Annotated in this window: 32 protein-coding genes; 26 read left to right on the plus strand and 6 right to left on the minus strand. The window is 60.6% G+C overall.

Going from position 1 to position 45,734, the window contains the following annotated elements; all coding sequences use genetic code 11:
• The first annotated feature begins 252 nt into the window (after positions 1 to 252).
• The 6 genes from DW850_RS07085 to DW850_RS07110 all read left to right on the plus strand — a co-directional run bounded on the left by DW850_RS07085 (position 253) and on the right by DW850_RS07110 (position 6,350).
• Entirely contained in the window at positions 253 to 765 is a 513-nt protein-coding gene (locus DW850_RS07085) for a PTS glucose transporter subunit IIA (protein WP_158551625.1), read from the plus strand.
• Between the two features lie 18 nt (positions 766 to 783).
• A complete protein-coding gene (locus DW850_RS07090) occupies positions 784 to 1,638 on the plus strand; it encodes a PRD domain-containing protein (RefSeq protein ID WP_117786697.1) in 855 nt (284 codons plus the stop codon).
• 99 nt (positions 1,639 to 1,737) lie between these two features.
• Positions 1,738 to 3,354: a PTS transporter subunit EIIC gene (locus tag DW850_RS07095; RefSeq protein ID WP_117786679.1), complete on the plus strand. Its 1,617-nt coding sequence runs from the start codon at positions 1,738 to 1,740 to the stop codon at positions 3,352 to 3,354.
• A 3-nt stretch (positions 3,355 to 3,357) separates the two neighbouring features.
• On the plus strand, positions 3,358 to 4,740 hold the full coding sequence (locus tag DW850_RS07100; RefSeq protein ID WP_089572190.1) for a 6-phospho-alpha-glucosidase: 1,383 nt from the start codon (positions 3,358 to 3,360) through the stop codon (positions 4,738 to 4,740).
• Between the two features lie 460 nt (positions 4,741 to 5,200).
• Positions 5,201 to 5,404 carry a hypothetical protein gene (locus DW850_RS07105; protein WP_055252556.1) on the plus strand — a complete coding sequence of 68 codons (204 nt, stop codon included), beginning with the start codon at positions 5,201 to 5,203 and terminating at the stop codon, positions 5,402 to 5,404.
• A gap of 34 nt (positions 5,405 to 5,438) precedes the next feature.
• Positions 5,439 to 6,350, plus strand: coding sequence for a CPBP family intramembrane glutamic endopeptidase (locus DW850_RS07110; protein WP_117786680.1), 912 nt, complete (start codon positions 5,439 to 5,441; stop codon positions 6,348 to 6,350).
• Here the strand turns inward: DW850_RS07110 and DW850_RS07115 are convergent.
• Entirely contained in the window at positions 6,347 to 8,488 is a 2,142-nt protein-coding gene (locus tag DW850_RS07115; protein WP_233540640.1) for a YgiQ family radical SAM protein, read from the minus strand. The two genes, DW850_RS07110 and DW850_RS07115, sit on opposite strands and share 4 nt — an antisense overlap.
• A 253-nt stretch (positions 8,489 to 8,741) precedes the next feature.
• Between DW850_RS07115 and DW850_RS07120 the strand changes: the two genes are divergently transcribed.
• Positions 8,742 to 9,458 (plus strand): YoaK family protein, encoded by a 717-nt coding sequence (locus tag DW850_RS07120; RefSeq protein ID WP_089572184.1) that lies wholly within the window; start codon positions 8,742 to 8,744, stop codon positions 9,456 to 9,458.
• Between the two features lie 123 nt (positions 9,459 to 9,581).
• On the opposite strand, the gene DW850_RS07125 is transcribed toward DW850_RS07120, so the two are convergent.
• Positions 9,582 to 10,118: a hypothetical protein gene (locus DW850_RS07125; RefSeq protein ID WP_117639794.1), complete on the minus strand. Its 537-nt coding sequence runs from the start codon at positions 10,116 to 10,118 to the stop codon at positions 9,582 to 9,584.
• Between the two features lie 415 nt (positions 10,119 to 10,533).
• Between DW850_RS07125 and fucO the strand changes: the two genes are divergently transcribed.
• The 3 genes from fucO (at position 10,534) to DW850_RS07140 (ending at position 14,860) form a co-directional block, all read left to right on the plus strand.
• Positions 10,534 to 11,700 (plus strand): lactaldehyde reductase, encoded by a 1,167-nt coding sequence (gene fucO / locus DW850_RS07130; RefSeq protein WP_022094861.1) that lies wholly within the window; start codon positions 10,534 to 10,536, stop codon positions 11,698 to 11,700.
• A gap of 604 nt (positions 11,701 to 12,304) precedes the next feature.
• Positions 12,305 to 13,348, plus strand: coding sequence for a M42 family metallopeptidase (locus tag DW850_RS07135; protein WP_117786682.1), 1,044 nt, complete (start codon positions 12,305 to 12,307; stop codon positions 13,346 to 13,348).
• Between the two features lie 138 nt (positions 13,349 to 13,486).
• Entirely contained in the window at positions 13,487 to 14,860 is a 1,374-nt protein-coding gene (locus DW850_RS07140; protein WP_147349606.1) for a DNA-binding protein, read from the plus strand.
• 8 nt (positions 14,861 to 14,868) lie between these two features.
• Here the strand turns inward: DW850_RS07140 and mnmA are convergent, their stop codons facing one another.
• Both mnmA and cysK read right to left on the minus strand, forming a co-directional pair.
• Positions 14,869 to 15,969 (minus strand): tRNA 2-thiouridine(34) synthase MnmA, encoded by a 1,101-nt coding sequence (mnmA, locus tag DW850_RS07145; RefSeq protein WP_117786684.1) that lies wholly within the window; start codon positions 15,967 to 15,969, stop codon positions 14,869 to 14,871.
• Positions 15,970 to 16,150: 181 nt separating this feature from the next.
• On the minus strand, positions 16,151 to 17,089 hold the full coding sequence (gene cysK, locus DW850_RS07150; RefSeq protein ID WP_055250951.1) for a cysteine synthase A: 939 nt from the start codon (positions 17,087 to 17,089) through the stop codon (positions 16,151 to 16,153).
• A 253-nt stretch (positions 17,090 to 17,342) separates the two neighbouring features.
• Here cysK and DW850_RS07155 point away from each other — a divergent pair, with 253 nt between their 5' ends.
• Positions 17,343 to 17,771: an Rrf2 family transcriptional regulator gene (locus DW850_RS07155; RefSeq protein ID WP_117564502.1), complete on the plus strand. Its 429-nt coding sequence runs from the start codon at positions 17,343 to 17,345 to the stop codon at positions 17,769 to 17,771.
• A 142-nt stretch (positions 17,772 to 17,913) separates the two neighbouring features.
• Here the strand turns inward: DW850_RS07155 and DW850_RS07160 are convergent, their stop codons facing one another.
• On the minus strand, positions 17,914 to 18,279 hold the full coding sequence (locus DW850_RS07160) for a phage holin family protein (protein WP_055250947.1): 366 nt from the start codon (positions 18,277 to 18,279) through the stop codon (positions 17,914 to 17,916).
• A gap of 324 nt (positions 18,280 to 18,603) precedes the next feature.
• Here DW850_RS07160 and DW850_RS07165 point away from each other — a divergent pair, with 324 nt between their 5' ends.
• From DW850_RS07165 to DW850_RS07230, 14 genes are all read left to right on the plus strand, one after another.
• On the plus strand, positions 18,604 to 18,903 hold the full coding sequence (locus tag DW850_RS07165; RefSeq protein ID WP_022094855.1) for a YerC/YecD family TrpR-related protein: 300 nt from the start codon (positions 18,604 to 18,606) through the stop codon (positions 18,901 to 18,903).
• 221 nt (positions 18,904 to 19,124) lie between these two features.
• A complete protein-coding gene (locus DW850_RS07170) occupies positions 19,125 to 22,277 on the plus strand; it encodes a PD-(D/E)XK nuclease family protein (protein WP_117786685.1) in 3,153 nt (1,050 codons plus the stop codon).
• 3 nt (positions 22,278 to 22,280) lie between these two features.
• Positions 22,281 to 25,904: an exodeoxyribonuclease V subunit beta gene (locus tag DW850_RS07175; RefSeq protein WP_117786686.1), complete on the plus strand. Its 3,624-nt coding sequence runs from the start codon at positions 22,281 to 22,283 to the stop codon at positions 25,902 to 25,904.
• A 135-nt stretch (positions 25,905 to 26,039) separates the two neighbouring features.
• A complete protein-coding gene (locus DW850_RS07180; protein WP_089572169.1) occupies positions 26,040 to 26,198 on the plus strand; it encodes a DUF3284 domain-containing protein in 159 nt (52 codons plus the stop codon).
• An 86-nt stretch (positions 26,199 to 26,284) separates the two neighbouring features.
• Positions 26,285 to 27,484 (plus strand): MFS transporter, encoded by a 1,200-nt coding sequence (locus DW850_RS07185; RefSeq protein ID WP_117786687.1) that lies wholly within the window; start codon positions 26,285 to 26,287, stop codon positions 27,482 to 27,484.
• Positions 27,485 to 27,723: 239 nt separating this feature from the next.
• Complete coding sequence (dnaE, locus tag DW850_RS07190; RefSeq protein WP_117786688.1) at positions 27,724 to 31,527, plus strand: DNA polymerase III subunit alpha; 3,804 nt, start codon at positions 27,724 to 27,726, stop codon at positions 31,525 to 31,527.
• 28 nt (positions 31,528 to 31,555) lie between these two features.
• Positions 31,556 to 35,020, plus strand: coding sequence for an SNF2-related protein (locus DW850_RS07195; protein ID WP_117786689.1), 3,465 nt, complete (start codon positions 31,556 to 31,558; stop codon positions 35,018 to 35,020).
• 101 nt (positions 35,021 to 35,121) lie between these two features.
• A complete protein-coding gene (locus DW850_RS07200) occupies positions 35,122 to 35,484 on the plus strand; it encodes a desulfoferrodoxin family protein (RefSeq protein WP_117786690.1) in 363 nt (120 codons plus the stop codon).
• A 117-nt stretch (positions 35,485 to 35,601) separates the two neighbouring features.
• On the plus strand, positions 35,602 to 37,587 hold the full coding sequence (locus tag DW850_RS07205; RefSeq protein ID WP_117786691.1) for a hypothetical protein: 1,986 nt from the start codon (positions 35,602 to 35,604) through the stop codon (positions 37,585 to 37,587).
• 137 nt (positions 37,588 to 37,724) lie between these two features.
• Positions 37,725 to 38,246 (plus strand): crossover junction endodeoxyribonuclease RuvC, encoded by a 522-nt coding sequence (gene ruvC / locus DW850_RS07210; protein WP_035137351.1) that lies wholly within the window; start codon positions 37,725 to 37,727, stop codon positions 38,244 to 38,246.
• Positions 38,246 to 38,866 carry a Holliday junction branch migration protein RuvA gene (gene ruvA, locus DW850_RS07215; RefSeq protein ID WP_117786692.1) on the plus strand — a complete coding sequence of 207 codons (621 nt, stop codon included), beginning with the start codon at positions 38,246 to 38,248 and terminating at the stop codon, positions 38,864 to 38,866. Before ruvC ends, ruvA begins: the two co-directional genes overlap by 1 nt.
• Positions 38,866 to 39,933, plus strand: a complete 1,068-nt coding sequence (ruvB, locus tag DW850_RS07220; RefSeq protein WP_117786693.1) for a Holliday junction branch migration DNA helicase RuvB — start codon at positions 38,866 to 38,868, stop codon at positions 39,931 to 39,933. Before ruvA ends, ruvB begins: the two co-directional genes overlap by 1 nt.
• Positions 39,934 to 40,077: 144 nt before the next feature.
• A complete protein-coding gene (locus DW850_RS07225) occupies positions 40,078 to 41,745 on the plus strand; it encodes a formate--tetrahydrofolate ligase (RefSeq protein WP_117778469.1) in 1,668 nt (555 codons plus the stop codon).
• Between the two features lie 177 nt (positions 41,746 to 41,922).
• The gene (locus DW850_RS07230; RefSeq protein ID WP_117786694.1) at positions 41,923 to 42,912 is read left to right on the plus strand and encodes a hypothetical protein; all 990 of its coding nucleotides are present in this window, start codon (positions 41,923 to 41,925) and stop codon (positions 42,910 to 42,912) included.
• A 12-nt stretch (positions 42,913 to 42,924) separates the two neighbouring features.
• On the opposite strand, the gene DW850_RS07235 is transcribed toward DW850_RS07230, so the two are convergent.
• Positions 42,925 to 44,106, minus strand: coding sequence for a cation diffusion facilitator family transporter (locus DW850_RS07235; protein ID WP_117786695.1), 1,182 nt, complete (start codon positions 44,104 to 44,106; stop codon positions 42,925 to 42,927).
• Positions 44,107 to 44,324: 218 nt separating this feature from the next.
• On the opposite strand from DW850_RS07235, the gene DW850_RS07240 reads away from it, so the two are divergent.
• Positions 44,325 to 45,662 carry a hypothetical protein gene (locus DW850_RS07240; protein ID WP_117786696.1) on the plus strand — a complete coding sequence of 446 codons (1,338 nt, stop codon included), beginning with the start codon at positions 44,325 to 44,327 and terminating at the stop codon, positions 45,660 to 45,662.
• Positions 45,663 to 45,734: the final 72 nt, after the last annotated feature.

Below are 45,734 nucleotides of genomic sequence, written 5' to 3' on the forward strand. Positions count from 1 at the left end.
TGTCCTGCTCATATTAAAAGGAACGTCCCCAAGTGCTGCCTAAATACCGTTTATCGAAGAAAAAATACCGCTCACCGGTCATAATGATTGTTCTGGCTTTGGGCTTGTCTACAATAGCTCCCGTAAAAAGAAATGCGGAAGGTTACCGAGTCCCTCGGACGTGGGCCTAACCAAAGTCTTTGAACGGGTGTGTCTCTGTGGATGCATTCGCTTGATTTTGGTTGGGCTATATTTATGAAGGGACATGCCACCATGGGCTTCTTTTCTCGCCTGATGGGCGGTTCGGATGAGCAGAAGACTGCAACTTCCGAGTTCGAAATCCTCGCTCCTGTTTCCGGCGAGCTTGTTCATCTAGAAAATACCAATGATCCCGCTTTTAGCAGCCGTGCCGTGGGCGATGGCGTTGCCGTGGTTCCCCAAGAGGGAACGGTGTGCGCTCCTGTCTCCGGTACCGTCGCGGCACTGTTTCCGACTGAGCACGCGCTGGGCATCATGTCCGACGACAGCTCTGCTCAGGTGATGCTGCATATCGGAATCGACACTGTTAAACTTGAGGGCAAGGGCTTCCATGCGCTTGTTGCCCAGGGTGACCATGTTGACGCGGGCCAGCCCCTCGTCGAGGTCGATTTCGACGCGGTCCGCGCCGCCGGCTTCGATCCTACGGTCTTCGTTATCGTGTGCGAGCGCTCGGAGAAGTCGACTCTTCGTGAGCATGCTTCCGGCCCTGTTGCTGTTAAAGAGCCTGTCGTCTGGCTTTCCGAGTAAATTCTTGTGGTGGGTGCCGTGGTTATCAAGCGAGTTTTCAACAATAACGTCGCAATGGTCACTTCGGACGATGGCTCCGAGCTCATCGTCATCGGTCGAGGCCTCTGCTTTGGCCGTCATGCCGGCGACGCTATCGATGATGCATCGGTCGAAAAGACCTATGCGCTGCAGGAGGGCACTTCTCAGGATTCGCGTACGATTGATCGCTTGGCACATCTTTTGGAGTCCATCCCCACCGTCAACCTCGTGATTTCCGAGGACATTGTTCAGATGCTCCGTCGAGAGCTCAATGTTGATATCAACGACAAGATTCTCATTGCTCTCGCAGACCATATCAGTCTTGCTTTGGAGCGCGAGCGTAAGGGCGTCCCCTGCGAGAATCCGTTGCTGCTCGAGATCCAGCAGTTCTATCGCAAGGAGTATGCGCTTGCGGGCCGTGCGCTGCAGATTATCAAGGAGTATATGGGCATCCAGATGAGCGAAGAAGAGCAGGGTTTTATTACGCTGCATATCGTCAACGCCACCATGCCGCAGCGCTCTGACCGTCTGATTGTTTCGGTCCAGCTTGTTCGCGACGTGCTCGCGATTGTTTCCGAGCACTATGCCACGCCCCTTGACGTCACCTCGTTGCCGTACGAGCGTTTCGTTCGCCATCTGCAGTTTTTTGCGCAGCGAGCGCTCGATCCCGCGGCGGGACAGGTCAATGGCGACGCGCTGTTCCGTATCGATGAAACGGCGTATCCGAGGGCGTTCTCGTGTGCGGAGTCAATTGCCGACCACTTAGCGTCTACCTATAACGTTGTCGTTACCGATGCCGAGAAGAGTTATCTCGCATATCACATTGTTAACCTGCTTGGAGAACCTGGTCTCTAGGCATAACGTGCCCACACATCGATTGATACAAGGCAAGGCTCACGGTCTTGTCCAGGGCACACCTATCTCAATTTGCGGAAAAGGAAGGGGAGTACCGCTATGACCGCAAAAAAGAAGTTCAATTTCAAAGCGCCGTTGGAGGTGTTCGCGAAGTCGATCGTTCAGCCGATGATGTATCTCTCGGTTGCCGGCATCCTGCTCATCGTGGGCATCATTCTGACCAACAAGACCATCTGCGCTGTGATCCCTGTGCTGGGCTCCGGTCCGTTTCAGCTTGTGGGCGCCGTTGTCTATCAGTCGCTGATGTTTATCATCAACAACCTTTCGATTCTGTTCTGCGTGGGCATCGCCGGTGCCATGGCAAAGAAGAACAAGGGCCACGCTTCGCTGATCGCCCTGATGTCGTTCTTCCTGTTCCTGCAGGCCAATAACATCGTGCTCAACGCCACCGGTTCTCTTGCCGAGGCGAGCGGCATGCTCGGCCTTACCGGAACCGGCCAGAGCACCGTTATGGGCATTCAGGTGCTCGATACCGGCGTGTTTGGCGGCATCATTCTTGGTTGCATCACCGGTGCCGTGTTCAACAAGTACTCGAACAAGCAGTTCCCCATTGCTCTTTCGATGTTCTCGGGCGTTCGCTTCCCGTTCCTGATCATGATCATCATCTCCTGGATCATGGGCGCTGGCTTCTGCATCGTTTGGCCTCCGGTTCAGGGTGCCATCTCCTCCGTTGCCGGCATCATCAAGGAGTCGGGCAACATCGGCCTCTTTATTTACGGCATGCTCAACAAGCTGCTCGTTCCCACCGGTCTGCACCACCTCATCTACACCCCGTTCCAGTTCTCCGATGTGGGCGGCACCCTTACGCTGGGTGGTCAGGTTATCGCCGGCGCCTATCCCATCCGTGTCGCCGAGATGGCAATGACGGGCCAGCCCTTCTCCGATAGCACGTATTTCAACAGCTATACCTTCAACAACCTGTGGCCCTACATCGGTATCGGTCTCGCCTTTATCTTCACCGCTTACAAGCAGAACAAGGACAAGACCAAGGCTGTCATCATCCCGCTGATCATCACCGCCGTGCTTTCCTGCGTGACCGAGCCCATGGACTTCCTCTTTGTCTTTGCTGCCCCTGTGCTCTTTGTCGTTCACTCGGTTCTTTCCGGCATCTTCCTGGTCCTGCTCAAGGTCCTTTCCGTGCCCGCTTCGACTGCAGGCGGCATCATCAACATCGTGGTTTCCAACCTGGTTCTTGGTGTCGATAAGACCAACTGGCCGGTTATGCTGGTGCTTGGAGTTCTCAACGCCGCTCTGTACTTCTTCCTCTTCACCTTCCTTATTAAGAAGCTCAACCTCCACACGCCTGGTCGCGAGGAGGAGTCCGAGCTCGCCGAGTCCGTTGCCGAGGGCGAGGCCGCCGCGTCTGTCGCGGTGAAGCAGGGCGCTGTTGCCGCGGCTCCCGCAGAGGGCGTCGATGCGGGCATTGCCGACCTGGTCGCAGGTCTTGGCGGCAAGGACAACATCGAGGAGCTCGAGAACTGCTTTACGCGTCTCCGCGTGAACGTTAAGAACCCGGACCTCATCGATGAGGACCTCATCAACCACGTGCCCAACAGCGGCATCAACCGCAACGGCAACAACATTCAGATCATCTTTGGCATGAAAGTCGCCGAGATGCGTGACAAGGTCGAAAACGCAATTGAGAAGGAGCAGTAAACAATGATCATTACTCTGTGTGGTGGCGGATCCACCTTTACCCCCGGCATCGTCAAGTCCATCGCTCTGCGCAAGGACGAGCTCGACGTTGACGAGATTCGTCTGTACGACATCAACGAGGAGCGCCAGCGCAAGATCGGCGTGCTCGTGGACTGGATTTTGCACGAGGACCTCGGCCTGGACATCAAGCTCACGGTGACCACCGACAAGGAGACTGCCTTTACCGACGCGAGCTTCGTGTTTGCCCAGATGCGCGTGGGCGGCTATGCCATGCGCGAGCAGGACGAGAAGATTCCGCTGCGTCACGGCTGCGTGGGCCAGGAGACCTGCGGCTGCGGCGGCCTTGCCTACGGTATGCGTACCATCTTCCCCATGGTCGAGCTGATTGACGACGTTGAGAAGTACGCCAAGAAGGACTACTGGATTCTTAACTACTCCAACCCTGCCGCCATCGTCTCCGAGGGCTGCCGCGTCCTGCGCCCCAACGCTCGCATCATCAACATCTGCGACATGCCGATCGCGATCATCGACGTGGTTTGCGCCGCGCTCGATATCGACAAGAAGGATGTCGAGTACGATTACTTTGGCCTCAACCACTTTGGCTGGTTCACCTCGATCCGCCACAAGGGCGAGGAGGTGCTCCCGCAGCTGCGCGAGTACATCAAGGAGCACGAGATTCTGCTGCCCGATTCTTACCTCAAGGGCATGAGCTCGCTGATGTCCAAGAAGCCCGAGGAGGCCACCGACGAGCATCCCGAGCAGAACCGCCACACCAAGGGCAGCTGGTACTACGTCTGGAAGGGCGAGTACGAGATCATGGAGTGCTTCCCGGAGTACCTGCCCAACACGTATCTGAACTACTACCTGCAGCAGAAGGAGTTCGTCGAGCATTCCAACCCCGAGCGCACCCGTGCTAACGAGGTCGAGGAGACGCGCGAGAAGAACCTCTTCGACGGCATCGACCATTACGAGAAGACGGGCGAGATCGACGAGAGCACGTTCTATGCGGGCAGCCACGGCGACTGGATTGCCGATCTGGCTATCGCTCTGAAGAACGACACCAAGCAGCGCTTCCTGGTCATTTGCGAGAACAAGGGCGCTATCCCCAACATGCCCTACGACGCCATGGTCGAGCTGCCTGCCTACATTGGCAAGAACGGCCCCGAGGTCATCAGCCGCGACAACATCCCGCTGTTCCAGCAGGGCCTCATGATGCAGCAGCTGAACTCCGAGAAGCTCGTGGTCGAGGCCACGATCGAGGGTTCGTACGAGAAGGCGCTCAAGGCCTTTACGCTCAACAAGACCGTGCCTTCTATGAAGGTCGCCAAGGAGGTCCTCGACGACATGATCGAGGCCAACAAGGGCTACTGGCCCGAGCTTAGCTAAAGACAGAAGGTCGCTGGCACAAAAGAGCCGCTGACCGCATACCTGGAGCAGTGCCCCGTCCACGTGATTGCGTGGGCGGGGCATTGTCGTTTGGTGCAAAGGGCTGATGTGGGGGATGGGCTATCCGACCTCGGCACAGGGCATGAGGTCTTCTGCCGGCGCTCGACGGTCGCATGCTGTTGCTTGCCACGCACGATGCCGTCGACGCTCAGGCCCTCAATATCTCGGATATCATCACGCTCTAAATACTTACTCAGCAACAAAATGATCCGTTTTTTCTCCGTCCCCATGGGGTCGGGTATGGTATTCTATCTGCGGGGTAATACTTAGGAATACCAAGTAATACCAACGCCGTAGAAACACACTCCAGATGCGGGCCAATCGGGTTGCCTCACAGCCCGTCGCCCAGCCGCGTGGCCCGCATCTATCCGCACCACCGTCGTTTCAAAAAGGAAGCGCCATGGCAGAACACATGACCCCGGTTGTCGCGAAGGTCTTGCCCGAGGAAAAGGCGGCCTTCGCGGCGGCAACCCAGCTCGTGGGCACCACGCCGTCCAACGCCATCCGCATGTTTATCGCCGCGTTCAATCGCTGCGGCACCTTCCCGTTCGACATTTCGCCCAACGGGGCTTTTGGCGCTGCGCCCGATTCTCATCAACAATGACTGTCCCCAAGTGCCGGGTTTTGAGGAGGTTGGCATGCTCAATGCGCTGGTTTGGGCGCTTGCCTGTTTTGGTGTCGTCGCTGCCGATATTGCCCTGAGCATTGTTTTGTTCTCCGCGCTGGACATCGTGTCGGCACTGACGGGTTTCCCGATCGACAATCTCGATATTCAATGGTTTCAGGCCGCCGCTCAGACGGCGTCGTTTTTGATGGCGCTGCTGTGGTGGCGCTATCTGTGGCCCCGCTCCTTCATGGCGCGCCGGCAAGGTGAACGCCCGCTCGGCGGGGGAGCAAATGCTGCATGGAAGCGCATCGCATACGTTGTCGTGATCGGCCTATCCATGCAGGTGGTCATTAGCTACCTATGCGACGGCGTGCTGTCGCTGCTGCCCGAGGTTGCGGCGGACTATAGCGAGCTCGTCGAGGAAACAGGCTTGGGCGATACCAACCTTCTTGCCGTCCTGACCACGGTGCTCGGCGCCCCATTTTGTGAAGAGCTGCTGGTGCGCGGCATTATTTTTGAGTTTTCGCTCCGAGCGTTTAATCCGCAGTGCCGCCCACTTTGGAAGTGCCGGCGTCGTGTGAGCGCGCAGAGTGGCGCCATGGTGCCCTGGGCGGCCCCAAGCACGTGGGGTATCGCCGCGGCGATTGTGCTGCAGGCGGCGATCTTCGGTTTTATGCACATGAATTGGGTACAGGGTTGCTACGCGGGTGCCGCCGGCCTCATCTTTGGTTGGGTGCTCGTGACGACCGGAAAGCTCCGCTACACGATCCTGCTGCACTTTGCCTTTAATGCCGGGTCGTATTTCATGACGTTGCTCTGGTTTGTGAACACACCGTTCGACGTGATAATCACGGTCGCTATCGCCGGCGTCATCCTCGTTGAGGCAATGCGCTCGCTGCGCCACGCGTGTGGGATGGACGCAGCGAGCGCATTGCTGCCCTAGTTGCGACGCCCGCCTCCGTTGGCGCCCTGACGCCCCTGGGCCGCGCGATTACGCCCGGCAGTGTTCTGTGCACGCGACATGCCGCCGTGCCCCTTGCTGCCTTTGGGTCCCTTGCCGCCAGCACCGCCGTGGGCCTTGCCGCCCTTCTTGCCGGTGCCATGCCCACCGCCAGCAGACGTCTCGCCCGGGCGCGGCGGCACGGGGCGGATTAGACAGTGTTTGGTGTAGCCGATCAGGTCACGACGTCCGGCTTTTTCCAGCGCCTCGCGTACCAGCTTGTAGTTCTCGGGTTTGCGATACTGGATGAGCGCACGCTGCATGGCCTTTTCGTGCGGGTCGCGCGCCACATAGATCGGCTCCATGGTGCGTGGGTCCACGCCGGTGTAGTACATGCAGGTCGACATGGTGGACGGTGTGGGGTAGAAGTCCTGCACCTGCTCGGGCATGTAGCCCATGTCGCGTACGGCCTCGGCCAGGTCCACAGCTTCCTTCATCGTCGAGCCGGGGTGGCTCGAGATTAGGTATGGCACTACGTACTGCTTGAGTCCGTATTCGCGGTTCAAGCGTTCAAATTTACGGCAGAACGCGTCGTAGACGGCGCGGCTCGGTTTGCCCATCACGGACAGCACCGCGTCGCTCACGTGCTCGGGTGCTACGCGCAGCTGGCCCGAGACGTGATGCTCCAGCAGCTCGCGCAAAAACTCGTCCGAGGCGTCGGCCATGGTGTAGTCAAAGCGTATGCCGCTGCGGACGAAGACCTTCTTGACGCCCGGCAGCTGGCGCAGATCGCGCAGCAGCTGCGTGTAGCCGCTCTCGTCGACCACCATGTTCTTGCACACACTCGGCCACAGACAGCGCTTGTTCTTGCACACGCCGTGCTTGAGCTGCTTGTCGCAGGCCGGACGGCTAAAGTTGGCCGTCGGTCCACCCACGTCGTTGATGTAGCCCTTAAACTCGGGATCGTGCGTGAGCAGCTCGGCCTCGCGCATGATCGAGTCGTGGCTGCGCATCTGCAGTACGCGGCCCTGGTGGAAGGTGAGGGCGCAAAACGAGCACTCGCCAAAACAGCCGCGGTTGGAGCTAATGGAAAATTTGATTTCGGCAAAGGCCGGCACGCCGCCCGTTGCGTCGTAGTCGGGATGCCAATCGCGTGCGTAGGGGAGTTCGGCAACCTCGTCCATCTCGTCTGTGGTGAGTGTTGCCGATGGCGGGTTCTGCACCACATAGACGCTGTTGGGGTAGGGCTCTACCAGACGATGCCCGGTGATGGGGTCCATGTTCTGCTGCTGCACATTAAAGCTGCGCGCGTAGTTGAGCTTGTCGGCGGTAAGGTCGTCCCAGCTGGGCAGCAGGTCGTAGTCGTAGACCTCGTCGAGCGAACCCGTGCGGTAGACGGTACCGTTGATGTAGGTGATCTGATCGACAGGCAGTCCGGCATCGAGCGCGTCGGCGATCTCGACGATCGCATGCTCGCCCATGCCGTAGATGAGGATGTCGGCGCCCGAGTCGAGCAGTACCGAGCGCTTGAGCTTGTCCTGCCAGTAGTCGTAGTGGGCCAGGCGGCGCAGGCTTGCCTCGATGCCGCCGATGATGATGGGAGCGTCCTTGAACGTCTGGCGGATGAGGTTGCCGTAGACCGTGACGGCACGATTGGGGCGGTGCCCCTCCTCGCCACCGGGGGTATAGGCGTCGGTATGGCGGCGGTGCTTGGTCACCGAATAGTGGTTGACCATGGAGTCCATGTTGCCGGCGCTGACGAGAAAGCCCAGGCGCGGCTCGCCGAGCACGGTGATGCTGGCGGGGTCGGTCCAGTCGGGCTGGCAGATAATGCCCACTTTGTAGCCGTGCGCGTCGAGGACGCGGCTGATGATGGCCATGCCAAAGCTGGGGTGGTCCACGTAGGCGTCGCCGCAGATGTAGACGAAGTCGCACTGGTCCCAGCCACGCGCATCCATGTCGGCGCGGCTGACGGGGAGGAACTTGTCGCGGCCCGGACGCCAGGGGCGGGTGGGCGTCGCTTGGGAATGCTTGGTGCGGGCGACCGTGGCCTGCGCTTGGCCGCCGAGCTTTTGCTGCTGGCCCTGTTTGCCCTGCTGTCCGCGTTGGCTGTTCTGAGCGTGCTGAGGCTTTTTTGCCACGATCCCTCCCGGTGTCTGTATGCTGCACGTAATTGTAACCAGTCTTTTTGGGACGGAGCTAAAAAGACTGGTGGAGTACATGAGCTGGCGGATCGGCGCGTCGATGCGGGCGTCGTTTGTTTCCAGACTGTGTACCTGCGCGTTGGAGAACCCGTCTCGCGCGCATGCCATGTTGTCAATGGGTTACAGTATGAACGGCGGCTATGTTTCCGCCAACGCACGAGAGGGTCGTCAACAAGGAGGATGCACGACGATGCAACGTGCCAAGCAGATATCGGAGTCCATCGAACTGGGCATTATCCTGGCGCTCGCCGGTGGCTTTATGGATGTGTATTCGTACATTGGGCGCGACCATGTTTTCGCAAACGCTCAGACGGGCAACATCCTGCTCGTGGGTGTAAGCATCTCGGAGGGCAACTGGGCGCTGGCGGGACGCTATTTCTTCCCCGTGGTGTCGTTTGCCGTGGGCATTATGCTTGCCGACCTGGTACACGAGCGGTTTGGCAGCGTGATTCACTGGCGCCAGGTGACGGTGTTTTTTGAAGCCGTCATCTTGCTGGGCGTGAGCTTTATTCCCGGCGGCGATTTCAACCTGCTCGCCAACTGCCTCACCTCGTTTGCCTGCGGCATGCAGGTCGAGAGCTTCCGCAAGATTCACGGTCACGGCATCGCTACGACCATGTGCATCGGCAACTTGCGCAACGCGCTACAAAACGTGGACGACTACATCATCACCCACAAGCGTGGCTTTTTGGAAAACGGCCTGCTGTACTTTGGCGTGATCTTTACCTTTGTGTTTGGCGCCGTGCTGGGCAACTGGTGTATTGAGCGCATGGGCCTGCACGCCATCGTCGTGGCGAGCGTGCTGCTGTTTGTCGCGTTTGCCATCATGTTCATCGACCGCGAGCGCGACTTGCGTTTTCGCTGGAAGGTTGCGGCCGAGGCTTGGAAAGAGGGCTGTCGAAAGTAGAGGAATGCGGCAAAGGGACAGCCCCTTTGCCGCAATATATTTTCATCTCTATGTAGTACAGCTTCAGGAGCCAGAAAAAAACTATCTAGCTCCTGAATGTTGTTACGAACTGCTTTTTGCAATTTATTCGAGATGCTCTTCAATCCGAGCCCTCAGAAGGGCAATGGCTGTGGGTATTCCAATTGCGGCGGCTAATTCGGCTTTATCCAAAACCTGTATGTTAAAGCACGATTGTTTATCACATTGAAGGACGTTAACTGAAGATAGCTTCACTTCCCGTTGACTGAATATATCGTAATCTCCAAATAGGAAGTTACCTTTTATTGTGTAATTCGGTATGTTCGTTACGCACTTCATCTCAAGTCTGTTTAGGCCATAATCGAACACCGCAACTTCCTTGTGTTCGATGATGAGCGCAACCCTGGGCATGTTACTAAAACCACCGTCGACGACAGTAAAGAGCTTTTCATTTGCATCGTCATAAACGGTGTATTTAAGACTCAATAGCTGTCCTAGTGGACCCGTGAACCCATGTCTTTTGATGTTGAGGTTGTCTCCCGCTGGGTTGACGAGAGCCAGAGCATGCGGATAAGGGTTACCTTCAATTGAGATTCGATATTCGTTTGTAGCCGTCTTGCTCGATTTAGGACCAGTAGCCATCACGCGTCATCGCCTCGATCGAATTGGAACCGTCTTCTGCTTCGTGCGGAGAATTACGCTGTACGTTGCAGTACATGCAGCTGCAATAACCGCATGGGCAATTTCTAACAAAATGAATGACACTATTTGCTGCATGCATATTAATTACTATAAAGTATCCTTTTATAAACGTATTGTCAAACATATATTGCTAAAACAGAAACAATTTATAGACTGAGTTGGTCGTATTCTTTGGGCAATTGCTCCTATAATCTAGCCTTCGCTGCAGTCGGGAGGGAAGGGCTGGGGCTCCGTTATTATGTTGAAACGCTTTAACACTTTTGACGTTCTCATGCATTTTTTGTTTCAAAAGCGTTAGGATGGAACTTGCAGCGCGGGGCGTAATGGGTGCCCCGCACACGATGGGAGGCTATCAATGGCTAATCGTTTCGTTCTCAATACCATTTCTTATCATGGTTCCGGCGCCATCAAGGAGATCCCCGGCGAGCTCCAGCGTCGCGGCTACAAGAAGATCTTCGTCTGCTCCGATCCCGACCTGGTCAAGTTTGGCGTTACCGCTAAGGTGACCGACGAGCTCGACGCCGCCGGCATCGCTTGGAGCCTCTACTCCGAGATTAAGCCCAACCCCACCATCCAGAACGTCAAGGACGGCGTCGAGGCCTTCAAGGCCGCCGAAGCTGACGCTATCGTGACCATCGGTGGCGGCTCCTCCATGGACACCGCTAAGGCCATTGGCATCATCATCAACAACCCCGAGTTTGCCGATGTCCGCAGCCTCGAGGGCGTTGCTCCCACTAAGAACCACGCCGTGTTCACCATCGCCGTGCCGACGACCGCCGGTACTGCTGCCGAGGTGACCATCAACTACGTCATCACCGACCCCGAGAAGGTCCGCAAGTTCGTGTGCGTCGACACCAACGACGCCCCTGAGGTCGCCGTCGTCGACCCCGACATGATGGCTTCCATGCCCGCCGGCCTGACCGCTTCTACCGGCATGGATGCTCTGACCCACGCCATCGAGGGCTACACCACCAAGGGTGCTTGGGAGCTCTCCGACATGTTCCACTTTGAGGCCATTAAGCTGATCAGCGAAAACCTGCGCGACTCCGTTGCCGAGGCCAAGTCTGGTCAGCCCGGCTCCGGCCGCGAGGGTATGGCTCTTGGCCAGTATGTCGCCGGCATGGGCTTCTCCAACGTCGGCCTGGGCATCGACCATGCCATGGCTCACACCCTGTCTGCCCACTACGACACTCCGCACGGCGTCGCTTGCGCCATGCTGCTGCCGATCGCCATGGAGTTCAACAAGCCGGTTTGCGCCGAGCGCCTGGCCAAGGTTGCCGTTGCCATGGGTGTTGACACCACGGGCATGAGCACCGACGAGGCTGCCGACGCCGCCATCGCCGCCGTCAAGCAACTCTCCGCCGACGTGAACATTCCGCATGTCTGCGAGGCCATGAAGGCCGACGAGATCGAGGTCCTGGCCAAGGACGCCATGGCTGACGCCTGCTTCCCGGGCAACCCGCGCGAGGCGACGCTCGACGACGTCATCGAGCTCTTCAAGAAGATCTGCCCGGCTGCCTAGCCCAGTTTGGTGGTCCTTCGCCCGTAGGCGTATGGTCTTTTGACTTGCTGCTGGCCCCGCCGTGCTACGCGCGGCGGGGCTTTTTGTGCCGCGCCGATGCCCCAAGATGGGCAAAACCAAGGCATGCTGCCCGCTGCGGATAGGTGGTGCACTTCTCAGCGTGCATTTTTGGGAGTATTCAGCAAGCTCTGAAAAATGCATAACGTTGTGAATGGGCCGCAGTGGCCCGCAGACGCCCATCGACAGCCCTTGTGGGCGGGCTATCGATGAGCGGAGGGGGCTGCCACCGCGTTTTTGGTTTGCGACGACCTGCAACACTGCTGTAACCGCGTCGCTTTGCCGTTTGCGATGGGGCTGACGGGGTCCACGGTGCTGAATACTCCGTATTTTGCACGGTCCAAGGTGGGGTACCCTGAGACGAAGCAAATAGATGCCTCATATTTATGCAGATACCGATAGGATTTATGCAAGATTGGGACTGTAAACCGAGCGCGTGCACAAAACCGGTGCGGGGACGTCTGGAGTCGGCTCGGTTTCTAGAGTATTGCACGTGCAGAAAGGTTAAAATCGGGGCTCGGTCTTAGTTTTACTTGGAAGGATGCATATGGCTTCTAATGTTGATGCTTCTCTAGAGGAGACGCTCTCCTATATTACTGACCAGTTGAAGACGCTGACTTCTATTGCTTCACCTACGGGCTATACCCGTGCGGCTACTGACTATCTAATGGAAACGTTGCGCGATATGGGCTTTGGCCCCGAGCGCTCCAATAAGGGCAACGTGTTGGTTGAGCTTGGTGGCGAGGGTGAGTCGCTCGTACTGGCGAGCCATGTCGATACCCTGGGCGCCATGGTACGCTCCATTAAGGACAATGGTCGCCTGCGCCCCACGACGCTCGGCGGGCACCAGTGGTCTACGGCCGATGGCGAGAACTGCACCGTTTACACGCGCGATGGCAATGTCTACACGGGCGTGGTCCTCAATACCGAGCCTTCGGCGCATGTGGCCGATGAGCCGGTCAAGACCATCGAGAAGAACATGGAAATCCTGCTCGACGAGAACGTTGACAGCAAGGACGATGTGCTCGAGCTGGGTATTCAGACCGGCGACATCATCGCTATGGATCCGCGTACCACGGTGACGGAGAGCGGCTACATCAAGAGCCGCTTCCTGGATGACAAGCTGTCGGCGTCGATTCTGCTGGGCCTGGCCCGCGCCGTTGCTGGCGGCGAGGTGACGCTTTCGCGCAAGGTGTCGCTGCTCTTTACCGTGTACGAGGAGGTTGGCCACGGCGGTGCCTTTGTGCCGGCCGACACGCGCGAGATGATCAGCGTTGACATGGGCTGCGTGGGCGACGACTTGGGCTGCACCGAGCGCATGGTATCGATTTGCGCCAAGGATTCGGGCGGCCCCTACAACTACGATCTGGTGACCACACTGTCCAATATTGCGCGCGAGCTGGAGCTCGATTACGCCATCGACGTGTACCCGCATTACGGTTCCGACGTCGAGGCCACGCTTTCGGCCGGCTATGACATTCGCCATGGCCTGATCGGCCCAGGCGTGTATGCGAGCCACAACTACGAGCGCAGCCACATCGACGGTGTGCGCAACACCTACGAGCTCGTCCGCGCCTACGTTCAGCGCTAGGGAAGTAGTTTGCGACTCGGCTGACCAATCGCTAAGGCCCGATTTCTCGGGCCTTTTTTCGCCTTAGGTCGTTTAGTATTATGATGTATGTAATATGTTAACTAAACGCGTAAATTACTTAACGAGGTGATGCGGCATATGAATACATCTGAGTACTTATCTATGGGTGATGCCGCCCGCCTGTTGGGCGTTACGAAAGCCCGCATATCGCAACTTGCCGCATCGGGAACGCTCGCGTGCGATATTGTGGGCGGACGGAAGATGGTTGAGTATGATTCTGCGCTCGCTTATCAAAAGGTCCGCAAACGTGGACGCCGTCCTGCGGCCGATGTGGGGCGCAAGTTTACGCTGATGTCGGCCGACCATGAGGTCGCGCATGTCTCATTTGATCCGACACGTGAGTTTCCCTTCGAAATCGCCGAGGTGCTCGATGCGCAGAGGATGCCGTTTGGCACGTGCTCGAGTTCTTCTCCTACGGTGAATAAACGGGAGCTCAACGTGTGGTGGAGCCATCGGTCGGTGCCTGACGTCCGCCCCGGACTCGTCTCGCGCTATCGTGAACTGGGAATTGCCAGTGGCATCGAGGTTCCGGTTCAGTGCCTGGGCCTATCGCTTTCGGATTGCTATTGGCTGCGGCCGGCCGATTGCGCCGAACTCAAATGGCAAAACATCAATTACTTTGAGAACGAATTTGAGCGATCGGCACCCGAAGAGCGTTCGGGTTGGCTGGAAGGCATCGGTCTTAAAAATCCTGATAACACGTCCGAGGGCGAGCTCCCTAAATCGTGGATGATTCGCAACGGTGTTCGCGTTCTGGTCAAGGGATGCGGCATGGACGACCAACGGCCCTTTAACGAGGCGGTTGCAACGGCTCTGCATCGTCGCTTGCTGTCGGAGGGCGAGTTTGTTCCTTATACGGTTGAGCGGATGTTCGATGGCCCTGCGTGCCTGTGCGAGGATTTTCTTGACGGCCGCGAGGAATACGTTCCGGCTGTTTACGTTAAGGGCGCACTTGGTGGCCAGCGGGGAAACTCGACATACGATCGATACTGTCGCTGCCTTGGCAAGCATGGTGCCGATGAGGCCGCTGTGAGAAGGTCTATGTCGCAGATGATTGTCTGCGATGCCCTTTTGGCCAACAGCGACCGCCATTGGCGAAACTTCGGCATCATCCGCAATGTCGACACCCTGGAGATAAAACCTGCTCCGCTGTTCGATAGCGGCAACTGTCTGTGGTACAACGTGCCAACTGCCGTGCTCGCAGCTGGGGAGTTTGGGTTTTCCGCTAAGCCGTTTGGGCCCGACCCTTCCGTCCAGCTGGCGCTTGCGGATTTGCTCGATTGGTTCGATTCATCGCGGCTCAACGGATTTGTTGATGAGGCGATCGAGATTCTTTCGCAGAGCGAATGGGCCACGGCGGAGGGTCGACTCGAGGCCATCCGCCGCGGCCTCGAGCGTCGCATAATCGAGGTTGGTGCCGCTGTTGAGGTACTTCGACACGTGCAGCGATAAACCCGCGGCTACTTAAGTGCGCCGGTCACGGTGCCGCCGCCCAGGACGATGTCGCCGCGGTATATAACGACAGCCTGGCCGGGGGCGATGGCGCGCTGCGGCTCGTCAAAGGTCAGCAACATTTGCCCGTCTTCGCCGCGCGTAAGGATCGCTGCCTGGTCTTTCTGTCGGTAGCGGTACTTGGCGCCCACGCGGATGCCGCCGGCATCCAGCTCGGCTTCCATGTGGTCGGCAGGGGCGCTCCAAATCCAGTCGTTGGCCGTGAGCGCCGTGGCCGTCAGGTCCTCGGCCTCGCCCAGATGCACGGTGTTGTTGACGGCGTCGACACCCGTTACGTACACGGGATGCGCCATCGCGACGCCCAGGCCTTTGCGCTGGCCGATGGTGTAGCGCAGCGCGCCGTTGTGGCGCCCGACCACGCTGCCGTCGCGCCACACAATGTCGCCCGGTGCAGCGGGATGTCCGCAGCGGCGCTCGATATAGCCCGCGTAGTTACCGTCTGGAATAAAGCAGATATCCTCGCTTTCGGCCTTCTTGGCGTTGATGAAGCCCTGCTCGGCGGCAATCCGGCGCACGTCGCGCTCCTTGTCCAGACCCGCCAGCGGAAAAATCGTGCGCGCCAGACGCTCCTGCGTAAGCGAATACAAAAAGTAACTCTGGTCCTTTTTGGGGTCCTCGCCGCGATGCAGCTGCCAGGTGCCGTCTGCCGCCTGGCTTGTTTTGGCGTAATGGCCCGTGGCGATGTAGTCGCAGCCCATGTCCAGCGCTGCATCGAGCAGCGCGCCAAACTTAATGTGGCGGTTGCAGATAATGCACGGATTGGGCGTCAGCCCCTCCTGGTAGGCGTTCACAAAGCGCTCGATTACGTTACGGTCGAAGGTTTGCTGCAAGTCGAGCACATGGTGGGGAATGCCTATGCGCTCGGCGACGGCCTCTGCGTCGGCGATGTCGCGGTCGACCTTACTCATGCCCGTGGCGGGGTCGGGTGCGGGGCAGGTGAGGCGCATGGTGGCGCCGACACATTCGTAGCCCTGGCTTTTGAGCAGATACGCGGTCACGCTGGAATCGACGCCGCCGCTCATGGCGACGAGCACGCGCTTGTTGTGCATGAGGAGGTTCTCCTTGGTGGCATGTGGCCAAAAAAGAAAAGCGGCGCGGGAGGCTGGTTCCGCGCCGCAGACATTGTAGCAAGTTCGGACGTCTCGTGGGGCATCCTGTTGGGATGAGCTCAGGCTGCCAGAAGAGAGGGGAGACCGGCGTGCCTTGGACTCGTTCTAAGAACGAGAAGCTCTAGTCCTGGAAGAGCGCCGTAGACAGGTAGCGCTCGCCGGTGTCGGCGAGCAGCGCCACGATGGTCTTGCCTTCGTTCTCGGGGCGCTTGGCCAGCTGCAGAGCGGCCCAGACGGCGGCGCCGGACGAAATGCCCACGAGCACGCCTTCCTTGTGGCCCACGGCGCGGCCGGTGGCAAAGGCATCGTCGTTCTCGACGGGGATGATCTCGTCATAGACCTGGGTGTCGAGGACGTCGGGCACAAAGCCGGCACCGATACCCTGGATCTTGTGCGGGCCGGCCTGGCCCTTAGAGAGCACCGGGGAGGTGGCGGGCTCGACGGCGACGACCTGAATCTCGGGGTTTTGCTCCTTGAGGAACTCGCCCACGCCGGTCACGGTGCCGCCGGTGCCGACGCCGGCGACGAAGATGTCGACCTTGCCGTCGGTGTCGTCCCAGATCTCGGGGCCGGTCGTGGCCTTGTGAATGGCCGGGTTCGCGGGGTTCACAAACTGGCCGGCGATGATGCTGTTGGGAGTTTCCTTCTGCAGCTCCTCCGCCTTGGCGATAGCGCCCTTCATGCCCTTGGAGCCGTCGGTGAGCACGAGCTGTGCGCCGTATGCCTGCATGAGCTTGCGGCGCTCGACGGACATGGTCTCGGGCATAGTGATGATCACCTTGTAGCCGCGGGCCGCCGCCACCGAGGCGATGCCGACGCCGGTGTTGCCGCTCGTGGGCTCGATGATGGTGTAGTCGCCACCGCGCACGAGCTTGCCGGCCTTCTCGGCCTCGTCAATCATGTTCTTGGCGACGCGGTCTTTGACGGACCCGGCGGGGTTGAAGTATTCCAATTTGACGAGCACACGGGCCTTGAGGTCCTCGTCGGCCTCGAAGTGGGTGAGCTCCAGAAGCGGGGTGTGGCCGATAAGCTGATCGATGGACGTGTAAACATTGCTCATGGTGAACCTCCAAAGTGTTCAAATGACTGGATACCGTGTGGTTTTACGGTGTGTGTGGCAGCGAAACCCACAAACCTTATAGGTTGTTCGTTTTGCTGTTGGCAAGCATAGTAGACAGTAAAGCCTAGTAACGCAATAGGAAATAGAAGATTATTACGAGTCGATTAACCATCTTGACGGGAATAGGTATTTTCAAAACCAATTTTTCGGCTAGAATTTCTACGAATTAAAAGACCGAAAGGCAGCTATATATATGTTGGTTTCCACAAAGGGCAGATATGCCCTGCGCGTTATGGTCGACCTGGCCGAGCACCAGGCGACAGGCCGTATCCCGCTTAAAGAGATTGCGGCGCGTCAGGGTATTTCGGAGAAGTACCTCGAGAATATTCTGGCTACGCTCGTGCGCGCCAACATGCTCTCGGGCATGCGCGGCAAGGGCGGCGGCTATGTGCTCACGCGCCCGCCCGAGCAGTACACGGTGGGCGAGATCTTGCGCCTGACCGAGGGCAGCCTGGCGCCGGTCGCCTGCCTGGATGGCGACTGCAAGGGTTGTTCGCGCTCTGACGAGTGCCCCACGCTCGACGTGTGGAAGAACCTGGACAAGCTTATCAACGACTACCTCGACGGTGTGACGCTCGATCAACTTGTCGCTCCCAACGAAGGCTACGATTACGTCATCTAACCCACACCTGCCATTTGGGGACGGGGTGGAAATGGCAGATTCTCTCGCCCTTTGAGACTTGGCAAATAAGAAGGCCGCCCATTTTTGTGATGGGCGGCCTTCGTTTTGGGCTGTTGAGACGGGCGCGGCCGGAATGGCCGTTTTAGCCCTCGGCGATGCTGTCGAGGATGCTGCGCATGATGGACACCAGGATGCTGCCCATAAAGGCCGATCCAAAGCTGGCGATGGAGATACCCGCGCCCAGCAGATTGACCGACAGATAGCTGGCCAGCTCGAGCATAAAGCTGTTGACTACGAGCTGAAAAATACCCAGCGTAATGATCGTGAGCGGCAGCGAGATAACCGTCAGAAACGGCTTGACGAGCGAATCGACGATGTTCAGGAACAGTCCCACGAAGGCGAAACAGACCCAGGCCTCGGCAAAACCGAAGGGCTGGATGCCGGGGACGAGGAACGTGGCAATCGCGATGGCGATCGAGGTAAAGAGCCAGTTAAGCATAAAGCGCATGGTGTGAATCCTTTCTTGCGCAGGGTGCGTCGGTGTCGCGTGAAGCGGTTTGCTGCGGCGGCTTGGACGGCCGCTCGGGTGTGCCGCCTTGTTCGGCCGCCCATTGTCTCAGATATTCGTGGAGCTTACGTGCGCATTCGGTTTCAAAACGGCGTTCGTCCTGAAAAACGCGCCGCTGGCAGAGAGTCTTGTCGCTTTAGTTTGGTGGTGTGCTACACTGCTACGGGCAAAAGCCACAGGCGTTGCCCTATTGCATAGAACGGGCGAACGATGCCCGATGTCAGTATCAACTTCGATGCCTTATGGCGGGTTTGGCGGTGATCGATGAATATCGAGAACATGTTTGACAAGCCTGATGTCAAGCAGCTGGTCCACGCATTTAGTCTTTTGGATGACGAGAAGGATATCCAGGCGTTTTTGACCGATATCTGCACGCCGCGCGAGATCTGCGATCTTTCGCAACGTCTGCAGGTTGCGCGTTATCTGGATGAGGGCGAGCCTTATGTTGAGGTTCAGGCCCGCACCGGCGCTTCGTCCACTACGGTGAGCCGCGTGTCCAAGGCACTCAACGGCGAGTACGGCGGCTATCGCAAGATCCTCATCAAGCTGGAGGATGGCGAGTAGGCCAGCGGCAACAAACGAATTGCGCAGAACCGTCCCTTCGGGGGCGGTTTTTTGATCCTTTGGGGACGGAGGAAAACGGATCACTGGGTCAGACTGACCTCCTCGGTGATCCATTTTCCTCTGTCTCCAAGGGGTCAAATCTGTTGGCGTGGGGCAAATCTGTCCGCGCGGGCGGGTAGGATGGAAGCATTGAATATTGCGAACGGTTTGAGTGGAGGACCATGCCTGTTCGAATCTATACCACCAACGCCGGCGCGGATTTGAGCGATGCCGAGGCGGCGCTGCTTGCCGACCTTATTGCCCGCCACGGGCGTGCCGTGCTGCTGGCGCCAACGTTTGCCGAGCTCGACCTGTGCCGTCATGATGCGGCGGAAGCCGGCGTTTCGCTGGGTATTGACTACAAGACGCCTACATCGTGGCTTCGCTCGCTTTGGGAGCTTTTGGGCGACGGGCGCGGTTTCGTCGACAACCTGCAGCGCCAGATGCTGTTTTCGGACATGGTAGCGCGCCTCGACGACGCCGACCTGCAGCCGCTTTCGCGCAGCCAGGGCACGGTGCGTATGCTCGCGCGTATGGCTCGCGATGTGCTGCCGGGTGTGGCAGGGACAGGCACCGAGCGTTGCTGCGACAACGTTTGCAAGCCCAAGCCCAAAAGCGACGCCGAGGCTCGCGTGTTTGAACTTTTGTGCGCCTATGCGCGCGGTTTGGACCGTCGAGATATGGTCGAGCCCTGCGAGGCGGCTGACATTATGGCCGGCGCTTTGGCCGACAACCTGCCGGGGTGCGCCCGCGCCGTTTGCGTGCGCGGCGTCACGTCATTTACGTATAGCCTGCTCGAGCTGCTGTCCGCCGTGGCAAACAACGGGGGAGAGGTTGTCGTGCTGCTTGCCCGCGAGCAAGCGGCGATGCGCGAGGAGCTTGCCGCGGCATTTGATGTCCGCGGTGTGCTGTTTGAGATCGCGCCGCTGGGGGAGGGCGCCGCCGCGCCCCAGACTGCCTCCAAGTCCGCTGCTCAGCCTGCCTTTATTGAGGTCGCCGGCCCCCATGCCCGTGCCCATGCTTATGCGGACGTCATCGATAAGTTGGTGAAAGCGCACAAGGAGTCCAAGGACGATAAAGCTGCTGCAACACCCGCCGACCCCGTACGCGTGCTCGTTGTTTCTGCCCGGGCACCCCAGCTGTTCAGCGAGCTTGCCGCTCGTTTGGCGGCGCGCCACGTTGCTGCCGAGACGGCCGAGTTCACGGCGTTTTCCCAATCCATTGCGGGCAGGCAGTTCACGGCGCTCGCCAACCTGATCGAGCGTATGAAGGCCGCCGACGAAGGGGCAGCTTCTAAGACTGAGTGGTGGCCCGCTCCGGAGCTTACCGACTGGATTTACAGCCCGCTTTCGGGTGCCGACGCCGCCAGCGCGCGCACGTTCGACAAGAATATGCGACTGTCGCGCAGCAAGACCACTGCGGGCGTCAAGAGCCTGCTGCAGAGCGTGCAGGGCCAGGTGAGGGGCGCGCGTAAAGCGGCGAGCGACGAGAACTGGTTTAAGAACGTGCCGTGCGTGATCTCGGACGTGTTCCAGGCGCTGTGGCGCGACAAACCCGTGACGGCGCTCAAGGCCATGCTTGCCGTTGCCGAGGCGCTGCCCGATCGCGCACTTGGCGGTCTCGACGGTCAGGCTCGTCGCCAGGCGGAGGTGGCCCTGCTGCGCCACGTCATCGACATCCTTATGAATGGCGCCCGTGCGCTCGACGTGTCGCAGGCCGCGACCGTGCCCGTGCTCGATGACATTCGAACCAAGGTGGACAAGCGTAGCGCCGCCTACGATTGCGAGACCTACGAGGTTGACCGTGCGCCACGCGCCCAGGTTCGCTTTGCTTCGCTTGCCGATGCGGCGGCTCTGCGCTCCGGCAGCTACGATGCCGTGCTGTTTGCCGATGTCGATCTGGACAGCTATCCTCTCTCACACGAAGAGGGGCCGCTGACCACGCTGACGGCGAGCCTCGGTCGCGAGGGCGTGACGCTTGAGCCTGCGGCCTTGCTGCGCGCACGCTTTGGCCGCGCGATACAAGCGTCGCGTGGTCCGGTTACGCTCGCCCGTGTGACCCACGATCGTCAGGCGCGCGAGTGCTATCCGGCGGCCGTGTGGACCGAGTTGCGGGCGCATGCCGAGGCCGCTAACGATGCTAAGGCCGCTGACGCCGACAAGGCCGCTGACGACGCTAAGGCCGTTGGCGCCGACAAGGCGAAGTGTGTGGGTGAGGGCGATATCGTAAGGGACTTCGATCCCGCGGCAGGCGAAGGTCTTAGGCGCGAGCGCGTGACCTGCGAAGCTCCTCAGCATCTGAGCGATGAAGCCATTCCGTATTTGGTCCTGCGTCGTCGCGATGGCGAGGGCGAGGATGCGCCGCTGGTGCCGCGCCTGACGTCTGCCTCGCAGATCGAGGCCTATTCGACCTGCCCGCTATGCTGGTTCGTCTCGTATCGCGTCAAACCCCAGTCGATCGACGCTGGCTTTGGCAATATGGAGAAGGGCAACTTTGTCCACGACGTGCTGGAACACTTGCATGCCCGTCTGCCCCAGGAGGGCATGGAGCGCGTGACACCCATGAATCTGCCACGCGCGAAGGAGCTGCTGCGCGAGGTCTTTGACGAGACCTTGGCCGAGCATGCGGGCAAGCGCGGTACCGAGGGCCCGCTCGTGCCGCTCTCCCCGGTGGAGGAGCGCCAGGTGGCCGAGATTTTGCCGCAGCTGGAGGGCGTGCTTGCCTACGAGTCCGAGGCGCTCGCGCCCTTCGCGCCGCGCTACCTGGAGTTTGCGTTCAACGAGCTCCAGGTCGAGTATGCCGGTTGGCCGCTTGGCGGGCGCATCGACCGCGTTGATGTGGATGTCGAGAATCGCGCCGTGGTAATCGACTATAAGCATCGTTCGGGTGTCGAGGAGTTTAAACTCGCCGACCCCACGGTGCGCGACGAGGAGTCGGGCGAGGCCCCCATCGACGACCCGCGCTGGCTGCCGCCCCATACCCAGACGCTCATCTACGCACGGGCCATGCGTCGGGCGCTGGGCCTAGATACCCGTGCTGCGCTCTATTTTTCGACCAAGGGTGGCAAGCCCGCGCTGCGCGGTGCGGCGAGCGCCGAGTTGCTTGAGGAAGAGCGTGGTGACGGCCGCATCCCGGGGCTTAAGAAGGGCTTTCCCGGCGAGGGCGGCAGCATGGACTTCGATGCGCTGCTCGATCGAGTGGAGACCGGCATTGCCGAGCGTCTGCGCGAGCTCGAGGCAGGCAACGTTGCCGCCGTCGACCCGACGTCGGCTCAGGCCGCGCATGCGCGCTGCTCGTATAACCACGAAGGAACGTTTGTAAGGAGGGACGTGTAGACCATGGATCTTTCGACTTTGATGCCGCAACAACTGCAAGTCGTCAAAACGCTCGACCGCCCGCTGTTTGTCTCGGCAGGTGCCGGCTCGGGCAAGACCTTTACCCTCACGCGCCGCATCGTCTACGCGCTCTCGCCCGAATCCGGTCCGTTCGTTGAGCATCTGGATCAGGTGCTCGCCATTACCTTTACCAAAGACGCCGCGGCCGAGATCCGTGACCGTGTGCGCCGCGCGCTCATCGACGAGGGCATGGACGAGGAAGCCCTGACCGTCGACGATGCGTGGATCTCGACCATTCACGGCATGTGCTCGCGTATCCTGCGCGCACATGCGTTGGAGCTGGGCATCGATCCCGAGTTCACGGTGCTCACCGATACCGACGAGCTTATGGACCAGGCTGTTGAGCATGTGCTGGCCCGAGCGACGGCACCCGATGCCGCCCCCGAGCTCGCCGCTTCGCTTAAAAGCCTCTACGCCTGGTATCCCATGGCAGGCGAGGGCGGCCTCTTTGGCGCCGGCACCACCATCAAGGGCCTGGTGCGTGAGCTGCTGGAGCTCTCGAGCCAGCTGCCGGGCGGTATGGACGACGTGTGCGTGGCGCGCGGCCAGGCCGATACCTCGGCACTCGCCGATGCCTATCGTGCGGCGCTGGGCGCAAGCAAGGCCGCGACCGAGAAAGCGCAGGTGGCACTCGATGCCATCGACGCGTTTGAGGCGAGCGGCAAAACCATGGAGGATGTGGCGCGACTCATGATGTCGTGCAGCATGCCTCGGGCGAGCAAGGCGTTTCCTAAGGAGCAGGTGGAGCTGCTCAAGGCCGAGGCCGCCGATGCATTTATCAATATCGTGCTTGCCTGCGGCGGTCCGGCGCTCGATGCGCTGGTGGGGCTTGCTCGTGCTGTGGAGGCGGAATACCGCGCGCTCAAGGCTGACCAGTCCGCGCTTGATAACAACGACCTGCTGCGCATGGCGTACGAGGCGCTGCGCGATTATCCCGCCATCCGAGCGGCCTATGAGGGTCGCTTTAAGATGGTCATGATCGATGAGTTCCAGGATACCGACCAGATGCAGGTCGATTTGATCCGTTACCTGACGGGCGCGGGGGAGCGCGCACTGTGCACCGTAGGCGATGCGCAGCAGTCGATCTACCGCTTCCGTGGTGCCGAGGTCGAGGTGTTCCGTCGCCAGGAGCGCAAGGTGGGTTCGACGACGGCGTCCGAGACGGTCGCCACGTCCGATGCCCCCGCCGGCGAGCTCGTCAAGCTTGTACGCAACTTCCGCAGCCACGACGAGGTGCTGCGCTATGTGGCGCGCGTCTTTGACGGCGACACCGGTGGTTTGATGCAGGGGTTCTTGGATCTTGAACCGAGCGACGAACGCGAGGACAAGCTCAAGGCGAAGACATCGCGCCGCCAGGCGATCTTCGTTGCCGGTGGCAGTACGCAGGAGCGAACGCAGGCGAAAGCTCGCGCGATTGCGGAGCGATTCCAAGCACTCGTTAAAGCGGGCCAGCCCCAGGGCAGCATGGTCCTGCTGCTGGGCCGCATGACCAACGCCGATGTCTATGCGCAGGCCTTCCGCGACCAAGAGCTCGACTGCGTGATCGCAGGCGGCTCGGTCTTTGCCCAGGCAGCTGAGGTGCAGACGGTGCGTGCCCTGGTCTGCGCACTCGCCAATCCGGCCGATACGGCGCAGGGCCTTATGCCGCTGCTCGCCTCGCCGATGTTTGCGCTCGGCGCCCAGGAGTTCCTGGCGCTGGCGACCAAACTGGACGACCAGACGGGGGAGACCTCGCGCCGCAACATCGATGCGGGCATCATGAGCGATTCCGATGTGCCGGGTTTGCAAGACTTGCCGCTCGTGACGCGCGCCCGCGAGGTGCTGCGGTATGCGCTTCGTCGCGTGGGCCGCGATTCGTTCGCCGCCATCGCGCGCGATACTGTCAACGCCTCCGGCTGGTTTGTGCGTCTGGCACAGCGTGGTCCCGAGGGCAAGGCCATTGCCGCCAACGTGCTTAAGGCGCTCGATGCCGTGGCCGAGGCGGAGGCCGAGTTCGGTAACTCGCCGCGTTCCATTGCGCTTGCCTTCGACCGCTTCTTGGCGGGCAAGGAGGCCCCAGGTGCCCTCAACGAGGAGGGCGACGGCGCGGTGCGCATCATGACGGTGCATGCCTCCAAGGGCCTGGAGTATCCGGTCGTGGCGGTTGCGGAGTGCTTTGGCGTGCGTAAGTCCTCGGGTGCGGCTCAGATGGGGCGTGTCGAGGGCGGAGCGCAGGTCGTGGCGCTGCCGGCGCGCTTCGACGGCGTTAAACTCGCGGACGGCACGTTCGTAAAGGGCGATGACGTCAAAAAGCAGTTTGAGCATGCGTTTAAGGGTAAGGGCACGTCGCTATGGTTGCCGCCGGAGCTCATGGAGGATGTCTGCGCGACGGGTTCTCCCGCCGAGGCATTCGTTCGCCTGCGCAACCACGACCTGCAGCTTTCGCTCGAGGAGCGGGCTCGCTTGCTCTATGTCGCCATGACGCGAGCGCGCGAGCTGGTCATTCTGGCGATGGATGTCGGCGTGAGCCGCGGCAAGGTGACGGCGCCGACCTTCGATGTCGAGACGGATCTGACCTACGACGTGCTGCGCCGCATCCTGCCGACCGACAGCCTGGACATGCCGCAGCTCGATAGCGACCGTTTGGTGTTCGACAACTCCAAGCCGGGCGACTACGAGCTCATCTCGCTGGCGGACTTTACGTTTGGCGAGCAGACGTTTGAGGTCAACGCTTCGCTGGATGTCGAGGGCAGGCTTGTCCGCGGCGATGCGGAGCCGGAGGGTGCCGGTGCGGATGCCCACGCCGCTGTTCCCGGTCCTGCCGACCCCGAGCCCGATGCGTTTGAGCTCGTGTATCCCCAGGCGGTGGGCGTGCGCATGGGCACCTGCCCGTATCCGGCGCGCGATTCGTACAGCTACTCGTCAATTGCCGCGGCGCTGCATGCCGAGTCCGAGGACCGAGCCGCCGAGACTCGTGTTCCCATGGACGAGGCAGGCGATGATGCAGAGTCGGATGGCTCGGAGATGGCCGATGCAGACGTGGCTGCTGTCGAGCCCGCCGGCAACCCCATGGCGCTGGGCTCGGCGTTCCATGCCGCCTGCCAGTGGCTGATCGAGGTGGGTGCCGATGCGCTGCCCGCTGAGCGTGCCGATGCGCTGACGCGCCTGTGGCACCTGACGCCGGAGCAGCGCGAGCGCTTCGACGTTGCCCTGGACCGCTGGCTCAAGTCGGCGGTCCGTGCCGAGCTGCTTGCCTGGCCGTGCATCCGTGCCGAGGTGCCGTTCTTCTCGCTGGGCTGCGAGGACGAGGACATCGCCCGCTACGGTGCCTATGCCGAGGGCGCCATTGATGCACTGGCGACGAACCCGGCGGATTCGTCACGCGCGCTGGTCATCGACTACAAGACGGGCGGCACACCGGACGAGACGCCGGAACAGCTGCAGGAGAAGCACGCCCTGCAGGCGCGCGTTTACGCCGACGTTCTGCACAAGGCGGGCTTTGAGGCAGTGACCGTCAAGTTCGTCCGCGTGGAGCAAGTCGACCCCGCCAACCCGTGCGAGCCTCAGGTGGTCACCTACAGCCTCTAGCCCTCAATAACTTGCGGTGGAATACGGACTGTTTTGGCCAAAAAAGCCGCCAAACAGTCCGCATTTCACCGCAACGCATGGGAGAGTCTGGGACGGTACAATAGCTCGAACGGTTCAAACGAATAAGGAGCTATCATGCAGCTCACCAAAACGCTTAAGGTGACGCCGGAGGAGCTTTTTGACGCTCTGGCGGGGTCCATCATGCAGGATATCGAGAACGCCACGGGCAAGTGTCCCAGCCGCAACAAGCTCAACGGCTATAAGTACGAGAAGCGCCCATACCGCAAAAGGTAAGGTGACTCTTCATCGGAAACCGTGAACGCTTCGGGTTTCGAGTCAGTAGCGAACAGCCCGACAAAAAATGTTGTTGGAAGTGCCAAATGAATAAGAATGCCGCTACGCAACTGCACATCTATTCCGCCTTTTTCGTACTCGCGGGATTTGTTTTAAATCGGGGAGTGTTTCTACTTTTCCTTGCGGATAAAGGAATGTCTGTCACGGAAATCGCTCTTTATCAAGCCCTGTACAACATTGCAACGGTCGTCCTCGAGCTGCCAACAGGGCTGGTAGGCGATTTCTTTGGAAAGAAGTTCTCGATTCAAGTGGGCGTTCTGCTTCTTTTCTTCCATACGGCTGGCATGCTGTTGCTCTCAGGCCCCTTTCTCGTCGCGCTTTCCCTTGTCGAGGCACTCGCCTACTCCCTTCAATCGGGATCCGAACAAGCACTTTTATATGAAATTGCCCGAAATGCCGGTCAAGGAGAGCGCTTCCTCACCATCAACGCTCGGCTGCTTGCCGCGCAATCAATCGCGACGGGAGTGGCAATCGTACTTGGATCATTCATTGCCCAAGTATCTTGGAGTGCCCTCTACGTATGCGTTTCCGTTTTCTATCTCCTGCAGCTTTTCCTTCTGTATCCCATTGAGAGGATGGAAACGACCCATTCCAAAAACTCTGGGGAGGAAAGGTTTGACGTAGCCAAGATCTTCAGACGCGAAACCTGGAGCATTGGAGAATCCGCTTTTGCGGTGTTGCTTCTTCTAATCGGCACAAGCATGCTCGATGGATTCTATGGGAGTTATTACAACTTGAATCAGTTGGTATTCGACGCATTTGATGCTCCCGTCTCCATAATAGGAATCTTTTTCGGTGCATCCTATGCAGTAAATGCGACGGCCTACATTGCAGCAGATTTCTTCTCATCGCGTTTTGGGAAAAGAAATACCATGCTCGGCTCGATGCTAATCGAGGCTGGCCTTTTCATGATTCTTCCGTGGTTCGCTTCAAATCCGCTGTGTTTGTTTGGCCTTAGCATGGTGCTTTGTTTTCTCCCAGAAGTGGTGTACATCACTTCGGAAAACTTAATCCAAGACGCTATAGCGGACGATCTCCGCGCGACGATCCTTTCCGTCGCGTCTCTGGTAAGGGCTCTCTTTTCTGCAATGTTTTTCTCCATATTTGGATATGTGTTGGGGTTATATCCCATTCAGATAGCGCTCGGTGTTATTGGCGCAATCGCGATAGCAATTACCGCCGTTGTTTCTTTAAAAATGGTAGGAATACATGTCTCCAAGAATTGATATATCGATTGACGAGCTGCCCGAAGCGTCGAGCCTTCTTGATGGACATGACTATTCGTCACAAATCATTCAGCGTATCGCCGGGGTTCCAGTAATACTCGATGCATCGGGATGCCCTCATTCCCTTTTTGAAGGTCCCAAATTGACTACCCGTGTGGGTTTGGCTAGGTTCGGGTGCTGTCCGTGCCGTGGGGTAAAATCGTTCAGTCAGAACACGAACCCGCATCGGAGCTCATCACATGGCATTCGTCCATCTGCACAATCACACTGTTTTCTCCATGCTCGACGGCGCAACCCGTATCCAGGATATGGTCAACCGTGCCGTTGAGCTTGGCATGCCCGCCGTGGCCATTACCGACCACGGTTACATGTACGGCGTGCCCGATCTGGCGCTGGCCTGCGACGCCGTCAACCACAACACACCCGAGTACAAAACCTGGAGCCACGACAAGGCCTTCTTGGAAAAGGATCGCCGCGACGAGTTGGTGGAGCCCGATCCCGAGGCAAACCCGCGCGAGCATGCCCAGTATGTGAAGGACATGGCCATGTGGGATGAGAAGGGCAACATCGACGAGCTCAAGCCGCCCCTGGTCATCAAGCCCATCTTTGGCTGCGAGGTCTACTTTACGCCGGACGAGACCCTTGCCCGCGACCATAAGCCCGAGCTCTACCACATGATCCTCCTGGCCAAGGACCAGGAGGGCTACGTCAACCTGATGCAGACGGTTTCCGAGGCCGCCGTGCAGGGCTTTTACTACAAGCCCCGCGTGACGCTCGACAACCTGCGCCGCCATGCCAAGGGCATGATCTGCACGAGCGCCTGCATCGCGGGCATCATTCCCAAATACATCGACCGCGGTGACATGGAGGGCGCCATCAAGTGGGCCGAGACCTTCCGCGATACCTTCGAACCCGGCGACTTTTATATCGAGATCCAGGAACACGGCATCACCACCGACAACGGCCTGACCGACGAGCAGATGGACCGCACGCTCATCGATATCGCCAAGCAGGTGGGCGTCAAAGTCATTGCCACCAACGACTTCCACTACCTGCGCCGCGAGGACGCGCCGGTGCAGGACGTCATCATGTGCATTGGCATGAACGCCAAGGTCGACGACCCCAACCGCATGCGCATGACCGGCTCGGAGTTTTATATGAAGACCGAGGAGGAGATGCGGGCGATGTTCCCGTATTGCCCCGAGGCCTGCGACAACACGCTCGAGATCGCCGACAAGTGCTACGTAGAGCTGGACTGGGACTCCATCATCCTGCCGCGCTTCCCGCTGCTCGATCCCGGCGAGACGCACGAGAGCCAGTTCCGCCGCGAGTGCGAGAAGGGCCTGCGCCAGCACTACGGTGACGACTGGGCCACGCGCGAGATCGGTGGCGTCAACATCAAAGAGCGCTTTGAGTACGAATACAAAGTCATCTGCGACAAGGGCTTTGCCGCCTACTTTTTGATTGTTGCCGAGTACGTGCAATGGGCCAAGGACAACGGCATCGGCGTCGGCCCCGGCCGTGGCTCGGCTGCCGGCGCTATCGTCGCCTACGCCATGAACATCACCGCGTTCGATCCGCTCGAGAACGGCCTGATGTTTGAGAGGTTCCTGTCCCCGCAGCGTACCGAGATGCCCGATATCGATATGGACTTCGACGATGAGCGGCGCCTCGAGGTCGTGGAGCACGTTCGCCAGCTCTACGGCCCCGAGAAGGTCACCCACGTCATCACCTACTCGACCATTAAGGCCAAGCAGGCCATCAACGACGCCGCTCGCGTCCTGGACTACCCGGTCTACATGGGCCAGCGTCTGTCCAAGATGGTCTCGAGCGACCCCAAGGTCAAGCTCAAGCAGGTGCTCGAAAAGCAACCCGGCAAAGAGGACCTGTTTAACCCCGATTTTGCCGAGGCATATAAAAAGGACGACGACGCCCGCCGCATCATCGACACGGCGCTCTCAATCGAGGGCCTCACCCGTGGCGAGGGCGTGCACGCGTGCGCCGTTCTGATCTGCCGCGACCCCGTCAACGAGCACGTGCCCACCAAGCTCGACACCAAGGGCGGCGTCGAGATTACCCAGTACGAGGGCCATACCGTTGCCGACATGGGCCTGCTCAAGATGGACTTCTTGGGCCTGCGCACGCTGACTGTTATCTCCAAGGCCAAGGCAAACATCAAAAAGAACTTCGGCATCGACATCAAAGAGGAAGAGATTCCCTTTGACGACCCCGAGATCTTTAAGCTCATGGGTTCCGGCCACACCGCCGGCGTCTTCCAGGTCGAGTCCGCCGGCATGACGGCCACGATCAAGAACATGAAGCCCACCGAGTACAAGCACGTCGTAGCATTGATCGCCCTGTACCGCCCGGGCCCGCTGGGCGCCGGCATGGTTTCGTCCTACATCAACCGTATGAACGGCAAGGAGCCGGCGGTCTCCTACGACGACCGCCTGGACGACATCCTGGGCGAAACCTACGGCACTATGGTCTACCAGGAGCAGGTTATGCTCATCTCCGTTGAGATGTGCGGCTTCTCCAAGGGCGAATCGGACTCGCGTATCCGTAAGCCCGTGGCTAAGAAAAAGATCAAGCTGCTCACGTCGACGGTGCTGCACTGGGAGGATGGCTCGGACGAGACCACCTACGACCACTGGATGAACGGCGCTATCAAGAACAACTACACGCGCGAGGTCGCCCAGAAGATTTGGGACGATGTTCTCGAGTTCGCGTCTTACGCCTTTAACAAGTCGCACTCCGCCGGCTACGCCATTCTGGTTATGCAGACGGCATGGCTCAAGGCGCACTATCCGCACGAGTACATGGCGGCCGTTCTGACGTCCTATACGGGCAAGACCGACAAGATCGTGCACTACGTCTCGGCGTGCCGTCACGACGGCATCCCCGTGCTGTCGCCAGATGTCAACGAGTCCGGTACCGAGTTCACGGCTACCAAGGAGGGCGTGCGCTTTGGTCTGGCCGGCATCCGCGGCGTGGGCACCGGCGTGGCGCAGGCGATTATCGCCGAACGCGAGGCGGGCGGTCCGTTTAAGACGCTGCACGATTTTGTCGAGCGCGTGGACTCGAGCCAGGCAAACCGTCGTGTGATCGAATCGCTGATCAAGGCAGGCGCCTTCGACTCCACGGGGTATCCGCGTCGCCAGATGATGCACTTTGTGGACAAGAACAACCCCGAGAACATCATCGATGCCGCGGTAAAGCGCCAGAAGGACCGCGCGAGCGGCCAGACGTCGTTCTTCGATATGTTTGGCGACGTTGAGGGCTCGGGCTTTGAGGTGAGCGTGCCCGATCCGGATGGCCAGGAGTGGGACCGCCACCTTAAGCTGAGCCAAGAGAAAGAGGTTCTGGGCATCTATGTCTCGGACCACCCGCTGCGCCCGTTTGAGTATGCGCTAGCCAAGGCGCGCGACTTCTCGTTCTCGCAGATCGATACCGGTTACGAGGTGCAGAATCCTACGGGCGGCACCATCAACCAGGAGATTCCCGAGGGCAAGGCGCTGTGGTGGGCCGGTATGGTCTCGAGCGTGTCCAAGCGCGTGACCAAAAACGGTGACCCCATGGGCATCGTGCAGCTCGAGGACATGGAAGGCGAGGCCACCGTCGTCGTGTTCCCCAAGACCTATAAAGAGGCCGAGGGGTACCTGTACGGCGAGGTCGATCCCGAGACCGGCGCGCAGCTGTCCGATGCCTTTGTGCGCATTAAGGGCAAGCTCGAGCGCTCGGACCGCGGCGACCAGATCATCGCGCAGGAGATCGTGCCGCTCGAGCTTAACGAGGAGAACAACAAGCCCAAGGTGTTTGAGGTCATGGTGCCCAACAGCCGCTTTAGCCAGGGCAATATGGCGCGTCTTGCCACGGTGCTTACCGCCAACCCGGGCGGCGATCGCGTGGAGATCTTTATCGAGCAGGCAGACGGACGCGTGCTGCGTGCCGAAGTGCCGGCCAAGGTCAACGCGCGCTCGATTCCGCTGCTGGCAGAGGCCAAGGCCATCGTCGGCAACCAGGGCCGCGTGACGGTGATCTAAGCTACCCCGGGTGAGATTGGAGGAAGTGATGGCGCAGGGGACGTTTGTGCAGGCACTCCGGAAAGAGGCGGCGTTGAGCGGCACCTTTATGAAGGGCCGCTCGCTCATGCTCAACGGCGCCGTGCTGTCGATTGAGGACAGCGGCTCGCGCTTCTCCAAAAACGTGACGATTGAGGGGTCGGTGCGCGGCTCGCGCGGCGACCTGTACAAGACGCACGTGGCGCTCGACATGGACGAGCACGAGGTGATCGACTACGACTGCGATTGCCCCGCCGCCTATCGTTACCCCGGTATGTGCAAGCACGCCATCGCCACAGCGCTGGCGTATCTGGACGCCAGCGGCATTGAGCCTGTTGAGGGGCTGCGCACACCGGTTCGCACGTTTACGGCGCAGCCGAAACAGCCCGCGCGCACCGCGCCCAAAGCGCCGGCCGTCAACCCCAACTTTCCCTTCCCGGCGCCCGTCCCCACAAGCCCCAGCCTCATGGCGGCGCTCTCTGATCTTTCGGACGCACGCATGGATGAGCTGGCGAGCATGCGCCGCAAGCTTGCCGGTGCCGTTGATCCCGACGCCCCCAAAGCGGCGTTGGAGCCCTCGTTGGTGCCGTACTACAATCCGCTGTTCGCTGACCGCTTTAGCTGGGCGCTCGAGTTCCGCATTCGCTGTGGATCGGTCTCCTACGTGGTCAAGGACATCGACGGCATGGCCGATGCCTACGTGCGCGGCGGCACGTTCTCCTATGGCAAGAAGCTCACGTTTGTCCATTCACCTGAGGCCTTTGACGAAACATCGGCAAAGCTGCTCAACCTTGTTGTGACGACAGTTGCCTATCTCGATGACATCACAAGCTCGCGTTCGGCGTCGTACGACTTTGCCCGCAGCGGTTTTGTTGCCGAGCGTCAGTTGCCGCTGTCCGAGCATAGCATCGTATATGTGCTGGACCTGCTGCGCGGCCAGACCATCTCCTTTGAGCCCGCCTGGTCGCGGGGGATGACGACGCATCGCACCTACGACGTGGCGGTTGAGCTGTCTCCGCAAGGGGAGGACGAGGCATCCGCTAAGCGCCCACCGCTGCTTGCCGCCAAAATCGCGCCGGCGGCTGGTGGTAGCTATGACCTGCGCCTGCCCGCCGATATGTACTGCTTTGCGTCGGGCGATGCCGCCTACTTGGTTGACACGCGCCGCGCGCGCCGTACCGACGCTGCATTTGCTCAGCATGCCGCACCTTTTTTGTCGCGCTTGCTGCCGTGCCGCACGCCCGCCCATATTGCCGCCGAGCAGGTGGGTGAGTTCTGCCGTATGGCGCTGCCCATTTTGCGCGACTACACCGACCTCACCGCGCCCGCCGCGCTCGATACCGTGGCACCCGAGCCGAGCTTTGCTATGGCGATCGGTGTCGACGATGGGCTCGTGACCTGCAAAATTACGGTTACCTACGGCGATTGGTCGGCGGATCTCTTTAGCCTGGGCGCTCCGGGCAGCCCCTTCGAAGAGCAGCGCCCCGGTGTGCCGCCCCGCGACGAGGTGGCGGAGTTTCGCGTTATGGATACGGCGGCCCTGTACTTCGATTTCTACGAGGGCGGTCTGGCGTTTGAGGAGCGCGATGACGCCCGCTTGTTCTGCCTGCTGACCGAGGGCCTGTCCGCCCTGTCCGAACTGGGTGAGGTCATGCTCAGCGACCGTCTGCGCCAGATCTCGGTCCGCCCCGCGCCCAAGCTCTCGGTTCGTGCGACCGTTAAGAGCAATCTGCTCGATGTCGAGCTGGGCGCGAGCGGGCTTTCGGCCGCGGACCTTGCCGTCTATCTCGATTCGTACAAGCGCCATCAAACGTTTGCGCGCCTTACGTCCGGCGACATCATTCGCCTGGACGAGGGGGCGCGCGCCGCGTTTGGCCTTGCCGAGGACCTGGGTGTCGATGCCGTCGACCTGCTCGACGGCGTGTCGCTTCCCGCGTCGAGCACCCTGTTCGTCGACAGCATGCTCGCACGCACGCCGGCGCTCGAGGCCGATCGCGACGCTGCGTTCCGCCGTACCGTCGAGCGCCTGGACACGCTCGGCAAGATGGACTTTACGGTGCCGGCATCGCTCAAGGCAACGATGCGCGGCTACCAGGTCGACGGATACCAGTGGCTCGGCTCGCTCGAACACCTGGGCCTTGGCGGCATCTTGGCCGACGACATGGGCCTGGGCAAAACGCTCCAGATGATTGCGCATATTCTGGCGCGCGTGGAGGCGGGGGACACCAAGCCCACGCTCGTGGTATGCCCGGCCTCACTCGTGTACAACTGGACTGCCGAGCTGGAGCGCTTTGCCCCGTCGCTCGATGTGTGCGCCATTGTGGGCGCCAAGGCTCAACGCCGCGTGCAGATCGCCGGCGTGGCCGAGCATAGCGTGGTCGTGACGTCGTATGACCTTATGCGGCGCGATATCGACGAGTACGTCGAGCAGGATTTTGCCCGCGTGGTGCTCGATGAGGCACAGTACATTAAAAATCCGCTCACGCAGGTGGCGCGCGCCGCCAAGCGCCTGCCTGCCGGCGTGCGCTTTGCCCTGACGGGCACGCCCATCGAAAACCGCCTGTCCGAGCTCTGGAGCATCTTCGACTTTTTGATGCCGGGCCTTTTGGGGACGCGCGAGTCGTTTGCCAAGCGCTTTGAGAGCCCCGTCGAGCATGCCGAGGGCGATAGCGCCGCTCGCCTGCAGGCGCTCGTGTCGCCGTTTGTGCTGCGCCGTGTTAAGGAAGACGTGGTGGCCGACCTGCCCGAGAAGATCGAAGACACCGTCATGGCGCAGCTTACCGGCGAGCAGCGCAAGCTCTACCTGGCCAACCAGGACCGCATCGCCCAGCAGGTGCAGCACCGCGAGGCTGGGGAGTTTAAGAAGGACAAACTCAAGGTGCTCGCCGAGCTCACCAAGCTGCGCCAGATCTGCTGCGACCCGCGTCTACACTACGAGGATTACAAGGCGGGGAGCGCCAAGCTCGATACGTGTATGGAGCTCGTTCACGGCGCACTCGACTGCGGGCATCGCATCCTGTTGTTCAGCCAGTTCACGGGTATGCTCGATATCATCGGTAAGCGCTTGGCCAGGGAGGACATCGCCTTCCTTAAGCTCACGGGCGCTTCGTCTAAGGAGAGCCGCGCCAAGATGGTCGCGCAGTTCCAAGCGGGCGAGGTTCCGGTCTTTTTGATTTCGCTCAAGGCGGGCGGCGTGGGCCTTAACCTGACGGCGGCCGACGTGGTCATCCACTACGACCCGTGGTGGAACGTGGCAGCGCAGGACCAGGCGACCGACCGCGCGCACCGTATTGGCCAGCAACATACCGTGACCGTGTACAAGCTCATCGCCAAGGACACGATCGAGGAACGCATCATGCAGATGCAGGAGTCCAAGCGCGACCTGGTCAACAGCGTGCTCGGCGGCGACGGCATCTCCTCGGCGCTGTTTACCCGCGAGGATGTTCTGGCGCTGCTCGGCGGCGACGGGCGCTAGCCTCGCTCATTATGTGTTCATTTGCGATGCCGTGGATGGTTCGCGCGCCTTTGGGCATAAGAAGCATTGAGAACATCGGCACATCAGCAAAGGAGAACATCATGGCGAAATTCTTTAAGGACCCCGACGGCAAGCTCATTGCCGCCCTTGGCAACGACGTTGCAACCCCTGCCGGCTGCACGGAGCTGACCGCGAACACCGAGGACGCGGCGCACGAGAAGCACGTGCCCGTCGTTGAGAGCGAGCGCGACGGTCACGTGATCCGCGCGCGCGTGGGATCGGTCGAGCATCCTATGGTGCCCGAGCACTACATCGAGTGGATCGCCCTTGAGGCCGAGGGCCGTCTGGAGGTCCATTACCTTGAGCCCGGCATGAAGCCTGCGACGTTTTTTGCCGGCGGTTCCAAGACCGGTACCGTCTATGCCTATTGCAACCTGCATGGGCTGTGGTCCGCGACGTTCTAGGAGCGCGTCCCCGCTCGGGGTATCATAGCTAGCACATGCACATGCGAGCGCCGACTGCATCATGCGGCCGGCGCTTTTACTACGACAACGATGGTTTACGACGGAAAGGGCTGAGCCATGAAGCTCGCACTTGCACAGATCGATATGCGCCTGGGTGATATTGAGGGCATTTGCGGCCGCATCGAGGACCAGGCTCGTCTGGCCCACGAGCGCGGGGCGCGCGTGCTGTGCGTGCCGGCTCCGCTCTTTATGGGCGCCATGCCCGGGGGCCTGGTGGGCACTGCCGACTTTGAGCACGACATGTTGACAGGCCTGACCGGTGTCGCCGAGCGTATCCAAGAACTCGATATGATCTGCATCGTGCCCGCGGCGGTTTCGTTTGAGGGCCAGCCCCTGCTCGACTACATGATGCTCAAGGACGGCCATGTGGTGCCGGCCCGTTCGAGCATTGCTCTGCAGCGTGGTGGGAACGGTGATGCCCGTTGGGCACCGCCGGTGTTCGACGTGGACGGCGTGCGTATCGCCGTGATCTTCGACTTGGACCGCGAACTCGAGATGCTGCCGACCGGCGTCGACCTCATCGCCTATTTTCAGTTCAACGCGTTTGATATGACCGACCGCGAGACGGCCGCCATTGCCGCCGTTCGCAGCGGTGCCTACCGCAAGATCGCATCCAAGCGCAGCGTGTGGTTTGCCTGCATGGCGCCGGTCGGTGCCTATGACGAGTCGGTGTATACCGGCGGGTCGTTTGTACTCGACGACTGTGGGCGCGTGGTGGCCCAAGCGCCGTGTTTTGAAGAGAGCCTGCTGGTTCAGGAGATTCAGCGCGGCGTAATGCTCGATGCCCTGGAGGACCACGAGCTGCCCGAGTTTCGTTCCGAGGAGTGGTTGTGGCAGGCGCTGGTGCTCGCTGTGCGCGATAACGCCCGTGCCCATGGCACGTCGCGTGCCGTGGTGGCGCTCGAGGGCGATCTGCCGTCGTCTTTGCTTGCGGCGCTGGCTGTCGATGCATTGGGCTCGCGCAACGTGATCGGCCTGGTGTTGGACCGCAACCGCATCTTTACGCCGGCGCAGGAAGAGGCCGAGGCCGCTCGTTGTGCCGCCGTTCGCGCGATTGCCGAGCGCCTGCATATTCGCACGGTTGAGCGCGATGCGCCGGATGCGGCGCGCGTACTCGACCGCGATGTGTCGGCGGGCGACGCCGAGCGCCTGCGCTCTCGCACGCTGGGCCTTATGCTGGAGGACACGGCGCTCGAGCTGGGCGCGATGGCTCTGAGCCCGCTGTCCAAGACCGAGTACGCGTTGGCGGCACCGGCGCTTTGCGGTGGCTACCAGGGCGATTACGCGCCCTTTGGTGATGTGTACCTGTCGACGCTCGAGTTTGTGGCGCGCGTGCGCAACCGCACGTCTGCCGTGGTGCCGCAGGAGCTCGTGACGCTCAACGCGGTGGAAGATTGCATGGAGCGCGTGCTGGCGCGGGCGCTCTCGACGCTCGACGGTCCGATCGACATGCTCGACCGCGCGGCGCAGCTGCTCGATGGGCTCGAACCGGGTGAGGTCGATGGCGCGCTCGAGTCACACGTCGACCGCAACCGTCCCTTCGACGACATCCCAATGGCCGCCGGCAAGTCCGAGGCTTGCTCGCTGCTGCTGATGCTCGTGCGCCAGGGCGAGGCTGCCCGTCACATGCTGCCGACGGCGCCGATCGTCTCGGCCCGTTCGTTTGCCGAGCGTGCCTGGCCGTATATGCTCGCGTGGTCCGACCTGGGACTGAGCGGTAAAGAGCGCATGACGGTCGATGCGCTGGCACGCGCCGAGGTGCGCCGCTTTGCCGACGAGGATACAAGCGAGCGCATGCGTGGCGAGATGATGGGCATACTGGGTGACCTGTTGGGTATTTCACCCGAGCAGATGGAGGAACTGCGCTCCGAGGACGGCCAGCGCCGCCTGCACGAGGGCATGAAAAAGTTTGAGGGCGAGGTCCAGGACGCCATCGGAAAGATGATGGGCGGCCAGGGCGGACCGCAGGGTGGGCCCCAGGGCACGCCGATGCCGCATCCGCCGGTTGATCCCCGACAGTTCCCATTCTTCTCGCAGAACTAAACTGGGGATGGGATTCGCTCTCAACCCCGATACTTCAACTAAGCATCTTGACCCCGTTGTGTTATTCTAGAACAGACGTTCGTGAGTAGTGCGCGGGGCCTTGCCTTGCGCTTGGTAAAAGACGAGGGGAGGTTGGCTTGGTTATTTTAGGCATTGACCCCGGTTTGGCTCATACGGGTTGGGGGATTATCGAGGAGCGGCGTGGCGAGGTTCGCTGCCGTGCCTATGGCTGCATCGAGACCAGCGCGGGTAGTCCGCTCGCGGTGCGCCTGTCGCATATCGCCCGCGACCTCAAGGGTGTCGTGGAGCGCTATCGACCCGATACCGCTGCTATCGAGAGCATTTACTTTGGCGCCAACGTTCGCTCGGCCATCCCTACGGCGCATGCCCGCGGCGCTGCGCTTGTGGCGCTTTCGGAGTGCGCGCTCGAGATCGGCGAGTACACGCCCATGCAGATCAAACAGGCTGTGGTGGGTACCGGCGCCGCGGACAAGCGGCAGGTCGCCTACATGGTACGCACGCTAACGCAGCTCGACCACGACCCGCATCCCGACCATGCCGCCGATGCCCTGGCCTGTGCCATCTGCCACGTAAACCTCAGCCGCACCCGCGCCCTCACCGGTGGCGAGTTCTATCAACAGAGAGGAACCGGATACTGATGATTTCCCAGCTCCACGGAACGCTTGTCGAGGCCACGATGAGCTCTGCTGTCGTCGATGTGTCGGGCGTTGGCTTTGAGCTCGGCATCTCGGGCAGCACTGCGGCCACGTTGCCGACGCCCGGCGGCGAGGTCCGCCTCTACACGCGTATGCAGGTGCGCGAGGACGCCATGACACTTTTCGGTTTTTCCTCTAAGGATGAGCGCACGATGTTCGATCGGCTCGTGTTCGTCTCGGGCGTTGGCCCGCGCTTGGCGCTCGCCGTGCTTTCCACCTATACCGTGGGGCAGCTGTATTCGCTGGTGATGGCCGAGGACGACAAGGGCATGGCCAAGGTGCCCGGTGTGGGCAAAAAGACAGCTCAGCGTCTGATCCTGGAGCTCAAGAGCACCTTTGCCAAGGACAAGGGCTTTGTGCCGGTCGACGTGATTCCCGGCCAGGTTGCGATGCCCGTGCCCGCTGCCGCTCCCTCGGCCATCGATGACGCCCGTGCGGCGCTCCTTTCCATGGGCTTTAGCCCGCAGGAGACCGATGTTGCCCTGAGCGGGTATGATGGGCAGGATATGCGTGTCGAGGATTTGCTCGGCGCGGCGCTTAAGCGACTCGGAATGGATGCGTGATGTGGGAAGCCGATGACTCTCAGGACCTGTGGGCGACGCCCGGCAACTCGCCGGCGGCATCCATGGCGCACGGCGAGCGCATGGTGGGCTCGGAGCTGACGGCCGAGGACCTCGATGTCGATCGCACTTTGCGCCCCCAGCGCCTGGACGATTACTGCGGCCAGGAGCATATCAAGCAGAGCCTGCGCGTGTTGATCGAAGCGGCGCAGAGCCGTGGCGAGACGCTCGACCACGTGATCTTCTCGGGCCCTCCGGGTCTGGGCAAGACCACGCTGGCTACGGTTATCGCCAACGAGCTGGGCGCTCAGATCAAGACCACGAGTGGCCCTGCCATCGCGCGCACCGGCGACCTGGCAGCCATCCTTACTAACTTGCAGCCGGGTGATGTGCTGTTTATCGACGAGATCCACCGCCTCAACCGTTCGGTCGAGGAGGTCCTGTACCCCGCGATGGAGGACTTTGCCCTCGATATCGTGATTGGCAAGGGTCCGGCGGCGCGCTCGATTCGCCTGGATATCCCCAAGTTTACGCTGGTGGCGGCAACGACCCGCTCGGGTATGCTGACTGGCCCGCTGCGCGATCGCTTTGGCATTTCATATCGCCTGGATTACTACACGGTCGAAGAACTCGCGCAGATTGTGACGCGCTCGGCGTCCATCCTGGGTGTGACAATAGACCATCCGAGCGCGCTCGAGATCGGCTCGCGCTCGCGTGGCACGCCGCGCTTGGCTAACCGTTTGCTCAAGCGCGTGCGCGACTATGCGCAGGTGCGTGGCAACGGTCCCATTGAGCTTGGTATTTGCCGTCAGGCGCTCGAGTTCTTCGAGATCGATGAGCTTGGTCTGGACTGGATGGATATTCGCATTTTGGAGACACTCGCTAAGACGTTCTCCGGACGTGCCGTGGGCCTGACAACGCTTGCCAGCGCTGTGGGCGAGGACCCGGGAACGCTCGAGGATGTCTATGAGCCCTATCTGCTGCAGTGCGGGTTGATGATTCGTACGCCGCAGGGCCGTCAGGCAACCCTGCGCACCTTTGAGCACCTGGGGATTGAACCTACCGTTTAGGGCGCTTTGTTTTGGCGGGCTGTTGGGCTATCGCCGGGCATCGGGTAAACATATCGCCGTTCATCGGTTATGGGCGTTTTACTATTGCGCACCCGTGCTATGCTGAATTGGTCTTTTTCTCATTCGGTAACGAAAGGACCGCCCATGCCTACTGACATCGAAATCGCACGTTCTGTCACGCCGTTGCCTATTACCGAGGTGGCCAAGAACGCCGGCGTCGACGTTAAGCACCTTATTCCGTACGGCTTCGACAAGGCTAAGGTCGACTATTCACTGCTCAACGAGCCGACCGATCACCAGGCCAAGCTCGTCCTCGTGACCGCTATCAACCCAACGCCTGCGGGCGAGGGCAAGACCACCACGACCATCGGTCTGGCCGATGGCCTGCGTCGTCGCGGCGTCAAGAGTGCCGTGGCCCTGCGCGAGCCTTCGCTCGGCCCCGTCTTTGGTGTTAAGGGCGGTGCTGCCGGCGGCGGCTGGGCTCAGGTGATCCCCATGGAGGATATCAACCTGCACTTTACCGGCGACTTCCATGCCATCGGTGCTGCCAACAACCTGCTGGCCGCCATGCTTGATAACCACATCCAGCAGGGCAACCAGCTTGGCATCGACGTTAAACGCATCACTTGGAAGCGCGTCGTCGATATGAACGACCGTCAGCTGCGCCACGTCATCGACGGTATTGGCGGTAAGGCCCAGGGCGTGCCGCGCGAGGACGGCTTCGATATCACCGTCGCCTCCGAGGTCATGGCAATCCTGTGCCTGTCTACGAGTATCAGCGACCTCAAGGAGCGCCTGGGCGAGATCGTCGTCGGCTACAGCTTTGCCGGCGAGCCCGTCCGTGCCCGCGACCTTAAGGCCCAGGGTGCCATGGCCGCGTTGCTTAAGGACGCGCTCAAGCCCAACCTGGTGCAAACGCTCGAGGGCACGCCCGCGTTTGTCCACGGCGGTCCCTTCGCCAACATCGCCCACGGCTGCAACTCTATCATGGCCACGCGTATGGCGATGCGCTTTGGCGATGTCGCCATTACCGAGGCCGGCTTCGGTGCCGATCTGGGTGCCGAGAAGTTCCTCGACATCAAGTGCCGTATGACGGGCGTTCGCCCCAGCGCCGTCGTGGTCGTCGCGACCGCTCGTGCGCTGAAGTACAACGGTGGCGTCGCCAAGGCCGACCTCAACGAGGAGAACCTCGAGGCACTCAAGGCCGGCATGCCCAACCTGCTGCGTCACGTCGACAACATCCAGAACGTTTATGGTCTGCCCTGCGTGGTCGCCATCAACCGCTTCCCGACGGACACCGAGGCCGAGCTTGCGCTCATCGAGTCCGAGTGCCAGAAGCTCGGCGTCAACGTTAAGCTTTCCGAGGTCTGGGCCAAGGGCGGCGAGGGCGCGCTCGAGCTTGCCGATGAGGTCATGCGTCTGATTGAGCAGCCGAGCGAGCTCAAGTTTGCCTATGAGGACGGCGCCGATGTCGCCGACGCTCTTGAGGCCATTGCCACCAAGGTCTACCGCGCCGATGGCGTTGACTTTACGCCGGCCGCCAAGCGCCAGCTCGCCGAGCTGCGCGAGAACGGCTTTGGCAACCTGCCGGTGTGCGTGGCCAAGACGCAGTACAGCTTTAGCGACAACGCCAAGGCCCTGGGCGCTCCCGAGAACTTCCGCATCACGGTGCGTGAGCTCAAGGTTTCCGCCGGTGCCCACTTTGTGGTCGCACTGACCGGCAGTGTTCTGACCATGCCGGGCCTGCCCAAGGTCCCCGCGGCTGAGAACATCGACGTCGACAACGACGGCAACATCACCGGCCTGTTCTAAGCTTGTTGCCCATAGCTGCTTGCCCGCCCCGTCGCGCCTACCAAGGCCCGGCGGGGCTTTTGTTTTCTAGCCGCGCTTGTCTTGTAGATATGGACGGGCTCTGTCCGTCACGGGCTTTTGCGCGGGTAGAATGCATGGATAACTTGATGCTTACGGGCGACGGAAAGGAATCGTTGCATGGATCAGGACAAGACAACCGTGATGGGCGGCTACGGTTCCGCGCAGGCTGGCGATAGCGCCGATGCGACCCGCGTTGTTCCCAACCCCGGTTATACCGACCCCGCCGCGACGCAGCCTTCTGCCGAGCCAACCCGGGTTATGGGCTATGGCGACACAGCGCGGGATTCTTATGCCGTATCTTCGCAAGGCCCCTATGGCAACGCAGCTCCGGACCCGTTTGATTACGCGCCGCAGGATTCTTATGCCGCCTCGACGCCGAATCCCTATGATGACCTGCCGCAAAATCCCATTCCGCAGCCTCAGCAGACGACGTATATGCCTCGCACGGCGCAGCCTCGCTACGAGTCGCGCGAGCCGTATCGCGAGTACCCCAAGTCGATTCCGCAATATGGCGAGGACGAGGAGAAGAAGCCGTCGCGTTCGTCGAGCGTGATCAAGAAGATCCTCATCGTGCTGGCGATCTTCTTTGCGCTGTCGGTTGTGTTTGCCATTGTGTCGGGCATGCTCAACAAGCGAGGGAGTTCAACGGCTGATACCGCTGCCGAGCAAACCGAGTCCGCCTCGTCTAGCACCGTCGATCTGAGCGATATCCCGGGGCAGTACTGGTCCAACGCCAAGAAGCTCCTCAAGTCGCGCGGCGCCAATCTTTCGAATGCCGTGGTCCTGACTGATGATGGCTCAACGCCCGTCATCGATGCCAACTGGGTCGTTACTTCTGCTTACTATAACGACAGCGGCAACCTCGAAATTCAACTCACGCACAAGAATAGCTCGGGCAACTCACCCGACGGCCAAAGCGGTACCGACAGCTCGAGTTCCAATACGTTGGAGGACTTGAGCAACAAGGCACAGGAGCTTGGGGATAAGGCCCAAGAGCTGGGCGACACGGCCCAGAACCTGGGCGACACCGCTCAGAACTTGGGCGACATGGCGACGGATGCCTGGAACGCCCTACAAAACGGCATCTCGGGCACGCAGGGAAACTAGCTGTTAAGCGGGCTACAGCTGCTCGGCCGGACGGTCGGGCGAGCTAAAGCCCGAGTCAAACGTAACGACGCATGAGGCATTGGGTCGGCGCTCGTGCACGATGCGCGTGACGAGCTCCAGCAGCTCCTCGTCGGATATGTCAAAGCCGTCGGGACGCACAAGGTCAAACGAAACGAACCCGTCGTGCTCGTGCAGGTCGTGGATGGAGAGCGCGGGATCGATCTGCGTAACGCCACGCTTGACCCAGCCGCGTAGGTCGTCGCCGGTGGTGGCGATGGGGTCGCAGTGCAACGTGATGCCAATGCCCATCTGGCGCTTGATGTCGTGCTCGATGGTGTCTAGGATCTCGTGGTGCTCAAATGCGTCGCCCTCGCCGGGCATCTCCACGTGGGCGCTGGCAAACTGACGACCGGGGCCGTAGTCGTGCACCATCAGGTCGTGTGTGCCCAAGACCTGCGGATAGGACATGATCTTGTCGCGGATTGCCTGGACGAGCTTGGGATCGGGCGCTTGCCCCAGCAACGGGCTGATGGCGTCGCGCACTAGGCCCATGCCGCTGATGCAGATGAAGATGCCCACACCCAAGCCCGCCCAGCCGTCGAGGTCAAAGCCGGTCGTTTGCGAAATAAGCGCCGCCGCTAAGACCGAGCCCGAGGTGATGACGTCGTTTTTGGAGTCCTGTGCTGTGGCAATGAGTGTTTCGGAATCGATACGGTTGCCCAGCGCGCGGTTGAATGCGGCCATCCAGAGCTTAACGAGCATGGATGTAGCCAGTGCCGCAAGGGAAACGAGCGTGTAAGCGGTGGGGGAGGGCTTGATGATCTTGGTGACCGACTCGAGGATCAGGTTGATGCCGACGGCGCAAACCAGGACGGCGACGAACAGACCGGCTAGGTACTCGTAGCGGCCGTGGCCATAGGGGTGGCCTTCGTCGGCCGGGCGGCTGGCAAGGCGGAACCCGAGCAGACTCACGATGTTGCTCGAGGCGTCGGAGAGGTTGTTGAAGGCGTCGGCGATGAGCGAGACAGAGCCGGCGAGCAGGCCCGCGATGCCCTTGGCCAGGCACAGAGTGATGTTGAGGCCAATGCAGACGAGGCTTGCGGAAAAGCCCGCGTTGGTGCGGCAAGATGCATCGACCGGCTCGCTCTCGCTGCCGGGAACAAGCGTATGTACCAGCCGATTTACAAATAGCATAGCGGTCGTCCTCACAATCATGTTTAAGGGGATAGTGTAGCTCGCGCGGGGGCGCCGTGCACCGATGCTCAGAAAATGCAGCAATAGTCTGCCGGTGCTAACGAGCGAGCCTTCTCGTCTGCCTGGGTGGTCCATTTTGGGCCACATGGGTATGGGCATGTGCCTGTTTGCTCGACATACTTAATGTCGACAGCCCCTGTGCAAAGGAGGACGTTTCCATGGACGAGATGTTTGCCATTAAATGTCAAAACTGCGGCGGCCCTATGTACTCGCACCAAGCTAAGCGCAGCTTTGAGTGCGCTTATTGCGGTGCGGTCATTCCGTGGCAGGCGGACGCCGGAGAGCCCAAGAGCGCTTTGGGCATTCGCCATACGCCGTTGACGGTAGTGGATGGACTACTCAAGCTCACGCATGTGTCGCAACTCGAGCGCCCGGAGGACCCGGACTGGTATTTCTTCAATTCGCACTGGCGCAATCAGTCGGTCCTGGAACATCTGCTGTGGGAGGATCGCGGCACGGCCCAGGAGTTCCAAGAGGCCACGCACGTGAGCATCCCCTGTCCCTTCTGCGGAGCGTCCTTTGAGGGCGAGTCGACCCAGCGCGTGTTTGAGTGCCCGTCCTGCGGCAACAAGATCGGTGTCGCCGACCTGCTCAAGCCGGGGACGTTTAGCAAGCGCCTGACCATGGGCGTTGGTGCGGAATATGTGCCCGAACAGGGTATTCCCTGCGAGATAACGCCGCAGCAGGCGCGCGCCAATGCGCTTGAGCTGGTGCGCCGATATCCAGACGCCTTTGCCGGTCACGATGTGGAAGACGCGATTCAAAACGACATGATGCTCTTCTACTTCCCCATGGCGCTCGCGGACCTGCGCATGATGGCGTCCTTCCCGGGCAAGGGCCTGAGCAAGGAGACCCTGGTGTACTACGAGGTGCTCGACTGGGCATATCCCAGGGCAAACTACCTGGACGTTCGCCTTATGGGCATTCTGGAGCCATGGGACTTTGCCAAGGTTGGGTCGTTCGACCCGGCCATGCAGGAAGGCGACTTCCGCGTTGTCTCCGTCGATGCGTCCACCAAGGACCAGGTGGTCATTGACAAGCTGGCGCTCGACATTGTCGGCAACGATGCCGAGACTTTCCTGGGGCTCAATAAAAAGAGCATCCGCACCTGGGCGCGCAAGGCCCGCAAGCACAAGGACGGCCTGGTTATGGTGCCGGCCTACTTTGTCGATCGTCCCGCGTCGGATGGACGTAATGGCGAGCAGGTGCGCATTGCCGTGAACGGCCAGACGGGCCGTGCGGCGGCGGTGGTGTTTAGCGACAAGCGCGAGACGCATATTGTGGCGCCGCTCAATCCGAGCCTGCATCTGTCCGGCGAAAGCACCGTTCACGCCACGCCCGTCGAGGTCAAATACATCAAATCGCCATTCCTGTACCAAATTGTGCGCCGTGGAGGCGACGAGCAGCCACGTCAGGTGGCAGCGGCTGCCGAGGGTTCCTACCGAGAGGAGAAGCCCAAACGCAAGGGCTTGTTCGCTGCGATCTTTGGTAAGTAGGGGAGTGGTGCCGGTTGGCTCGCGAGAGTGCGCAACATCCCGCCCGGGTTGATTTTCAATCTCAACGCAACA

The organism is Collinsella sp. AM36-4AA (assembly GCF_003467795.1).
Classification (GTDB): Bacteria; Actinomycetota; Coriobacteriia; order Coriobacteriales; family Coriobacteriaceae; genus Collinsella.

Bases quoted from the DNA above. Each gene is read 5' to 3' on its own strand.
- DW850_RS07085 (WP_158551625.1), top strand. From the start codon at position 253: ATGGGCTTCTTTTCTCGCCTGATGGGCGGTTCGGATGAGCAGAAGACT.
- DW850_RS07095 (WP_117786679.1), top strand. From the start codon at position 1,738: ATGACCGCAAAAAAGAAGTTCAATTTCAAAGCGCCGTTGGAGGTGTTC.
- DW850_RS07100 (WP_089572190.1), top strand. From the start codon at position 3,358: ATGATCATTACTCTGTGTGGTGGCGGATCCACCTTTACCCCCGGCATC.
- DW850_RS07105 (WP_055252556.1), top strand. From the start codon at position 5,201: ATGGCAGAACACATGACCCCGGTTGTCGCGAAGGTCTTGCCCGAGGAA.
- DW850_RS07110 (WP_117786680.1), top strand. From the start codon at position 5,439: ATGCTCAATGCGCTGGTTTGGGCGCTTGCCTGTTTTGGTGTCGTCGCT.
- DW850_RS07120 (WP_089572184.1), top strand. From the start codon at position 8,742: ATGCAACGTGCCAAGCAGATATCGGAGTCCATCGAACTGGGCATTATC.
- DW850_RS07125 (WP_117639794.1), bottom strand. From the start codon at position 10,118: ATGGCTACTGGTCCTAAATCGAGCAAGACGGCTACAAACGAATATCGA.
- fucO (WP_022094861.1), top strand. From the start codon at position 10,534: ATGGCTAATCGTTTCGTTCTCAATACCATTTCTTATCATGGTTCCGGC.
- DW850_RS07135 (WP_117786682.1), top strand. From the start codon at position 12,305: ATGGCTTCTAATGTTGATGCTTCTCTAGAGGAGACGCTCTCCTATATT.
- DW850_RS07140 (WP_147349606.1), top strand. From the start codon at position 13,487: ATGAATACATCTGAGTACTTATCTATGGGTGATGCCGCCCGCCTGTTG.
- mnmA (WP_117786684.1), bottom strand. From the start codon at position 15,969: ATGCACAACAAGCGCGTGCTCGTCGCCATGAGCGGCGGCGTCGATTCC.
- cysK (WP_055250951.1), bottom strand. From the start codon at position 17,089: ATGAGCAATGTTTACACGTCCATCGATCAGCTTATCGGCCACACCCCG.
- DW850_RS07155 (WP_117564502.1), top strand. From the start codon at position 17,343: ATGTTGGTTTCCACAAAGGGCAGATATGCCCTGCGCGTTATGGTCGAC.
- DW850_RS07160 (WP_055250947.1), bottom strand. From the start codon at position 18,279: ATGCGCTTTATGCTTAACTGGCTCTTTACCTCGATCGCCATCGCGATT.
- DW850_RS07165 (WP_022094855.1), top strand. From the start codon at position 18,604: ATGAATATCGAGAACATGTTTGACAAGCCTGATGTCAAGCAGCTGGTC.
- DW850_RS07170 (WP_117786685.1), top strand. From the start codon at position 19,125: ATGCCTGTTCGAATCTATACCACCAACGCCGGCGCGGATTTGAGCGAT.
- DW850_RS07175 (WP_117786686.1), top strand. From the start codon at position 22,281: ATGGATCTTTCGACTTTGATGCCGCAACAACTGCAAGTCGTCAAAACG.
- DW850_RS07180 (WP_089572169.1), top strand. From the start codon at position 26,040: ATGCAGCTCACCAAAACGCTTAAGGTGACGCCGGAGGAGCTTTTTGAC.
- DW850_RS07185 (WP_117786687.1), top strand. From the start codon at position 26,285: ATGAATAAGAATGCCGCTACGCAACTGCACATCTATTCCGCCTTTTTC.
- dnaE (WP_117786688.1), top strand. From the start codon at position 27,724: ATGGCATTCGTCCATCTGCACAATCACACTGTTTTCTCCATGCTCGAC.
- DW850_RS07195 (WP_117786689.1), top strand. From the start codon at position 31,556: ATGGCGCAGGGGACGTTTGTGCAGGCACTCCGGAAAGAGGCGGCGTTG.
- DW850_RS07200 (WP_117786690.1), top strand. From the start codon at position 35,122: ATGGCGAAATTCTTTAAGGACCCCGACGGCAAGCTCATTGCCGCCCTT.
- DW850_RS07205 (WP_117786691.1), top strand. From the start codon at position 35,602: ATGAAGCTCGCACTTGCACAGATCGATATGCGCCTGGGTGATATTGAG.
- ruvA (WP_117786692.1), top strand. From the start codon at position 38,246: ATGATTTCCCAGCTCCACGGAACGCTTGTCGAGGCCACGATGAGCTCT.
- ruvB (WP_117786693.1), top strand. From the start codon at position 38,866: ATGTGGGAAGCCGATGACTCTCAGGACCTGTGGGCGACGCCCGGCAAC.
- DW850_RS07225 (WP_117778469.1), top strand. From the start codon at position 40,078: ATGCCTACTGACATCGAAATCGCACGTTCTGTCACGCCGTTGCCTATT.
- DW850_RS07230 (WP_117786694.1), top strand. From the start codon at position 41,923: ATGGATCAGGACAAGACAACCGTGATGGGCGGCTACGGTTCCGCGCAG.
- DW850_RS07235 (WP_117786695.1), bottom strand. From the start codon at position 44,106: ATGCTATTTGTAAATCGGCTGGTACATACGCTTGTTCCCGGCAGCGAG.
- DW850_RS07240 (WP_117786696.1), top strand. From the start codon at position 44,325: ATGGACGAGATGTTTGCCATTAAATGTCAAAACTGCGGCGGCCCTATG.